The sequence below is a fragment of the Amniculibacterium aquaticum genome (genome assembly GCF_003852705.1).
GTDB lineage: Bacteria > Bacteroidota > Bacteroidia > Flavobacteriales > Weeksellaceae > Amniculibacterium > Amniculibacterium aquaticum.
In genome coordinates, this window is the sequence record NZ_REFA01000001.1 from 1 (window position 1) to 57,671 (window position 57,671).

The 57,671-nt window shown below is 36.9% G+C and carries 53 protein-coding genes (1 of these 53 running past the window's edge); 22 read left to right on the top strand and 31 right to left on the bottom strand.

Annotated elements, in window-relative coordinates:
• The 4 genes from EIY84_RS00005 to EIY84_RS00020 all read right to left on the bottom strand — a co-directional run.
• Nucleotides 1-507: Crp/Fnr family transcriptional regulator (locus tag EIY84_RS00005; protein ID WP_164471985.1), on the bottom strand; the 507-nt coding region annotated here is incomplete at its 3' end.
• A 240-nt stretch (nucleotides 508-747) separates the two neighbouring features.
• On the bottom strand, nucleotides 748-1,443 hold the full coding sequence (locus EIY84_RS00010; RefSeq protein WP_124639200.1) for a YjjG family noncanonical pyrimidine nucleotidase: 696 nt from the start codon (nucleotides 1,441-1,443) through the stop codon (nucleotides 748-750).
• 211 nt (nucleotides 1,444-1,654) lie between these two features.
• Nucleotides 1,655-2,248: an RNA polymerase sigma factor gene (locus EIY84_RS00015; protein ID WP_124639202.1), complete on the bottom strand. Its 594-nt coding sequence runs from the start codon at nucleotides 2,246-2,248 to the stop codon at nucleotides 1,655-1,657.
• Between the two features lie 188 nt (nucleotides 2,249-2,436).
• Nucleotides 2,437-2,913 (bottom strand): hypothetical protein, encoded by a 477-nt coding sequence (locus tag EIY84_RS00020; protein WP_124639204.1) that lies wholly within the window; start codon nucleotides 2,911-2,913, stop codon nucleotides 2,437-2,439.
• A gap of 105 nt (nucleotides 2,914-3,018) precedes the next feature.
• Between EIY84_RS00020 and EIY84_RS00025 the strand changes: the two genes are divergently transcribed.
• From EIY84_RS00025 to EIY84_RS00055, 7 genes are all read left to right on the top strand, one after another.
• Nucleotides 3,019-5,073 carry a S9 family peptidase gene (locus tag EIY84_RS00025; RefSeq protein ID WP_124639206.1) on the top strand — a complete coding sequence of 685 codons (2,055 nt, stop codon included), beginning with the start codon at nucleotides 3,019-3,021 and terminating at the stop codon, nucleotides 5,071-5,073.
• A gap of 83 nt (nucleotides 5,074-5,156) precedes the next feature.
• A complete protein-coding gene (locus EIY84_RS00030; protein ID WP_124639208.1) occupies nucleotides 5,157-5,540 on the top strand; it encodes a COX assembly mitochondrial protein in 384 nt (127 codons plus the stop codon).
• 174 nt (nucleotides 5,541-5,714) lie between these two features.
• Nucleotides 5,715-7,262: a sensor histidine kinase gene (locus EIY84_RS00035; protein WP_124639210.1), complete on the top strand. Its 1,548-nt coding sequence runs from the start codon at nucleotides 5,715-5,717 to the stop codon at nucleotides 7,260-7,262.
• Between the two features lie 18 nt (nucleotides 7,263-7,280).
• Nucleotides 7,281-7,967: a response regulator transcription factor gene (locus EIY84_RS00040; RefSeq protein WP_124639212.1), complete on the top strand. Its 687-nt coding sequence runs from the start codon at nucleotides 7,281-7,283 to the stop codon at nucleotides 7,965-7,967.
• A gap of 75 nt (nucleotides 7,968-8,042) precedes the next feature.
• Nucleotides 8,043-8,438 carry a hypothetical protein gene (locus tag EIY84_RS00045; protein ID WP_124639214.1) on the top strand — a complete coding sequence of 132 codons (396 nt, stop codon included), beginning with the start codon at nucleotides 8,043-8,045 and terminating at the stop codon, nucleotides 8,436-8,438.
• Between the two features lie 169 nt (nucleotides 8,439-8,607).
• Nucleotides 8,608-11,037 carry a TonB-dependent receptor domain-containing protein gene (locus tag EIY84_RS00050; protein WP_124639216.1) on the top strand — a complete coding sequence of 810 codons (2,430 nt, stop codon included), beginning with the start codon at nucleotides 8,608-8,610 and terminating at the stop codon, nucleotides 11,035-11,037.
• A gap of 331 nt (nucleotides 11,038-11,368) precedes the next feature.
• On the top strand, nucleotides 11,369-12,067 hold the full coding sequence (locus EIY84_RS00055) for a C40 family peptidase (protein ID WP_124639219.1): 699 nt from the start codon (nucleotides 11,369-11,371) through the stop codon (nucleotides 12,065-12,067).
• Between the two features lie 120 nt (nucleotides 12,068-12,187).
• On the opposite strand, the gene EIY84_RS00060 is transcribed toward EIY84_RS00055, so the two are convergent.
• From EIY84_RS00060 to EIY84_RS00095, 8 genes are all read right to left on the bottom strand, one after another.
• Entirely contained in the window at nucleotides 12,188-12,904 is a 717-nt protein-coding gene (locus EIY84_RS00060) for an ABC transporter ATP-binding protein (protein WP_124639221.1), read from the bottom strand.
• Nucleotides 12,905-12,929: 25 nt separating this feature from the next.
• A complete protein-coding gene (locus EIY84_RS00065; RefSeq protein WP_124639223.1) occupies nucleotides 12,930-14,393 on the bottom strand; it encodes a DUF5687 family protein in 1,464 nt (487 codons plus the stop codon).
• 102 nt (nucleotides 14,394-14,495) lie between these two features.
• On the bottom strand, nucleotides 14,496-16,145 hold the full coding sequence (locus tag EIY84_RS00070) for a DNA repair protein RecN (protein ID WP_124639225.1): 1,650 nt from the start codon (nucleotides 16,143-16,145) through the stop codon (nucleotides 14,496-14,498).
• A gap of 78 nt (nucleotides 16,146-16,223) precedes the next feature.
• The gene (gene porD / locus EIY84_RS00075) at nucleotides 16,224-17,126 is read right to left on the bottom strand and encodes a type IX secretion system protein PorD (protein WP_124639227.1); all 903 of its coding nucleotides are present in this window, start codon (nucleotides 17,124-17,126) and stop codon (nucleotides 16,224-16,226) included.
• Nucleotides 17,127-17,156: 30 nt separating this feature from the next.
• Entirely contained in the window at nucleotides 17,157-18,359 is a 1,203-nt protein-coding gene (gene coaBC / locus EIY84_RS00080) for a bifunctional phosphopantothenoylcysteine decarboxylase/phosphopantothenate--cysteine ligase CoaBC (RefSeq protein WP_124639229.1), read from the bottom strand.
• A gap of 104 nt (nucleotides 18,360-18,463) precedes the next feature.
• A complete protein-coding gene (locus EIY84_RS00085; RefSeq protein ID WP_124639231.1) occupies nucleotides 18,464-18,787 on the bottom strand; it encodes a DNA-directed RNA polymerase subunit omega in 324 nt (107 codons plus the stop codon).
• Nucleotides 18,788-18,819: 32 nt separating this feature from the next.
• Nucleotides 18,820-19,815 (bottom strand): outer membrane protein assembly factor BamD, encoded by a 996-nt coding sequence (bamD, locus tag EIY84_RS00090; protein WP_124639233.1) that lies wholly within the window; start codon nucleotides 19,813-19,815, stop codon nucleotides 18,820-18,822.
• A gap of 109 nt (nucleotides 19,816-19,924) precedes the next feature.
• Nucleotides 19,925-20,554, bottom strand: coding sequence for a TetR/AcrR family transcriptional regulator (locus EIY84_RS00095; RefSeq protein ID WP_124639235.1), 630 nt, complete (start codon nucleotides 20,552-20,554; stop codon nucleotides 19,925-19,927).
• Nucleotides 20,555-20,638: 84 nt separating this feature from the next.
• Between EIY84_RS00095 and EIY84_RS00100 the strand changes: the two genes are divergently transcribed.
• From EIY84_RS00100 to rnpA, 3 genes are read left to right on the top strand one after another with little or no spacing between them, the layout of a single operon-like run.
• The gene (locus EIY84_RS00100; RefSeq protein ID WP_124639238.1) at nucleotides 20,639-21,262 is read left to right on the top strand and encodes a TatD family hydrolase; all 624 of its coding nucleotides are present in this window, start codon (nucleotides 20,639-20,641) and stop codon (nucleotides 21,260-21,262) included.
• The gene (locus EIY84_RS00105; RefSeq protein WP_124639240.1) at nucleotides 21,263-21,991 is read left to right on the top strand and encodes a tRNA threonylcarbamoyladenosine dehydratase; all 729 of its coding nucleotides are present in this window, start codon (nucleotides 21,263-21,265) and stop codon (nucleotides 21,989-21,991) included. It abuts the gene before it with no gap.
• A 1-nt stretch (nucleotide 21,992) separates the two neighbouring features.
• The gene (rnpA, locus tag EIY84_RS00110; RefSeq protein ID WP_124639242.1) at nucleotides 21,993-22,388 is read left to right on the top strand and encodes a ribonuclease P protein component; all 396 of its coding nucleotides are present in this window, start codon (nucleotides 21,993-21,995) and stop codon (nucleotides 22,386-22,388) included.
• Between the two features lie 109 nt (nucleotides 22,389-22,497).
• Here rnpA and fumC read toward each other — a convergent pair whose 3' ends face one another.
• A complete protein-coding gene (gene fumC, locus EIY84_RS00115; protein WP_124639244.1) occupies nucleotides 22,498-23,889 on the bottom strand; it encodes a class II fumarate hydratase in 1,392 nt (463 codons plus the stop codon).
• A gap of 162 nt (nucleotides 23,890-24,051) precedes the next feature.
• Here fumC and EIY84_RS00120 point away from each other — a divergent pair, with 162 nt between their 5' ends.
• Nucleotides 24,052-24,684, top strand: coding sequence for an energy transducer TonB (locus EIY84_RS00120; protein ID WP_124639247.1), 633 nt, complete (start codon nucleotides 24,052-24,054; stop codon nucleotides 24,682-24,684).
• 10 nt (nucleotides 24,685-24,694) lie between these two features.
• Nucleotides 24,695-25,126 (top strand): nucleoside deaminase, encoded by a 432-nt coding sequence (locus tag EIY84_RS00125; protein ID WP_124639249.1) that lies wholly within the window; start codon nucleotides 24,695-24,697, stop codon nucleotides 25,124-25,126.
• Between the two features lie 85 nt (nucleotides 25,127-25,211).
• On the opposite strand, the gene EIY84_RS00130 is transcribed toward EIY84_RS00125, so the two are convergent.
• Together EIY84_RS00130 and mutS are read right to left on the bottom strand one after the other, a co-directional pair.
• Nucleotides 25,212-25,847 carry an outer membrane beta-barrel protein gene (locus EIY84_RS00130; protein WP_124639251.1) on the bottom strand — a complete coding sequence of 212 codons (636 nt, stop codon included), beginning with the start codon at nucleotides 25,845-25,847 and terminating at the stop codon, nucleotides 25,212-25,214.
• Nucleotides 25,848-25,936: 89 nt separating this feature from the next.
• Nucleotides 25,937-28,519 (bottom strand): DNA mismatch repair protein MutS, encoded by a 2,583-nt coding sequence (gene mutS, locus EIY84_RS00135; protein ID WP_124639253.1) that lies wholly within the window; start codon nucleotides 28,517-28,519, stop codon nucleotides 25,937-25,939.
• A gap of 86 nt (nucleotides 28,520-28,605) precedes the next feature.
• Here mutS and EIY84_RS00140 point away from each other — a divergent pair, with 86 nt between their 5' ends.
• Nucleotides 28,606-29,142 carry an RNA methyltransferase gene (locus EIY84_RS00140; RefSeq protein WP_124639255.1) on the top strand — a complete coding sequence of 179 codons (537 nt, stop codon included), beginning with the start codon at nucleotides 28,606-28,608 and terminating at the stop codon, nucleotides 29,140-29,142.
• A gap of 7 nt (nucleotides 29,143-29,149) precedes the next feature.
• On the opposite strand, the gene EIY84_RS00145 is transcribed toward EIY84_RS00140, so the two are convergent.
• The 4 genes from EIY84_RS00145 to EIY84_RS00160 all read right to left on the bottom strand — a co-directional run bounded on the left by EIY84_RS00145 (nucleotide 29,150) and on the right by EIY84_RS00160 (nucleotide 32,913).
• Entirely contained in the window at nucleotides 29,150-29,362 is a 213-nt protein-coding gene (locus tag EIY84_RS00145; RefSeq protein WP_124639257.1) for a DUF3820 family protein, read from the bottom strand.
• 91 nt (nucleotides 29,363-29,453) lie between these two features.
• Nucleotides 29,454-30,812 (bottom strand): NADP-specific glutamate dehydrogenase, encoded by a 1,359-nt coding sequence (gdhA, locus tag EIY84_RS00150; RefSeq protein ID WP_124639259.1) that lies wholly within the window; start codon nucleotides 30,810-30,812, stop codon nucleotides 29,454-29,456.
• Between the two features lie 171 nt (nucleotides 30,813-30,983).
• Entirely contained in the window at nucleotides 30,984-32,099 is a 1,116-nt protein-coding gene (gene dprA / locus EIY84_RS00155; protein ID WP_124639261.1) for a DNA-processing protein DprA, read from the bottom strand.
• 40 nt (nucleotides 32,100-32,139) lie between these two features.
• A complete protein-coding gene (locus EIY84_RS00160) occupies nucleotides 32,140-32,913 on the bottom strand; it encodes a rhomboid family intramembrane serine protease (protein ID WP_124639263.1) in 774 nt (257 codons plus the stop codon).
• 228 nt (nucleotides 32,914-33,141) lie between these two features.
• Here EIY84_RS00160 and EIY84_RS00165 point away from each other — a divergent pair, with 228 nt between their 5' ends.
• Nucleotides 33,142-34,254, top strand: a complete 1,113-nt coding sequence (locus tag EIY84_RS00165) for a DUF3078 domain-containing protein (protein WP_124639265.1) — start codon at nucleotides 33,142-33,144, stop codon at nucleotides 34,252-34,254.
• 20 nt (nucleotides 34,255-34,274) lie between these two features.
• On the top strand, nucleotides 34,275-35,198 hold the full coding sequence (locus tag EIY84_RS00170) for a DUF3078 domain-containing protein (RefSeq protein ID WP_124639267.1): 924 nt from the start codon (nucleotides 34,275-34,277) through the stop codon (nucleotides 35,196-35,198).
• A gap of 57 nt (nucleotides 35,199-35,255) precedes the next feature.
• On the opposite strand, the gene EIY84_RS00175 is transcribed toward EIY84_RS00170, so the two are convergent.
• Nucleotides 35,256-37,454 (bottom strand): glutamine synthetase III family protein, encoded by a 2,199-nt coding sequence (locus EIY84_RS00175; RefSeq protein WP_124639269.1) that lies wholly within the window; start codon nucleotides 37,452-37,454, stop codon nucleotides 35,256-35,258.
• Nucleotides 37,455-37,677: 223 nt separating this feature from the next.
• Between EIY84_RS00175 and EIY84_RS00180 the strand changes: the two genes are divergently transcribed.
• The 3 genes from EIY84_RS00180 to EIY84_RS00190 all read left to right on the top strand — a co-directional run bounded on the left by EIY84_RS00180 (nucleotide 37,678) and on the right by EIY84_RS00190 (nucleotide 42,079).
• Nucleotides 37,678-39,348, top strand: coding sequence for a DUF6909 family protein (locus EIY84_RS00180; protein WP_124639271.1), 1,671 nt, complete (start codon nucleotides 37,678-37,680; stop codon nucleotides 39,346-39,348).
• Nucleotides 39,349-39,444: 96 nt separating this feature from the next.
• The gene (locus EIY84_RS00185; RefSeq protein WP_124639273.1) at nucleotides 39,445-41,307 is read left to right on the top strand and encodes a M1 family metallopeptidase; all 1,863 of its coding nucleotides are present in this window, start codon (nucleotides 39,445-39,447) and stop codon (nucleotides 41,305-41,307) included.
• A gap of 13 nt (nucleotides 41,308-41,320) precedes the next feature.
• Nucleotides 41,321-42,079 (top strand): type III pantothenate kinase, encoded by a 759-nt coding sequence (locus EIY84_RS00190; protein ID WP_124639275.1) that lies wholly within the window; start codon nucleotides 41,321-41,323, stop codon nucleotides 42,077-42,079.
• Nucleotides 42,080-42,130: 51 nt separating this feature from the next.
• Here EIY84_RS00190 and EIY84_RS00195 read toward each other — a convergent pair whose 3' ends face one another.
• The 8 genes from EIY84_RS00195 to EIY84_RS00230 form a co-directional block, all read right to left on the bottom strand.
• Nucleotides 42,131-43,168 carry a quinone-dependent dihydroorotate dehydrogenase gene (locus tag EIY84_RS00195; RefSeq protein WP_124639277.1) on the bottom strand — a complete coding sequence of 346 codons (1,038 nt, stop codon included), beginning with the start codon at nucleotides 43,166-43,168 and terminating at the stop codon, nucleotides 42,131-42,133.
• 341 nt (nucleotides 43,169-43,509) lie between these two features.
• Nucleotides 43,510-44,844, bottom strand: a complete 1,335-nt coding sequence (locus tag EIY84_RS00200) for a TolC family protein (protein WP_124639279.1) — start codon at nucleotides 44,842-44,844, stop codon at nucleotides 43,510-43,512.
• A complete protein-coding gene (locus EIY84_RS00205) occupies nucleotides 44,844-46,148 on the bottom strand; it encodes an HlyD family secretion protein (RefSeq protein WP_124639281.1) in 1,305 nt (434 codons plus the stop codon). Before EIY84_RS00205 ends, EIY84_RS00200 begins: the two co-directional genes overlap by 1 nt.
• Entirely contained in the window at nucleotides 46,138-48,408 is a 2,271-nt protein-coding gene (locus EIY84_RS00210) for a peptidase domain-containing ABC transporter (protein WP_124639283.1), read from the bottom strand. The genes EIY84_RS00205 and EIY84_RS00210 overlap by 11 nt, the downstream gene beginning before the upstream one ends.
• The gene (gwsS, locus tag EIY84_RS00215; RefSeq protein WP_164471987.1) at nucleotides 48,408-49,493 is read right to left on the bottom strand and encodes a grasp-with-spasm system SPASM domain peptide maturase; all 1,086 of its coding nucleotides are present in this window, start codon (nucleotides 49,491-49,493) and stop codon (nucleotides 48,408-48,410) included. The genes EIY84_RS00210 and gwsS overlap by 1 nt, the downstream gene beginning before the upstream one ends.
• Before the next feature lie 246 nt (nucleotides 49,494-49,739).
• Nucleotides 49,740-50,702, bottom strand: a complete 963-nt coding sequence (locus EIY84_RS00220) for an ATP-grasp domain-containing protein (protein ID WP_124639287.1) — start codon at nucleotides 50,700-50,702, stop codon at nucleotides 49,740-49,742.
• Entirely contained in the window at nucleotides 50,666-51,742 is a 1,077-nt protein-coding gene (locus EIY84_RS00225) for a hypothetical protein (protein ID WP_124639289.1), read from the bottom strand. The genes EIY84_RS00220 and EIY84_RS00225 overlap by 37 nt, the downstream gene beginning before the upstream one ends.
• A 40-nt stretch (nucleotides 51,743-51,782) precedes the next feature.
• Nucleotides 51,783-52,007 carry a hypothetical protein gene (locus EIY84_RS00230; protein WP_124639291.1) on the bottom strand — a complete coding sequence of 75 codons (225 nt, stop codon included), beginning with the start codon at nucleotides 52,005-52,007 and terminating at the stop codon, nucleotides 51,783-51,785.
• Between the two features lie 150 nt (nucleotides 52,008-52,157).
• Here EIY84_RS00230 and EIY84_RS00235 point away from each other — a divergent pair, with 150 nt between their 5' ends.
• From EIY84_RS00235 to EIY84_RS00245, 3 genes are all read left to right on the top strand, one after another.
• Nucleotides 52,158-52,538 carry a helix-turn-helix domain-containing protein gene (locus EIY84_RS00235; protein WP_124639294.1) on the top strand — a complete coding sequence of 127 codons (381 nt, stop codon included), beginning with the start codon at nucleotides 52,158-52,160 and terminating at the stop codon, nucleotides 52,536-52,538.
• 332 nt (nucleotides 52,539-52,870) lie between these two features.
• Nucleotides 52,871-53,377: a hemerythrin domain-containing protein gene (locus EIY84_RS00240; RefSeq protein WP_124639296.1), complete on the top strand. Its 507-nt coding sequence runs from the start codon at nucleotides 52,871-52,873 to the stop codon at nucleotides 53,375-53,377.
• 80 nt (nucleotides 53,378-53,457) lie between these two features.
• Entirely contained in the window at nucleotides 53,458-54,999 is a 1,542-nt protein-coding gene (locus EIY84_RS00245; protein WP_124639299.1) for a glycine--tRNA ligase, read from the top strand.
• A 73-nt stretch (nucleotides 55,000-55,072) separates the two neighbouring features.
• Here EIY84_RS00245 and EIY84_RS00250 read toward each other — a convergent pair whose 3' ends face one another.
• Genes EIY84_RS00250 through EIY84_RS00260 form a run of 3 tightly spaced genes read right to left on the bottom strand, consistent with a single transcriptional unit; the run spans nucleotide 55,073 to nucleotide 56,790 of the window.
• Nucleotides 55,073-55,702, bottom strand: coding sequence for a DUF502 domain-containing protein (locus tag EIY84_RS00250; protein ID WP_124639301.1), 630 nt, complete (start codon nucleotides 55,700-55,702; stop codon nucleotides 55,073-55,075).
• A 3-nt stretch (nucleotides 55,703-55,705) separates the two neighbouring features.
• Entirely contained in the window at nucleotides 55,706-56,287 is a 582-nt protein-coding gene (gene miaE, locus EIY84_RS00255; protein WP_124639304.1) for a tRNA-(ms[2]io[6]A)-hydroxylase, read from the bottom strand.
• Nucleotides 56,275-56,790 (bottom strand): acyl-CoA thioesterase, encoded by a 516-nt coding sequence (locus EIY84_RS00260; RefSeq protein WP_124639306.1) that lies wholly within the window; start codon nucleotides 56,788-56,790, stop codon nucleotides 56,275-56,277. The genes miaE and EIY84_RS00260 overlap by 13 nt, the downstream gene beginning before the upstream one ends.
• A 105-nt stretch (nucleotides 56,791-56,895) precedes the next feature.
• Here EIY84_RS00260 and EIY84_RS00265 point away from each other — a divergent pair, with 105 nt between their 5' ends.
• Nucleotides 56,896-57,671 carry the 5' portion of a BaiN/RdsA family NAD(P)/FAD-dependent oxidoreductase gene (locus tag EIY84_RS00265; protein ID WP_124639308.1) on the top strand. Its footprint extends 436 nt past the window's final position, so only the first 776 of its 1,212 coding nucleotides appear in the window; it begins with the start codon at nucleotides 56,896-56,898; the stop codon falls past the right edge of the window.

Consider the following 57,671-nt stretch of genomic DNA (forward strand, 5'->3'; position numbering starts at 1 on the left):
CACTTTATTTGTTATCCTAGATTTTAACTTTGGGAAAAAAATATCAATTTTTTCAATCCTTTTTTGTAAACAATGATTACTTATAAATTCAAATCTCTTTATTTGATAAGTGTGAAATTTTTCTAGTATTAATGAATATATTTTGTGAAGTTCAAAAGAAGAATTAACTACACTATAAAAATCATAATAGGTGGCATAGTAGACAATGCTTTCCTCTAAAGATTCAATAATTTCACAGTTTTGCGAAAGATTATGAAAACTGGCCCAATTTGAACAGAATTGGTTTTCTAATGATATCAAACGAGTTTTTTCAATTCCATTTTCATCAATATAGTAGGCTCTTAACGCTCCTTTTTCAACATAAAAAACCTTATCACATATTTGAGTACTATTAATTAAAATTTCATTTTTTTTTAACTTTTGATATGAAAAAATTGAAACAAATTTATTCACGTCTGTTTCATTAATCTTCTTGACAGTTCTAATATGTTCAATAAAATTTGTCATGTCCTTATTTTTTTTCTAAAATACAATTTTTTTAAAAAAGTTGGAGGAAAATTGGATCTTCCTGCATTTTTGTTGGAATGTGCACAGGGCAAAATGCAGGATGTGCAATGCGCGCTGGCAAGAAAAGGTGCTGGAAAAAAGAATAAATTTTGCGTGGGGAGTGTAAAAATTATTCATTCAGTTCGGTTTAAGTTTTCACAATCTTTGTTTAGACACGCTTTTTGGTAGCATAGCAGATAACTATAAAATTTCCTTGAGGTCGGTTAATTTTTTTATGGTCCTCACCTTTTCTTGGTACAGATCGTCGTTGAAAACATCAAAGAAAACCACTTCCATTCCGAAGGAAAGTCCACCCTCGATATCGGCAATCCAATCGTCACCAATCATGATGCTTTCTTCTGTTTTGGCATGGGCTTTATTGATGGCCAATTGGAAAATTTCTGGCTGAGGTTTTCTAATGTTGATCTCGTCTGCAGAAGTTACGGTGTCAAAATATTGAGAAATTCCCGATTCGTTTACTTTTCTGTGGGTTACTTCGTGAAAGCCGTTGGATAGAATATGCAAGCGATAGTTTTTAGTTTTCAAATAATCCAAAACTTCCAAACAGCCTTCTACCAAGTGATTGTAGGCGAGGATTTCGTCTAAGAAATGCGATTCAAAATACTGTGAAAGTTCCATATTGTCGATGCCAAAAAATAAAAAACTGTCGTAGAAACGGTGTTTTCTCAAATGGATTTTGTCGATTTTGCCATCACGAATTTGTGCCCAAAGGTGTTCGTTAATGGTGAAGTATTCTTTATGGAAGTCCTCGAAATTCAAATGGTATTTTTCCTTAATTTTTTCCCTTTCAAAAATGGTTTTCAGGGTGAGGTAAGCATTCTTACGATGATCCCAAAGGGTGTTGTCGAGGTCAAAAAAAATGTGCCTTATTTTCATAAGACACAAAAGTAATTAATTAATCTTGTTTTAATTCTTGCAAATGCAAAAGGTTTTTATTGGGGTTTTAACAGCTGCCAAACTTTTAGAAAAATTTAAAATAAATTGTACGGTTTTGGCTTTGGGCATCCGTTTTTTGACGGACAAAGAATCGTTTTTTTTCATAGGCACAAGCTTATTTTGTATCTAAAACGATTTTTCTGTTAAATTATTATTGTATTGTCAAAATAATTTGATTTTCAACCATTATTTTTCTCAAATTTATTAAGGCATAACGGACTCTTCCCAAAGTGGTGTTGATGCTGGAATCGGTATGTTCGGCAATTTCTTTGAAGCTAAGATTGTCAATAAAACGAAGTTTGATGATTTCTTTTTGGTTTTCAGGCAATAAGTCAATCATTTTGTAAAGGTCTGCAACGATTTGATTTTTCACCAAACGATCTTCAATGTTATCAGATTGTTCTTGGATGAAATCGAAAATCGAAAATTCATCGGACGGATTGTTGCTGTCGGAGATCATGGTTCTTTTGGATTTGGCTCTAAAATGATCGATAATCAGGTTATGAGCGATTCTTTTGATCCAAACCACAAATTTTCCTTCGTCGTTGTATTTCCCTTCTTTTATTACGATAATGGCTTTCATGAAGGTATCTTGAAAGATGTCATTGGCCAAATCGTCATCTAAAATTTTATAATAAATAAAGGAGAATAACTCTTTTTGGTAGCGGATGATCAATTGGGACAAGGCATTCTCGTCTCCATTTTTATACTGAGAAATCAGTTGGTTGTCGGCAATCTCGTTCATGTTATTACTTCTTTGCACTCCTTGCGTAACGGCAAACAGCTGGTTGTTTTTTTATTAATTAAAAGAAGTAAAAGTGTTATCTATAAAAATTGCGTTTTGTTCGGGGTAAAAATATAAATTATTTGCAATGTATTGCATTAAAAATTGAATTTTAACATATACAATGTTCGATTCTTGATGACTAAGTATTATTTACTAAAGACTGCCAGCGGAATGTTGAGTGTAAAATTGAAATTCAGTCCTTGTAATTTCTTTCCGTTGATGCCGTTTTTATCCAAGGGAAAAGCATAGCCTGCTGTTAGGTCGATGATGCCAAAAAGCGATGCTCCAATCTTGGGCGAGATGTGTTTTGTACTGATTTCGGCTCCTGTCAAAAAGTAGTAGGAATGGTGGATGTCCACATTTTTCTCCGTATTGACGAGTATTTCACCTTGAATTTTCGGGATCACAGCAAATTGACTGTTTACAGAGCCCAAAAGCACACCGCCACCCAATCGGTAGAGAAAGTCGTCGTTCTTCAAAAAAATAAATCGAGCTCCCAATTCTCCAAAACTTTGGTTTTGGTATTGGTATCCTGCATAAACGGTGCTGTGTGTTGTTATTTGTGCCTGTGTGGAAATGGAAAATAAAAATATGAATATTGGGGCGATCAGTTTATGGAACATTCTAAATTAATTTAAGGGGTAAAAGTATAAAGTTTTACCGAAACCTAAAGAATCTGAAAAATTTTTATATGGAAATGACCTATCTTTGCAGACTTAAAATCGAACATGCAAGCACCTAAGGTTAAGAAAATAGAGAAAATTTTAGAAATTCATAACGACCAAAGAATCGACAATTATTTTTGGCTGAACGAAAGAGAAAATCCTGAAGTTTTAGAATATCTGAATAAAGAAAACGACTATTGTGATTTCATGATGAAAGACACCGAAGACTTGCAAAACGATTTGTACGAGGAAATGAAAGCCCGATACAAAAAGGACGACGAGTCTTTACCTTACTTTTTCAATGCTTATTGGTATATTGTACGATACGAAGCCGGAAAAGAATATCCAATTTTTACCAGGAAATTTCAAAATTTAGAAAACACGGAAGAAATCATCATCAATGCCAATGAATTGGCTGAAGGTAAAGATTTCTATGACCTTGGCAGTATTGCTGTGAGTCCGAACAATAAAATAGCAGCCTTTTCCGAAGATGTTTTGGGAAGAAGAATTTATACCATTCGTTTCAAAAACTTAGAAACCGGCGAGTTTTTAACAGATGAAATAAACAATTGTACGGGTAAAGCCGTTTGGACAGCCGACAACCGGTATGTTTTTTACATCGTAAAGGACAAGAGTTTGAGAGCGTATAAAGTTTTCAGGCATCAATTGGGAACTTCGACCAAAGACGATGTTCTTATCTTTCATGAAAAAGACGATGCCTTTGATGTTAATGTGTACAAAACCAAGAGTTTAGACTATGTTTTCATCGCAAGTTCCAGCTCTATTTCGGATGAGCATCGTTTTATTTCTGCAGATACACCTTTGGCAGATTTTACCATCATTCAGTCTCGTGAAGACGATTTAGAATACGCTGTAGAACATTATCAGGACGAGTTTTACATCATCACCAATGCCGATGAAGCCACCAACTTCAAGTTGGTAAAAACCAAAGTGGATGCCTGTGGTAAAGAAAATTGGCAAGAAGTTATCCCGCATCGCAAAGAAGTATTGTTGGAAGGATTTGAAATTTTCAAAAACTACTTGGTTTTGGAAGAGCGAGAGCAAGGTTTGTTGCAAATAAAAATTATAGATTTTGCAAGTGACAATTCCTATTATTTGCCTTTTTCAGATCCAACTTATACCGCATACATCGCTTCCAATTTGGAGTTTGATACGGATAAACTTCGTTACGGATACACTTCCATGACCCAGCCTCATGCTACTTTGGAGTACGATATGAAGGTGAAAACCACAGAGGTATTGAAACAACATGAAGTGTTGGGAGGCAAATTTTTAAAAGAAAATTACATTTCCGAAAGGATTTGGGCGCCGTCCAGAGATGGGAAAACCAAAGTTCCGATTTCCATAGTTTATCATAAAAACACCACAAAATCTGCTGATACACCACTGTTAATTTACGGATACGGCAGTTACGGACATACGGTGGACGCAGGTTTTTCCAATGTTAGGTTGTCCTTATTGGATCGAGGTTTTATCTATGCCATTGCGCATATTCGAGGAGGCGAATACTTAGGAAGAGATTGGTACGAAGACGGAAAAATGCTCAACAAAAAAAATACATTCTACGATTTTATCGATGCCGCAAAATATTTGGTCGGTCAACAGTACACTTCGCCTGGACACCTCTATGCCATGGGCGGTTCTGCCGGTGGTCTTTTGGTAGGTGCTGTGATGAATATGGAACCCGAACTGTTCAACGGAATTATCGCTCAAGTTCCGTTTGTGGATGTGGTAACGACCATGTTGGACGAAGAAATCCCGCTTACGACAGGTGAATTTGACGAATGGGGAAATCCCAAAAAGAAAAAATACTACGAGTATATGAAATCCTATTCGCCGTACGATAATGTGGAAGCGAAAGATTATCCCAATGTATTGATTACGACGGGTTTTCATGATAGTCAGGTGCAGTATTGGGAGCCGGCAAAATGGACCGCCAAACTGAGAGAGCTAAAAACCGATGATCATTTGTTGATATTTAAAACCGACCTCAGTTCCGGACACGGTGGTGCAAGTGGCCGATTCGAAAGCCTGAAAGAAGACGCTTTGGAATACGCTTTCTTGTTGAAATTGGAGCAATTAGCCACGAAGTGCTAAACGAACGACCAAGTGTATTACCTTTGAGCGTGAAAGAAGGGTTTAATATTGAACCCAAATTGTTAAACAATTAAATTGATAAAATGACAGAAGCAATATTATGGTCCAAAGTAGAATTTTTTTTTGAAGAACATTTTCAAACCGAAAAACATCCTTCGATAGACACTCTTTTGTATCTGATTGGGATACAAGAGTTGGGCAGTGGCATGCAGAAATACAGCAAAGATGACAAAATAAACATCTTGCACATTGCGGTTTGCCGTCTGTTAGAGCCTTTTGGTTATTACAAATTCACCCATTATGACGACGATGGCTATCCTCATTTTGTGGAATTGCAAACCTTACCGGAACTGAAACCCAACGAGCAACAAATCCTCATGAAAAAAGCCATCATTCAGTACTTTATGGACGAAGAATTGTTTGATGAAGAAACCCAGCGAGAGATTCAAGAAAAGTTGGAGGGGTAATAAAGAGCTTTATTTCATCTGTTTGTATTAAAGACAAAACACTCTCATATCCATTGCGGTTAAATTCTTAAAATGATGGGTTTTAAGAATCTAACCGTAATTTTTTGGCTCAATATTTGTTTAATGAATGTTAAAAGTCGTAATTTTAACAAAAATTCATTAAATTAAAAGTCCATGAACAATAAATTCATCCCGGTCATCTCTGTATTCATGACGATTTCACTCATAGTTTTCGTTACGCTACAGGTGTATTGGCTCAAGGGATATTATCGTGCATTGGAAGAGCAGTTCTCCAACAGGGTCAATACCGCCATGGAAAGTGCTGCCGTAAAAATTTCAGAAATTGAAGCCGAAAAATACATGAACCAAGATTTTAAAAATTTTGGAAACACCATTGTCAAAGGCTCCAACCAACCGTCACAAACCTACATACAGCAAAATGCCGATTCGGCGAATCGGAAAACAATAACTTTTCAATCGAAAATTATTGAAAACCAAAACATTCCTATTTCAACACAAGGCGATAGCCTGAAAACCACAAAAGTCTATACCGATGAGGGTATTTTGAAATTTAAAAAAAGCAACAACCTCGAATTGCTCACCACCAAGATGAGCCAGGACTTCAAGGACAATACCTATTCCTTAAAAGAATTTGTAAAGTTGGATGCCAGCAATTTGCCCATAGAAAAAAGGGTGAATAAAAAAGTATTGGATTCTGTTTTGACCTATGAACTGAAGCTCAACGGCATCGACACTCAGTTTGGGTATGGAGTTTTTGACAAGCATCAAAAACTAACCTCAATGACCGATGAGGTTTATAAAACGGAAAAGGACAAAACCAATTATTCGTATCCGCTGTTTTCCGACAGCAAAGACAGGATATTATACACCCTTAACTTGGTTTTCCCCAAAAAAGATTATTCCTTAGCCAAAAACAACTTGCCCCAACTTTTGGGGACTTTTCTTTCGTTGCTCACCATTTTGGGCATCTACATCATCTCCATCAGTTATATGATGAAACAGAAGAAAATTGCGGATATCAAAACGGATTTTATCAACAACATGTCCCACGAGTTCAAGACACCGTTGGCAACCATATCCGTAGCGACAGACTCTTTGGCAAACGACAAAATAGCAACCAATCCGGACAAGGTCAGATATTACGCTACCCTCATCAAACAAGAAAATCTGAGGATGAAAAAGCAGGTAGAAAATGTTTTGAATATGAGCAAGTTGGAGCGAAATGAAGTGCAACTTCACCTGAAAGAAACCAATGTTAGAGACTTAATCAAAAGTGTTTCTGAGTCCGTAGGTCTCATTGTTGCTCAAAGAAACGGATCGCTAACCCAGGATTTTAATACGGAAAAATACATTTTTAAAGTAGATGAATTTCACCTGTCCAATGTATTGGTCAATTTGTTGGATAATGCCAATAAATATTCTCCAGAAGCACCAGAAATAAAGGTGAAAACGAAAAATGAAGGTCAGTTTTATGTGATAGAAATTTCCGATAAAGGCATGGGAATGGAAACTCAAAATAAACTGAAAATTTTCGAAAAATTTTTCAGAGAAGAAACCGGAAATATCCACAATGTGAAAGGACAAGGACTTGGACTTTCGTATGTGAAAAAAATAATAGAATTGCACAAAGGTCAGATTATTGTAGAGTCCATTAAGGGCAAAGGATCAACCTTTATTGTGAAAATACCAATGAATTTATAAACACCAAAAAATAACCTTATGAACAGCAGAATATTATTAGTAGAAGACGACCAAAGTTTTGGAGCCGTACTAAAAGATTACCTGAGCATCAATAATTTTGATGTTACCTTAGCAACCGATGGCGAGCAAGGCCTGAAAGCCTTTACTGATGGCGAATTCGACATCTGCATTTTCGATGTCATGATGCCTAAGAAAGACGGTTTTTCTTTGGCTGAAGATGTGAAAAAATTAGACAAAGCCACGCCCATTATTTTCCTTACCGCAAAAAATTTGAGAGAAGACATACTGAGAGGTTACCAAATCGGTGCCGATGACTACATCACCAAGCCGTTTGATACCGAATTGTTGTTGTACAAGATAAAAGCAATCTTGCAAAGAAGTACCGCAACCGATGCAGAAGATCAAGAACAATTCAAAATCAGCAACATGCTTTTTGATTCCATTTTAAGGCAATTAAAGGTTCAGGATAACGAGTACAAGCTATCGCCAAAAGAAAACGAATTGCTGAAATTGTTGTGCCTGCATAGAAACGATTTTATGCCAAGAGATTTGGCACTCAGAAAAATTTGGAAAAAAGAAAATTATTTCACCGCCAGAAGTATGGATGTGTACATTGCAAAATTGCGTAAATACCTTAAAGACGACGATGGATTGGAGATCATCAATGTCCATGGTGAAGGGTTCCGTTTGCTGGTGAAAAACTAAAATGAATTGAAAGACTGATAATTTTCAGTCTTTTTTTATCTGAAAATAAATTTAATCTTTACCTTTGCACCAATTATGGCAAAACATCTGCACATTTGGCTTTTGATTTTATGCTTGGGACTGTTTGTCATTCCCAAACAATATTTCTTGGGTCAAAATGTAGGCGAGTCTTGCTGTGCGGTATCGATTACCCAGCAAGATCATTGCAAGTCAGATATCAAAGCAGGACACAAGTCCGATCATAAATCCGACTCTTGTCATAAAGATGGTAAAAACAAAAACCACTGTACAGGAAACTGCAACAATTGTGATATTTGCCATTTTTCAATAGCTGTTTTCCAAGTTCCAAATCATCAGGAGATGCCTGATCTGGCCGTGGATTTCAAAAACAAAAAGGAGGACTTTTCTTATGTTACTCCAGAATTTTCAAGTATTTTTTCAAAAATTTGGCAACCGCCAAAAATAGGTTAATCTAATAATTTACAGCACAAATTATGCATTTTTCAAATTGAAATTTGAGAGTGTAACGATTTGGTATTCACAGATTTGTTTTGAAATTTGTGACTTAAAATGAATTTTATTACTATTTTATGTATCAACGAAATGTTGATGAAAAAGTTAACCTATTTATGATTTTAAAATGAAAACAATACAAAAAACTTTATATATTTTCGTCTTATTACTTAGCACATTTGCATTTGCACAAAGCACCAAAATCGAAGCTTGGGTGAATGGAGACTGTGGGATGTGTAAAGAAAGAATCGAAAAAACCGCCAAAAAAAATGGAGCAACATCCGCAAATTGGAACGACGAAACCAAGATGCTGAATGTGGAATTCGATGCCGCTAAAACTTCTTTGGATAAAATATTAGAAGACATTGCTGCAGTGGGACACGACAACGAAAAGTACAAAGCCAAGGATGAGGTGTACGAAAAACTTTCAGGATGTTGTCATTATGAAAGGGTAAGTCCGCCTGTAAAAAACTCAACTGAAAGTCCTAACAATGCAACACCGGTTGAAGTGAAGAAAGAAGACGACGATCCTCATGCCGGTCACGATCATGCAAAAAAAGAAGAAGTGGATGAACATGCGGAACACGATCATAAAAAAGATCAAATAAGAAATTCTAACATAGAAGGCGTAACCGTAACCAAAGCACAAGCAACAACGGCTTTGAGCAGAAAGTCTGCTGATTTAACCTTTAAAATTGATCAAAAAGAATTGCTAAAAGCGGCTTGTTGTAACCTCTCTGAAAGTTTTGAAACCAATGCCACTGTAGATGTGTCTTTTTCCAATGCGGTGACAGGTGCGAAGCAGTTGAAAATGTTAGGACTGGATCAAAAATATACGGCACTAACCAAAGAATTATTGCCAGAAATCAGAGGTTTGGCTTCTGCGTATGGACTTAATTTTATCCCGGGAAGATGGATCGGAGGCATTCAGTTGACCAAAGGAGGAAGTACCGTAACTAGCGGATACGAAGGGATTACAGGACAGATCAATACCGAATTGTTGAAATTTAACAAAACTCCCGAAACCAATCTGAATGTTTTTGCCGATTTCCAAGGGAGAACCGAGCTGAATCTCACGCAAACTTCACAAATCAATGAACACTGGGACCAAAGTATTTTGCTTCATGGAAACGGAACTTTTGGAAACATCGACGATAACAACGATGGTTTTTTGGATAGACCAAAAGGAAATCAGTTGAATGCTGCCTATCTTTTGAATTTTAACGACTTAGGACATTCAGGATTCGGATCTCATTTCGGGATTACTTTTTTGAAAGACAATAGAAAAGCAGGACAAACCAACTACGATTGGAATTTACCACAAAGTCAGCAATCGGCTTATGGAGTAGGGATTGATACGCAAAGATTCCAAGTGTGGAACAAAACAGGTTTCGTATTTCCGGGAAGACCGTATCAGAGTTTGGGCTGGATGAATCAGTTTACCTATCACCAACAAAATAGCTTTTACGGCCTTAGAAATTATAACGGAAATCAGAAAACTTTTTATTCCAATTTAATTTATGAAGACATGATTGTGAATACCAATCATAAGTATAAATTGGGAGCAAGTTTCTTAATGGACCTATTTGATGAAAATTATTTGACTCAATTGTACAAAAGAACCGAAACCGTTCCTGGTGCATTTGCAGAATATACCATGACTGGGGACAAGTTCACTTTGGTAGCAGGTGCCAGAGTCGATTTTCATAATTTGGCAGGCACACAATTTTCGCCTCGATTGAATTTGAAATACGATATTTTACCTAAAACCATTGTGCGATTGTCCGCAGGAAAAGGTTTTAGAACGGCCAATGTGTTTGCAGAAAATCAACACTACTTTGCATCCAATAGAGTGGTGGACATTCACGCAAACGGAGGTAACATTTACGGATTGAAGCCGGAAGTTGCTTGGAATTACGGAGCAAGTCTTCAGCAAGAGTTCAAACTGTTCAACAGAAAAGCAACTTTGGTAGCCGATTTCTTCAGAACCGATTTCCAAAATCAAGTTTTGGTCGATTTGGATAACCCACAAAAATTATCCATTTATAATCTGGACGGAAAATCTTTTGCCAACTCTTTCCAAACACAGTTGGATTTTTCACCCGTTAAAAATTTGGATCTAAGGGTGGCGTATAAATATTACGATGTACAAGCCGATTACCACAGCGGAAGAAAAGAAGTGCCGTTTATGGCGAAAAACAGAGGTTTTTTTAATGCTGCTTATGCTACCAACAAAAATGCAAAAGACGCTTTTTGGTCTTTTGATACCACATTGCAATTTGTAGGAAAACAAAGATTACCGGATACGACATCCAATCCTACAGCTTTTCAGTTGGCACCTTACTCCAAAGAATATGTTACACTGAATGCACAAGTAGCGTATCAGTTCAATAAAAATATCAGAGCCTATTTTGGTGGCGAAAACCTTACCGGTTACGAACAGATGAATCCAATTATGGATGTTAAAAATCCATTTGGAAGTTATTTTGATAGCAGTTTGATCTACGCTCCGATCATGCCGGCAAACTTCTATGTTGGTTTTGATGTGAAATTTTAAGAGCTTCCTGAAGAATTAGTACACTTTTATGAAAGCTTGTTTAGAATGTCGTCCTCAAAAAGGGCGGCATTTGTTTTTAAATGAATAAAATATTAGCTTTTTTATTGATGATTCTTTAAATGTTAAAAAATCTTAAAGAAGAATTATCATTTTTGACCTATTTGTCGCAGTTCTCAGCGATTTGAAAAGGTAAAATTCGAGATAAAATGTTAAAAAATGTTAAAACCATCTCGGAGCTAACATAAATCATGACTGTTCTAAATGCGAATCGATATCTTTGTTAGGCTTTTGAAAATATAATTATTGTTAATCAATAGATAATCAAGCATATATGAAGAAAGGGATCGTATTTTATCTTACATTGGTATTATCTGCATTGTCCATGCAATCTTGCGTAACTGATTATGTGGTTGCAAAACCGTCATTTTATAATAAAGAATACAAAACAGAATCCAATAGTGCCGATGCCGGCGATAGACAATTGGAAAGAAATAAAAAAGAGCTGATCAGCAGTTTTACCTCGCTCAATCATAAGAATGATTTGGCCAATGAAAGGTCAAAATCTAAAAGATCCGTCATTGAAAGGGCCATTCGTCATTCCAAATTAATTGATGGACTTTTAACCGAAGCCGAATCGTATCTAGGCACTCCGTACCGTTTGGGTGGGACTTCTAGAAGTGGTATCGATTGTTCGGCTTTTGTATTATCTGTTTTTGGAGCCGTTGCCGGGATGAATTTGCCAAGAGTTGCAGCATCTCAATCCCACGAAGGATATAATGTTAGTAAAGAAGAACTTCAAAAAGGAGATTTGTTGTTTTTCTCCAGAGGAAGCCGCGTTTCTCATGTAGGTATTGTCTATGATGTTACTTCAGATGGCGATGTTAAATTCATTCATGCTTCTACATCCAAAGGAGTGATGGTGTCCACCTTGAATACCGATTCGTATTGGGGAAATCGTTATCGTTTTGCAAAAAGAATTCTGGATGAAGACTTTTCCGATAACAAAGAATCTACAGCGAACAATAACTAGAAAAAGTTAACGATATAGAATGAAAAAGCCGTCTCTAAAGAAATTTTCGAGACGGCTTTTTTTAGTTTTAATACTCTAATACAGCAAGAGTTCACACTTGGGTTGATATAACCTCTTGTTTTAAAGAGCTTCAATCGCGACTTGCGAAGCGAAATAATCCTCCAGTTCTTTTAAAGTTTCTGGGTTGGTTTGTAAATCTTTTACCACCACCCCTTTGTTAAGGACCACAATTCTATTGCAAACTTCTGTGGTATGCGAAAGGTCGTGGCTAGAAATCAGGAAGGTTGTTTCGCCCTTCATCGCCCATTTTTTAATTAAGTATTTTAATTTTATTTGGGTAGAAGGATCCAGATTCGCAAAAGGCTCGTCCAGTATTACAATTTCAGGACTTCCAATCAGCGCACCAACAATACCCACTTTCTTTTGGTTTCCTTTGGACAGGTCACGGATGTATTTCCCAGCTTGGATAATTTCGTCATTAAAAAGATCGGTAAAATTGTTTAAAAATGAATCAACTTGCGTTTTGTTCACTCCTCTCAATTCTCCCAGAAAATAAAAATATTCTTCTGGAGTTAGATAGCCAATCAAAAACGACTCATCGATGAAGGCACCTACTTTGGATTTCCAAGATTCGTCCACATTCACCTTTAATCCATCAATGCTGATGCTTCCCGTTGTGGGTTCAATCAAATCGAGAAGGAGAGAGAAAAATGTGGTTTTTCCGGCTCCGTTATTTCCAACCAAACCAAGCGTTTCCCCTTTGTTTATGGTTAAATTTTCAAGATGAAGGACTGTATTTTGTCCGTATTTTTTACTAATGTTTTCTACTGATATCATACTTTAATTTGGTCTATTTTAAGGGTTAATCCTGTTTGAATGCGGCTATGGTCGAATATTTTTCTGTTTTGTAAACTTTAACAATAAGTTCGAAAATTTTATCTCTCAACAAAAATCCTATTAATCCCAAAGCTCCAAGAGTAATAACGGCTGGCGTAATGGAGAAAAAATATTTGACACTTGAGAAAACTACCATCGGCAACAGCATTTGTGGAATGAGCAACAACATAATTTTTAGGTTGAAATTATTGCTTCCTCCAGCGAATGCTTTCTTGGTCGAGTTAAGGTCTATGGCTTTTTTATTGTAGGCACCGGCAAAAAGCGTCATGTAAGAATTGACCCCTAAATTGTACAATCCGGCGGCAAAAATGGTGAAAAAAAGCTCCCAACTAACAAATGCATAGATCAACGAAAATAGCATTGCAACCCCTATTGCAAAAACCGACAACGACCATTTTGCTTTTAAGTAGCCTTTGTATGGGATGTTTTGCGTCATCATAAATGGATAATAGGACGAGTCCCAAGCCGGAACCCTTTGCCCAAAAGTAAACATGAAGCCACCGGTAACAAACAATCCCATAAAAATTTTCATGAAATCGTTGTTGTATCCTGGCGAAAACATAAGAAATCCATAAAAAAGGAAGAATAAAGAACCCAAAACTGCTGATCTTGCCATTTTGCTACGCTTGATCATGCGAATGTCGTTGCCAATGAAAATACCCATCTTCCCAAATCTTTGGAGAAAAGCAATGTTCTCGGTTTTTCCGACTGCTTTTTTCATTTCCAAACCTTTATCCAGATACAAATTTCTTTTGATTAACTTAAAAACAAATTGTGCATTAAAAATGAATACGACAACAAGCATCGGCAACCAAAACTTTTGATTGTAAATAGCCATAAATACAGTTTCTGATGCGCCTAAAAAATCAAAATATCCAAAATATTGAGCCAATGTTGCCAAAGCAATAACCCCCAATACCGAGTACAAAAACAGATTGTTTTTGTTAATAACGATGTTGATCAAAACATTGTTGAACACCAATAGAATTGAGGAAACAACAAGACACAATACCCCAACGGTACTGTAATCGGAGTCGATAACCAACAAAACCGTAAACGGAATAATGAAAAGTAAAAATGCCCAAGAAAGAAATGAGGCAGCAATCTTGAAGATGGTGTGTCCTACAATAGTGTTTTTTGAAATGTTCTGACACAGTAATGGTTTTATGTTTTGTGTGGGCATTTGTTGCATGAAATATTTTACCAAAAGATCAAACGCCAGATACACAATAAAATACTTTGAAAACAGCTTTACAGGATCTTGCCCTTCTTCGATGGAGGCATAATATAAAGCAAAAGCACCTCCAATTAAGATGAAAGAAAAATAAATCATGACAAAACTAATCATGATCTTGGACAATACACTTGCTAAAAATTGTGGAGATCGAAAAAGGCCTTTAAACTCTAACTTGAATAACTTTAAGAACATTTTTGCATTTTAACTACAAATATGCAAAAAAAACAGGCGAAAGTCAAATAAAACATAACTGAAAAAGGATTTCAAAAAAGAAATCTTAATCGGTATTACAAACTATTTCATCAATTCCTCAGCTTGTTTCATTGCAGCATCTGTAATTACAGAACCCGAAAGGAGCTGGGCTATTTCTTTTAGTTTCTCGTCTTTGGTTAGCACCACGATGTTGGATCGTGTTTTGCCGTCTATTTCTGATTTTACAACTTTATAATTGTCATTTCCTTTGGCTGCCACTTGTGCCAGATGAGAGATAACAATCAGTTGCATATCTTGAGACATTTCTTGCATGACCTTTCCGATTTCGTCGGCAACTTTACCGGAAACTCCCGTATCGATTTCATCCAAAATTAGGGTCGGCAAATCGGTGTTTTCAGCCATGATTTTTTTCACAGCCAGCATCACACGACTTCTTTCGCCTCCGGAGATTGCCGATTGTATGGGCTTAAGAGCAAAACCCGAATTGGCCTGAAAAAGAATTTGTATTTTCTCTTTTCCAAACAAATTAAAGTCTTTGGTCGGGGTAAGTTCTACATCCAATTTTGCTTTTTCCAGGCCCAATTTTTGCAGCAAAGTTTCTATTTTGTTCTTGAAAACAGGGATGTTCTTTTTTCTGATTTCACTAAGAAGTACAGCTTGTTTTTCAAGCCTATCGTCACATTTTTTCAGTTCTTTTTCAGCATTCTCGATGTTGGATTGCAGATCGTCAAAATTGGATTGTTCGGATTGTATTCTGTCTCGAATCTCGATTAACTCTTCTACAGAATTCACTCTGTGTTTCTGCATAAGCCCATTCACCAAGCTTAATCTTTCATTCAATTTTAATAAAACCTCTGGGCTAACTTCAACTTTTTCGGCTTTATTTTGAAGGTCAAAAATCAGATCTTTAAATTCCAAAAAGAGAGTCTCCATTCGTTCTTGGTTTTCAGAAAACTGATGCGAAAGTTCTGCTGTTTTTGTGAGTTTATTTTTTATTTCCAACAAGGCATCTATCACACCTACTTCGTCTTGATCGGTTCTGGAGAAGATGTCGTTAAGGTTTTCAACAATGATTTCTGCATTTTCATACAGGGACAATTGACTTTCAAGTTCTTCTATATTCAAAGTGTCCAAATCTGCTGAAAGAAGTTCGTCCAATAGAAAATTTTTATAATCGACATCATTCGTGCCTTCCAACAATAGATTTTTCAGTTGGTCCAATGTCTTTTTAAGTCCTAAAAAATGACTGAATTCCTTTTGATATTCACCTAGATTTTCAAAATTATTTCCCAAACCGTCAATAATTTCGAATTGGAATTTTTCTGAAAAAAGATGCGATGTTTCAAATTGAGAATGGATGTCAATGATCTGTTCGGACAGGGATTTCAAAACATCCAAAGTCGTTGGGACATCGTTGATGAACGCTCTGGATTTCCCATTGACCAAGATCTCTCTTCGGATGATGGTAGAGGATTCAAAATCCAAATCGTTTTTTTCGAAAAAAGGGATCAGATTATTTTGCAAACGAAATTCGCCTTCTACAATGCTTTTGGCTTCGGTGTTTTGTATGGCTTTCGCGTCCACCCTTTCGCCCATCAATAGGCGCAAAGCTCCCAAGATGATGGATTTTCCAGCTCCTGTTTCTCCTGTGATTACCTGAAGCCCGCGGTTCAAGTGGATTTCTAGGGAGTCGATAAGGGCAAAATTCTGTATAAAAATTCGTGAAAGCATAGAGAAAAAATAAAGCTTTAAAATGAAAAGCTTTACAAAAATATTAGGTTTTTATAGATTGTACAAATACTGAGCTGCTTATTTCCATTTATTCCACTTGGAGTCGATGTATTTTGGTGCAAAGAGCATCATCAGTTGTTTCAGCTCGCCCATATTGACCGCTCCGTTGTTATTGGAATCGAAAATGCTAAAAATCTCATCGCTCTTGGCATCAATAAAAAGGTTGATGGGATAACTTTGTTGGAAGTTATTTTCATAAAATCGAAGCTTGTTCAGCTGATCAGCGATTATTTTTTTTGCAGGTGCAGGATCTTGGTTGTGTAAATTGTCCAAGCCTGCTCTGTGGTAGGCATAAAACATCCCACGAAAAGAGTCGTAATTGGGATTTAGAATTTCATTAATCAAAGAACCACGGGATTTTGGTCCGTCCATAGGTGCCCAGTTTTCGTAATTTCTATTTTGTGAATTTTGAGCAATTTGCTGAGCCTTTAAAAACCATTGGTTTCCACCTTTTTCTTGAAAGGAATCGGCATCGTATCCGATCACCAAATAAATGTAAAAGGAAATAACATCAATTAAATTTTTTCCTGAAAACTGTCTTTCGTTGAATATAAGATTTTCATTTTCAATGTATTCAAAACCAAATCGGGTGTCGTTAAGATTAAGTATGGGCGATTCGTATGTCGATCCAAAAACCGGCCGAACGGACTGTACCACAATGCTGCCTTTGTAGCGATTGCCGTCCCTTTCTGCTACAATAATCGAAAAGTTACATTTTATTTTTTCAAAATTCTGCAACTTTTTTCCGGTCCAACTGGTATTGTTGATGAAGTCTTTAAGGCTTTTTTCCAAACTTTTGTACACCTGCTGATTGCTGCCACCCAAAGTCGGCGCAGTTACTTGTACTTGTGCCATCAATTCCTGGGCAAAAGCCTGAGAACTAAAAAACAAAAGACTAAAAACGAAGAGTATTTTTTTCATGATAATATGCTTTATAAACGAAAATCCGGCTTATTTATTTTCCATCCTAGCCTCTACAGCATCCAAAATATCTTTAGCCACCTCAGTTTTGGGTTTCAAATCAAAGGTTACGATTTCGTCTTTGGTAATTAAATTTATTTTATTGGTATCTTTCTTGAAACCTGCGCCTTCGTCTCTTAGGGAATTTAATACGATCATGTCTAGATTTTTCTTCTCCAATTTTCCTTTGGCATTGGCCATTTCATTCTGAGTTTCTAGAGCAAATCCTACCAGAATCTGATGTTTTTTTTGCTGGCCCATGGTTTTCAAAATATCCGGATTCTTCACCAATTCTATGGTAAACGAATCTTCATTTTTCTTAATTTTTTCTTGAGCAACCACTTTTGGAGTGTAATCCGCAACTGCCGCAGAGGCTATTGCAACATCTACAGAATCAAAAACTTCCATAACCTCCGTCAGCATTTCTTTTGCCGAAGTCACACGGATAAGTTTTATATTGGGATGTTCAATGGATAATGTTGTGGGCCCGGATACCAAAGTGACCAAAGCACCTCTTTCTGCGGCTTCTTTTGCCAGAGAAAAACCCATTTTCCCGGAGGAATGATTTCCAATAAATCGCACAGGATCTATCGCCTCATAGGTTGGACCAGCCGTAATGAGGATTTTTTTTCCGCTTAGTTGCGAGTGTTTAGAATTGAAATATTTTCCGATAACTTCCAATATGGTGTGCGGCTCGGACATTCGTCCTTGGCCAATAAGTCCACTTGCCAATTCGCCATGCTCAGCAGGGATAATATGGTGTCCAAATTGTTTGGCTTTTTCTAAATTTATATTCGTTGAAGGATGTTGGTACATGTCCAAATCCATTGCAGGAGCAATAAAAACCGGGCACTTCGCTGAAAGATAGGTTGCCATCACCAAATTGTCGCAGAGTCCATTTACCATTTTGGCCAAAGTATTTGCCGTACATGGAGCTACCAAAATCAAATCGGCCCACAGTGCCATTTCTACATGAGAATTCCAAGTGCCGTTATCGCCATAAAACTCCGTAAATACTGGTTTTTTGGAGAGGGTAGACAGGGTTAATGCTGAAACAAATTTTTGTGCATCTGGAGTCATCAAAACCTGAACTTCGGCATTTTCCTTTACAAAATCACGAACCAAAGTGTTGATTTTATATGCGGCGATACCTCCTGTTACTAAAATGAGAATTTTTTTTCCTGAAAAGCTCATAGACAAATTAATTGTACGAATTTACATATTTTTTTTGAATGCTTTTATGCAAAAAAAAATCCGAACAAGTAAGCCTTGTTCGGAGATATCTTGAGGAAGAAAAATTAGTTTTTCTCTTCTGTTTTTCTGAAGTATACTTCGTCATCCAGCCATTCTCTAACGGCGATGGATGTTGGTTTTGGAAGTCTTTCGTAATGCTTAGAGATTTCGATTTGTTCTCTGTTTTCAAAAACTTCTTCCAAAGTAGAATTATGAACCGCAAACTCGTCCAACTTTGCATGAAGTTCCGAACGGATTTCTGCATTGATCTGTTCTGCTCTTTTTCCCATAATCACGATAGCCTCATAGATGGAGCCTACTTTTTCTTCAATCTTATCTCTATCGTAAGTTATTGTACTTAGTTCTGCTTTAGTGTCCTTTACGCTCATTGTTAAACAATTTAAGGTTGCAAAGTTAATAATTATTTTTTAATTGGCAAGGTTACATTTGGTGCCGGTGTTGCAATTTTGGCAGAGTCTCTCAAAGTTTGTTGAGCTCTTTTCTCTGCTGACATCTGATCTCTAAGCTGTTGTTCCGTTTTTAATTTTTCGGCTTCATTGTCGGCTAATTTCTTTTGTTTTTCGGTTAGAGCTGCTCTTCTTTTCTCAACATCCTTTTGCAACTGGGCAAACTTTTCGCTTTCCTTAGTCAGTTTTTCGGTGGTACTCACTGCTGTTTTTGCAAGATCTGTATTTGGAAATTCTTTTTCTACGGTTTTAGCAAAAGCAAGGGCGCTTTTCAGTCGTTCTTCTTTTAAATCGTAAATGGAATTGATGGCCAATTCGTATTTTGATTTTAGAATATAATCATAAATCTGAGGTCTTAGTTTGGTGCTTGGAAAATCGTCTAAAACATTTTCAAATGTAACCGACGCAGCTTTGTACTCGCCCATTTTATAATATTGTCTGGCGCTTTCATAAGCCTTAAATTCAAGCTTGTATGACAATTCATCAATCAATGAACTGATGTTTTTTGATTTTTCAGAATTGGGATATGTGTTTAAGAAATCTTGCAACTCGTTGATTGCCGACTTGGTGCTGGATTGGTCCAAATTGTACTCCATGCTGCCTTGGTAATAGCACAAAGCTGACATGTATGCCGTTTCTTCTTTTCTAGGATCTTTAGGGAAGTTTACGGTAAAACTCTTGAATTGAGCTCCCGCAATTCTATAAGCCTTGTCGTAATAGTTGGCGTACGCTTGGTTGTACAATACATTCGGATAATCATCGGTTCCAGCTACTAAATTGCTCAATCGGTCATAAAGAGACAACGCATCTCTCCATTTTTTCTTTGCAAATTTTTCATTAGCCACCTTCAAAATGAAATTTTTATCGGCACTTTTCATCGCTTTTTCCTGATCTCTACTGCATGCTGTAAGAGTGAATGCCGCAAAAATGACCATGATGTATTTTTTCATAATATTTTCCCGAAAGATTTTTTATTTTTAATAGTAATCAATATTGATTTTGCAAAAATATACTTTTTTTTCTCCTAACCTTTTATTTTAATGATTTTTAATGAATTTATTAGGATTGATGGTAGCCTAATGATGCAAAAAGAGATAATAAAATGCTGGCACAAACTTTCTTTTCGGCTTCTGCCAAATACGATTGCTCATTTTTATGAGGAACATATTCTTGGTAAAAATTCTTATTCCTGATAACAAATAATGTCGATCCCAGTATGATGGTGAGCATGTCTTCTGCCTTAGGAGCATGGGTGAACACACCGGTCGCTACTCCTCTTTGCACCAACTCGTCCAATTTATTAACCGTAACTTTATAAAATTCGGTCAATTCGGATTTCAAATCATCTCCAGCACGAAGTTCTTGAGTCACGAAGCCATGAAAATAGCTGTACTTAAACAATTGCTTGGTAACGAATTTTATGATTTCTTTAAACTGCATTTCCGGATTCCCGTCCTTGATAATTTCAGAAAATTCTTTAAAATTCTGTCTTGTTTTTTGCACCCGTAATTGATATAGACTTCCCATCATTTTTTCTTTTGACCCAAAATAATACGAAATCATGGCTACATTGACCTGAGCTTTGGTACAGATCTCTCTTACCGAGGTTCCTTCAAATCCTTTTTGAGCAATTAGCTCTTCTGCAACTTCCAAAATATGAATTTGTTTTTCTGAAAATCTAGCGTCCATTCAAATAGTTTTTGTAAAAGTAATCATTTTCATAGCATATGCAAATTTCAATTGAATTATTCTTTCATTTTTGTAAATTTGATTATGTTTTTATTCGATTTCCACCATCACCATCCTCAAAAAAAATCAGGACTTTATAACGCAAACATTCTTGAAGATGTTTTTACAAATCCTTTTTCTATCGGATTGCATCCAAAGGATATTGATGAAAATTGGAAAAAAAATTTGCAGACCGTAAAAGACATCAGTGCCGACAAAAACTGTAAAGCCATTGGAGAATGTGGATTGGACCGATTGATTGCTGTCGATTTTGAACTCCAAAAATCGGTGTTCGAAGCACAAATCGATTGGGCCAACGAAATACAAAAGCCCATCATCATCCATTGTGTTCGTTCTTTTTCGGAAACCATTGCGTTGGGAAAAAAGAGTAAAGTCCAAATGGTTATTCATGGATTTAACAAAAAAAATGCACTTGCCCAAGAACTTTTGTCCCATGGTTTTTCTCTAAGTTTTGGAAAAGCAGTTCTGAACCGTGTATCTTTGCAACTTGTTATAAAAGAAGTTCCATTAGAAAAAATATTTTTAGAAACCGATGATTCCGACTTCGAAATCGTTGAACTTTATCAAAAGGTAGCGGATATAAAATCAATATCTGTGGAAGAACTTCAAAATCAAATTCAAAAAAATTTAGAAAATACCATCAAATAAATGAATACCGATTGGCTGGAAAGAACCGAATTGCTCATAAAAAAAGAGGGTTTAGAAAAACTAATCCGTGCACAAATTTTGGTTGTAGGACTGGGCGGAGTAGGAGCCTTTGCAGCAGAATTTCTTGCAAGAGCCGGAGTGGGCAATCTGACCATTGTGGATGGCGATGTGGTGGACAAAACCAACATCAACAGACAACTTCCTGCTTTGCATTCGACCGTTGGACTGCCAAAAGTGAATGTTCTTGAAAACCGGTTGTTGGAAATAAACCCCGAGCTGAATTTAAAAACCATTTTCCAGTTTTTGAATCCAGAAGACATGGAGAAAGTTTTGGACGAAAAGAAATACGATTATGTTTTGGACTGCATCGACAGTGTTTTGCCCAAACTCACCCTTATCAAAGCATGTAGAAACAGAAAAGTAAAAATTATTTCGGCCATGGGAGCCGGTGGGAAAACGGATCCTAGCCAAGTCATGGTTAGAGACATTAGCAAAACGAACAATTGCTATCTTGCCAAGCAAATCCGCAAACGGTTGAAAAGGGAATACAGCATCACCAAAGGATTCAAATGTGTTTTTTCTACCGAACTGCAACAAGAAGACAGTCTGAAGATGACCGATGGCAGCCAGTTCAAAAAATCCTATTACGGCACCGTCAGTTTTATGCCGGCACTTTTTGGGCTTCATGCTGCAGCAGAAGTCATCAATTACATTTCTAAAAAGAAATAACATGGAAACAAGCACGACATATTCCAGAGTAGAAAAGCTCAAGCAAAAAAAAGAATTGGGATTGCTTTTTGAGAAAGGAAAATGGAAAACCCATCATTACCTGAGGGTGGTTTTTTATGAAAATAAATTGGAAAATCCAGAACAAGGAAAATTTGGAGTCTGTGTATCCAAACGATATTTTAAAAAAGCGGTGGACAGAAACCGCATAAAAAGGTTATTGCGCGAATGCTACAGGTTGAACAAAGATTTGTACACCGCTTCTTTTGGTGAAACGACTTTGACCATGTTGTTTTGGATTTCTAAAGAACTTCCCCAAAAACAAGAAGATGTTCTGGTGGAATTTAAAAAAATATGCGAAAAAGTAGCTAAAACCAGAACAGCTTCTACTTCAGTCTAACAAACCCATTTCTTGCGTTTCTTCCTAGGTCTTATTTCCCTTTATTGATTGGGAATGACTCGAGTGTTGCATCTTTAGAATGCTCATTTTTTATCATACAGATTCTGGTCTAATCTTTACCTACCATATCTTCAGGATTTACCCAAAGATCAAATTGTTCTGCAGTCAATAATCCCAGATTAACGGCTTCTTCTTTTAGGGTAGTTCCGTTTTTATGGGCGGTTTTTGCGATTTTTGCAGCATTTTCATATCCAATATGCGTGTTGAGGGCTGTAACCAACATCAGAGATTTGTCCACCAATTCTTTTATCCTTTTCCGATTGGCTTCTATTCCTACAGCGCAATGTTCGTTGAAGGAAGTCATGGCATCGCCCAATAATTGTGCAGACTGCAAAAAATTGTAGGCCATCACCGGTTTGAAAACATTGAGTTCATAATTTCCTTGGGTGCCTGCGAAAGAAATGGTGGTGTCGTTTCCTAAAACTTGGGCGCAAACCATGGTCAGGGCCTCATTTTGTGTGGGATTTACTTTTCCCGGCATGATGGACGATCCCGGTTCGTTTTCCGGAATATAAATTTCTCCAATTCCGGAGCGAGGCCCAGAAGCCAACAGCCGAATGTCTTGTGCTATTTTAAATAGCGATACCGCCAATTGTTTCAGTGCGCCGTGCGTTTCGACTAAGGCATCGTGTGCCGCCAATGCTTCAAATTTGTTAGCAGCAGTAACAAAGGGCAAAGCGGTAAATTGAGCAATGTATTCAGCTACTTTTACATCGTAACCTTTCGGCGTGTTCAGTCCGGTACCTACGGCAGTCCCGCCCAAAGCCAATTCGCTAAGATGTGGAAGTGTGTTTTTAATGGCCTTTTTGGCGTGTTTCAGTTGTGCAACATAGCCTGAAAATTCCTGTCCCAGAGTTAGAGGAGTGGCGTCCATCAGGTGGGTTCTCCCGATTTTTACAATATCTTGAAAGTCAATGACTTTTTTTTGCAGGGTTTTAGTTAGATTTTCCAAAGCCGGCAAAGTGGTTTCCACAACTTTTTTATACGCTGCAATGTGCATGGCCGTTGGAAATGTATCGTTGGAAGATTGGGACTTGTTGACATCGTCGTTCGGGTGGATGTCAGGTTTTTCACCCAACTTACCACCGTTGTTGCAGTGGGATTTGTTGGCAATAACTTCATTTACATTCATATTGCTCTGTGTTCCGGATCCGGTTTGCCAAACGACCAGTGGAAATTGATCGTTGAGTTTTCCCTCCAAAATTTCGTCACAGACTGCGGATATCCGATCTCTTTTGTCGGGACTTAAAACGCCCAAATCGGTGTTGGTGTGTGCGGCTGCTTTTTTTAAAATAGCAAAGGCTTCAATAATTTCGTGTGGCATGGATGCTTCAGGGCCGATTTTAAAGTTGGTTCTGGATCTTTCGGTTTGTGCACCCCAAAATTTATCGGCAGGGACTTTCACCTCGCCCATTGTATCGTGTTCTGTTCTGTAATTCATCGTAATATTTTTTATAAATTTAAGAAGATTTTCATGGATTTGTCATTTTTATTTATTTGTTAAATCAATGCTAAAGTTTTGATTTTTAAATGAGTATTGATTTTAGATAAAGAGTGAGTTTTCCAAGATTTCTTTGTATTTTTACGGGTTTAAATTGAATTTGTGAAATACAAACTGTTTCTATTGATTTTATCGCTGTTGGGGAATTTTGTTTTTTCTCAGCAGAATGAAGAATTTAAAAAAGCCAAAGGTTATTTTGATTATCAGCGCTATTTGTTGGGGCAATCGTTTAAGAAAAAGTTTGATGAAGAACCTGATAATTACAAGAAAGTTGAAATTAAAAAGACTTTTGCCGAATTTATGGTGAAGATGGATAGCGTACAGAATGTCGAATTCGTAAACATCTTGATTAAGGTGAAAAACAATGAAATTCTGCATCCAAAATCCGAGCAGGATTTGGCTCAAACTTTCGTGAAAGAAGGAGGACGATTGCCTAAAGGCGAAATTCCGGCTGAATATCCTGGTGGGATGAACGAGCTTAGAAAACAAGTTGCCAGTTTGCTTTATTTTGATAATGTGGACGAAAATCAAAAGTTTGTGCAAACCGAAATTGATTTTATTGTGGACAAATCCGGTGAAATTACTCAGGTAAATGCCGTGGGCGACAATTCCATTTTTAACCGACAAGCAGAAATTGCGATGTACCTTTTACCCAATAAATTTTCACCGGCCATCATTGATAAAAATCCGGTGAGATACCGATTCAAGATGCCGTTGTCCATGCGATTTGATTAATTTTTTGAAGATGTTTACCGACGAATATTTTATGAAACAAGCCTATCAGGAAGCCTTAGTCGCCTTGGAAAAGGGCGAAATTCCAGTGGGTTGTGTGGTGGTTTTTGATAACAGAATTATTGCAAGAGGTTATAACCTAACCGAAATGCTGAACGATGTAACTGCCCATGCAGAAATGCAGGCCATAACTTCAGCAGCCCATTTTTTAGGCGGAAAGTATTTGATTAATTGTACACTTTATGTCACTCTAGAACCTTGTGTGATGTGTGCAGGGGCATTGTCTTGGTCGCAAATATCCAAAGTGGTTATTGGTGCCAGAGACCAGCATCGTGGTTTCTTGGCAAAAGGACTTTCCCTGCATCCCAAAACAGAAATCGTCTATGGAGTTTTAGAAGATGAATGTTCCGCAATCATCAAAGATTTTTTTAAAAATAAGCGATAGAAAATTGCTGCTTTTTGATTGCTTTTAGAAAGAAAAAGAAATTGATTTTAAATTTATAAGAGGATCAATGCGTTATTTTTAGTGCTTAGAACAAGAAATCATGTTTTATTCCGATATTGAATAAACTGTTGTTTGGAGAATTTGGCGTTAATTTAAGCATATTGTTTTCTGTTCTGTTATTGCCTAAAATAAAAACCTCATAATTCATAAAGACTGCTGTTTTGTCCGAAATAAAATAGTTAAATCCCAATCCTGGATTAAAAGAACCATAAAACTTTGAATAATCCGTTTTCTCGTTTGAAGGATAATCGTAATTGCTTTTTATTTCTTGGTTCAATGCAAATCCCAATTTAAAATTTCCGCTAAAGTTTTTTATTATCCGATATTTCCAAATTAAATTTAAGGGAAGCGATAGTACTGCTCCTTCAAACTGACCATGTGTAGAATTGTTTTCATGGATCACTCCTGTTTCAAAATATTTTATTCTACCGTTAACAGACCAATTTTTTGCAAAATAATATTCTGCTAAAAGACCCGCTTGAAAAGAAGTCATTCTGCTCGGATGGACAGAAATTATTGCATTCAAACCCATTTCGCCTCCAAAAAACCATTTTCCTTTTGGGTTTATGATTTCGTTTGTTTGTGAGGTGGCTTTATTAGAAAATACACATAAGGCCATGGTTAAAAATATTTTGAAGTTCAAATTTTTATAGTTTTTCATGATCCAAATATATTTGATTTTTTTGTTTGAGTGGATAAATCAAATTTAATATTTTTCTCATTGGAATAAAACTTTTTTGAACGAAGAAACTATTTTCCGATCATTTTTTTTATGGCATTCAATTTCATCAAGGCTTCTATTGGTGTTAGCGTATTGATGTCTATTTTGGTCAGTTCTTCTCGAATGTTTTCTAAAACGGGATCGTCCAATTGAAAAAAGGAAAGCTGAAGGTTTTCTTCCGTTACTTTCTTTATCTTGTCTTTGCCCTTTTTACTTCGGCTGTTTTCTAAAGTTTTTAAAATTTCTTCGGCTCGGTGTACGACTTTAGAAGGCATGCCGGCTAATTTTGCAACATGGATACCAAAGCTGTGTTCGCTACCACCGGAAACCAATTTTCTTAGGAAAATGATGTTTCCTTTGTTTTCCTGTATGGACACATGAAAATTTTTAATTCTTTCAAAACTTACCGCCATTTCATTTAGCTCGTGATAATGCGTGGCAAATAGGGTTTTGGGTTGTACCGTTTGTTCGTGTAAATATTCTGCAATGGCCCAAGCGATGGATACCCCATCGTAGGTGGAGGTTCCACGACCTATTTCGTCCAAAAGAATCAAGCTTCTGTCCGAGATGTTGTTCAGGATGTTTGCGGCCTCGTTCATTTCCACCATAAAAGTAGATTCGCCAGAAGAGATGTTGTCCGTAGCTCCTACACGGGTGAAAATCTTGTCCAATACACCAATTTCAGCATTTTTTGCCGGGACAAATGAGCCAACCTGTGCCAATAGACAGACCAATGCCGTTTGTCGCAATATGGCCGATTTACCAGCCATGTTCGGACCGGTAACCATGAGGATTTGTTGTGAGTCTTTGTCCAAAAATATATCGTTTGGGATGTATTTTTCGCCAAGCGGAAGTGTGTTTTCTATAATCGGATGTCGGGCTTCTTTTAGGTCAATGGCAAAACCATCATTCAAAATGGGTTTGGTATAACCTTGGTGTTGGGCAAGCTCAGAAAATCCCAAAGCCACATCCCATTGGGCGATGATTTGCGAATTTTGTTGGATAAAGTCGATGTGAATCATGACCTCGGTGCAAATTTTTCTGTACAATTCGCCTTCTAAAACCGAAATTTTTTCTTCGGCACCCAAAATCTGACTTTCGTATTCTTTAAGTTCTTCGGTAATGTATCGTTCGGCATTGACCAAAGTCTGCTTGCGTATCCATTCGCTTGGGACTTTGTCTTTGTGCGTGTTTCTAACTTCGATATAATAACCAAAAACATTGTTGAAATCGATCTTCAAGGAAGAAATTCCTGTGTTTTCAATTTCTCTTTGGCACATTTCTTCTAAATAATTTTTTCCACTTCCTTGCAGGTTTCTCAGTCGATCCAATTCTTCGTCAACCCCAGGTTTTATAACATTTCCTTTGTTGATGTTGATGGGGAGCTCTTCATTCAATCGATTGGACAGATAGTCGATCAGATCCTGAAGTTGGTTCAGCGGTTCTATCCAAGCCATAAGATCGTGGTGAGTGCTGAGCAACTGTCGAATGGACTGAATGCTGATGAGCGACTGACGAAGGTAGCCCATTTCTTTTGGATTGATTTTTTCGGCGGCTAATTTTCCCATCAATCGGTCTAGGTCAGAAATGGTCTTCAGGTGATCTGAAATTTCAAATTTTAAATCTTCATTTTTATTGAAAAACTCTATAAGATTCAGTCTTCGGTTGATTTCGTTTACCGATTTCAGAGGCATAACCAATCTTCTTCTCAACAAGCGACCGCCCATCGGAGTTGTGGTCTTGTCAATAATGTCCAACAAAGATTTTCCCTGAGGATTGCTTGGGTAGATGATTTCTAAATTTCTGAGTGTGAATTGATCCATCATCAAAAGATCGTCTTGAGGGACAACGGAAATCTTGGTGATGTGTTGCAGCAAAGCGTGGTGTGTGTCTTCTACCAGATATGCAAAAACCGCTCCTGCAGCCGTTATGGCTAGAAGAAGATTTTCTACACCGAAACCTTTCAGTGACTTGGTCTTGAAGTGCAAGGTCAGCTTTTCGTAAGCATAGTTGTATTGATAGGCCCAATCTTCGAGCTTAAAGAAATTTTTCGCTTTCAGTTGCTCGGGAAGAGGTGTGCTTCTTTGGTAGATGATCTCACTAGGGTCGAAAGTGTGTACCAAGTGCAACAGTTTTTCCAAATTGCCTTCGGAAACTAAAAATTCACCGGTAGAAATATCAACCAAAGCTATTCCGTATTTTCCTTTTTCATGATGAAGCGAAAGAAGAAAATTATTTTTTTTCGAACTTAACACCTGATCGTTGAAGGTAACTCCAGGGGTAACCAATTCCGTAACTCCTCGTTTGACAATGCCTTTTACCATTTTCGGATCTTCCAATTGGTCGCAAATGGCAACGCGAAGTCCCGCTCTAACCAGCTTGGGCAAATATGTATCCAAAGAATGGTGTGGGAAACCGGCAAGCTCTGTGTTCTCCTCACCAATGCCTCTTTTGGTAAGGGTAATACCCAAAATTTGTGCTGCTCTTACGGCATCGGATCCGAAAGTTTCGTAAAAATCGCCCACACGAAACAGCAATACCGCATCGGGATATTTGGCTTTTATGCCATTGTACTGCTTCATAAGTGGGGTTTCTTTCTTTTCTTTTGCCATAATTTTACATCTCTTTTCAAAAAAACTCTCTATGAATTTTTTTAGGTTGAAGGTTAAAAACTTAATTTTGCCAAAAATACGAAAAAATGCAATCGACAAAGAAGCTGAAGTTAGAAGAATTGGGCAGAATAGATGTGGAAGCCTTTAAAAATACCGCCAAAATCCCTTTGGTTATTTTGATGGACAACATCCGAAGCATGCACAATGTAGGAGCGGTTTTCAGAACGGCCGATGCTTTTTTGGTGGAAAAAATTATACTTTGTGGCATCACTCCGCAACCGCCACATCGAGAGATTCATAAAGCAGCATTGGGTGCAACGGAAAGCGTCGATTGGTGTTTTGTTGAAGAAACCAAGGATGCCATCAACGATTTGAAAGCTGAAGGCTATGAGATACTGGCCATCGAGCAAACCAACAACTCTAAGATGATTGATGAGTTCGGTATCGATAAAACTAAAAAATATGCTGTGGTTTTGGGAAATGAAGTGGATGGAGTTTCGGACGAGGCCATTTCTGTTTCCGACTGTTGTTTGGAGATTCCGCAATTAGGAACCAAACATTCTTTAAATGTTTCAGTCTGTGGGGGAATTGTAATTTGGGAGTTTTTTAAAGGATTGAGATAATTGGCGGTTATTTTCTAAGCGGTCGTAGCAAGTCTTCTAATCCGTTGAGTTTTATTTCGTAAACGGTGTGAAGTTGCATGCCCAATTTTCCAGCAGGAAAACCTCCGTTTCTCAGAAACCATTCCAGATAAGATACCGGCAGGTCGGCCAGGATTCGACCTTTGTATTTTCCGAAAGGCATTTTTACTTGTACGATTTCTTCTAAAATTTTTGGATCCATCTGCAGGGAGATATTTTTTTTCTGGGGTAAAAATATAAAAAATGTGGCCATCTCTTTTGGAGATAACCACAAAAATTATTTTGATGGTGTCTTATACAACGCCTTGTGCCAGCATGGCTTCGGCAACTTTTACAAAACCAGCAATGTTTGCTCCTTTTACATAATTTACATAGCCATCAGGTTCTTTTCCGTATTCCATACACGCATTGTGAATGCCGACCATAATTTCGTGCAATCTGTGGTCAACCTCTTCTGAAGACCAGTTTAGACGGATGGAATTTTGGGTCATTTCCAATCCGGAAGTTGCTACGCCACCCGCATTGGAGGCTTTGCCCGGGCTGAAAAGCACTTTGTTTGAAATGAAATGCTCAATAGCGTCTAAGGTCGATGGCATATTGGCTGCTTCTGTTAAACAGATGCAACCGTTGGCAACCAATTGTTTGGCATCGTCCAAGTTCAATTCGTTTTGTGTTGCTGAAGGAATGGCGACATCGCATTTTACCTCCCAAGGTCTTTTTCCAGCATGAAATTCAGCCGATGGATATTTTTTAACATAATCTTCGGCTCTATTGTTTCCAGAGTCTCTTAGTTCTAGCAAATAATTGATTTTTTCACCAGAAATACCGTCTTTATCATAGATGTATCCGTCCGGACCGGAAATGGTAAGGACTTTCCCGCCCAAATCGTTCACTTTTTTTATTACGCCCCAAGCTACATTTCCAAATCCGGAAACGGCGAAGGTTTTTCCAGCAATTTTTTCGCCTTTGGTTGCTAGCATTTGTTCGCAGAAATAAACAACGCCGTAACCTGTTGCCTCAGGACGGATCAAGGATCCTCCATAAGCCAATCCTTTCCCGGTTAGTACTCCGGTAAACTCGTTTCGGATTTTTTTGTACTGACCGAATAAATAACCGATTTCTCTAGCTCCAACTCCAATGTCACCGGCAGGGACATCGGTTTCTGGGCCAATGTGTTTGCACAATTCTGTCATAAATGCTTGGCAAAAGCGCATCACTTCCATGTCGGATTTCCCTTGTGGATCAAAATCAGAACCTCCTTTTCCACCGCCCATCGGAAGTGTGGTGAGGGAATTTTTGAAAACTTGTTCGAAGGCTAAAAATTTTAAAACGGATAGATTTACCGTAGGATGAAATCTCAGTCCTCCTTTGTACGGGCCAATGGCGGAATTCATTTGGATTCTGAACCCTCTGTTGACTTGTATTTCGCCTTTGTCGTCAATCCACGGTACACGGAAGATGATGGTTCTTTCGGGTTCTGCCATTCTTTCCAAAAGTTTCATCCCTTTGTATTTGGGATGGGTGTGGATGAAGGGGATAACGGTGTGGGCAACTTCTTTTACGGCTTGTAAAAATTCAGGCTCGTTAGGATTTTTTGAAGCAATTCTAGAGATGAAATCTTGGATTTCCTGCTCAATATTCTGTGTGTTCATTATGCTTTAAATAATTTTAATAAAACAAATTTATATTTCTTTTTTGGATGGACAAGGAAAATTTGCATTTATCATAATCTAATTTTTGTCATGTGAAAATTAGGTTAAATGTAAGTAAAGCTTTGGATGGTTTGGGAAAGGGTAATTTATGTAGGAAATATTGGTTTTATGTTAATTGTATTTCTTATTGATGCGGTATTGTCTGGATGAGGTAGATTTCAAGATGTTCATCAATTCCAACTCTAAGATGCTTCCTAACAATTGATGCCCTGGAATTTGCAGTATTTCAGACAGTTCATCCAAAGAAATGTCATTTTTTGAAGATACGGCATCAAAGATTTTTTGCTGAGAAGGACTAAGTTCTAAGGTTGTATTTTTAGGAAATAATTCACCGACCGACTCTTTGGTGGTTAGGTTTAGGTTCTCGATCAAATTGTTGATGGTGGAGATGGTGCTGGCTTTATTTTGTGCAATAAGTTGGTTGCATCCTTGACTGTATTTGTCACCAATGCGACCGGGGAGGGCATAGATGTCTCTGTTGTAGTTGTTGGCAAACGAAACGGTACTGATGGAGCCTCCTCCAAAGGCGGTTTCGACCACGATGGTGGCTTCAGAAAGTCCTGCTACAATGCGGTTTCTTTGTATGAAATTTTGAGGATCCGGTTTCTGGCTCGAGTTGAATTCGGTGATGAGCATGCCTCCGTGTTCGAGGATTTTTTCTGCAAGAAATTTATTTTTGGACGGATACAGCGTTTGAAAACCATGTGCTAGAACGGCAATGGTGGGTCTGTTGTGTTTTATGGATTGTTCATGTACTTCGGTGTCGGCTCCTACGGCCAATCCGCTGACGGTTTTTATGTTGCAATTGGGTAAAGAACTGATGAAGTTTTCGACAAAATTTTTTCCGTAGGAGGTAACATGTCGCGTCCCTACCATACTAATGCATTTGTAGCTTTCGTCGTAACTTCCTTTGTGGTAAAGTATGGACGGAGCGTCGTCGCACTCGTTCAGCAGTTTTGGGAAGTCTTTTTGGTGTCGAAGCCAGATTTTAACAGCGTTTTTCTCGCAAAATGTTAATTCTTTTTCTGCAAATTTCAGATGTTCGGTATTGCCAATTTCGGCAATGGTTTTCCTGCCTAAACCATTCATTTTGCCTAAGTTGCTGTGTGAGGTTTTCCAAATCTCTTGTGCACTTCCGAACTTAGAAACCAATTTGTGAAAATTGATATCGCCAATTAATGCACACTTTCGTAAAGCAATGGAATAGAGGTGTTCATCGGTAAACATTTGCGTATTTTTATTCAAAATTATGAAAAAAAAAGTATCGCTAATTTTCTTTTTTTCTTAGATCATCCAATCGGTTCCAGATGTCGTCTTTCTTTTTATGAGGCAGTTCTGAGAAGTCTTCAGGGTGATTTTCTTTGTATTCTTGCCAAAGCTTGTCGTCTTTTTCGCTATAATAATTGGGGTATTCCCAAATGAATTTCTTCTTTTTATCACCAATGTTTTTGTACATAAAAGCCATAATGCTTCCGATGATGGCACCAGAAAGATGGGCTTGCCAAGATATTTTGCTGGGTTCGTTCAGGTTGGAGAAAAACTCTTCTGGAAATATGCCCCAAACCAAACCACCGTAATACAAAACAACCAATAAAGAAATGGTGAGGAGTTTCATGTTCCAACGAAAGACGCCACTGAAAAAGAGGAAGAATGCCAAAACATAAACCAAACCGCTGGCACCAACAATACAAATGTATCGGTACTCGCCAGTCATGATGTCTATGGGAGGCAGGAGCCAGACCAAAAGCCCAACAGCAATCCATCCTGTAAAAAATATTTTGTTGGCAATGCTGGGGTAAAACTGATACAACAAAAACATCAAAATCACCATGGGGAGGGAGTTTCCAATGATGTGGTCTAAGCTTCCGTGAAGCAATGGGGAGAACAAGATGCCTTTTAGTCCGTCCGGGTGAAGTGGAATAATGGCGCCGTTGCAACTTTCAAAAAAACCATGAAGTTGTAAAAAATAAAAAAACCACATGGCAAAAAGCATTGCAAGTGGGTAGAAGATGGCCTTTTTAGAAATGGTTTTTTTTAACATGGATATAACTTATCAAAACGAAAGCCACAATAAATTGTAGGAAATTTTGTCCTTTATTGATAAAAATAGTCAAAAAATGAGACAAAATGCATTTTTATTTTTAAATTTTAATTTTCAATGTGTTAATTTTGTCGCTCGTTGTTTTGAAAGTAAGGGTTATCTAAAATAATATTGAAAAACAATTTTGATGAGGCCTTTATATTCTCAATTATTACTGATTAATAGATTATGAAAAAAGTAACTTCAATATTTTTAATGTTGATGACGGTCTGTGCTTCTGCTCAAATTTCTGAGTATCGAAAGCTGATAGACTCTATTGGGCAAAAAAAATGGTCTGAAACCAATTTGGATTTGGATAGTTTGGCGAATCCTAAAATTGAAGGCTTTAAAAGAAAATTTGCAGATACCATATACATTCCTAAAAATGCGGTCGTCCCGAACGGGCCAACAGAAATGCCGTTGACGCCTTTTGGATTGGTAAAATATAAAGATCCGCAACGATGGTACTTTATGGGGCAGAATAATTTGGTGTTTAACCAAGCGTCTTTTTCGAATTGGAATGCCGGAGGGAATAGCAATATCGGTGTAATTGCAAAAGTGAATTACAACATGAGCTACAAAAAGAACAAGCATTTCTTGGAAAATATTTTCCAATTTGGATTTGGTTTCGTTACTACCAATGGACAACCGACCAAAAAAACAGATGACTACATCAATGTGACTTCCAATTATGGCTATGATATCGGTAAAAATTATTACCTGTCGTCGGGTATTCAGTTTGTTACGCAGTTTGGGCCGGGATATAATTACTCATCAACGCCGGATCCTAAGTTTGAAGATCGGATTTCAAAATTTATGGCTCCAGGGTACCTGAATGTTGGTCTCGGTATTTCGTATAATCCAAATGAAAATTTGCAGATTATTTTTCGCCCACTCAACGGTCGATTTACTTTCGTGACCGACCCTCTTTTGCAAAAGGCAGGTAAATACGGTTTGTTGGAAGATGGACAAAGCCTAAGAACCGAGCTCGGTTTTAGGATGAATTTTATCTATAGACTGAATATTCATAAGGGAATCTATATGGACAATCAATTGAATTTATTTTCCAATTATTTGGAGCATATGGAAAGGGTAAATGTCGCTTATAATGCCTCGTTGAATATCAAATTTAATAAATACATCACCACGGTGGTTAATTTGGACTTGTTGTACGATCACTATCAAATTCAAAAATTACAAACGAAACAAACGCTGGGTATTGGATTTATTTATAATTTGGGTGGACAAAATATTGAGAAAGACAATCGTAAAAAGGTGATAAAACCCATTGTGACAAAATAAAATTTAAATAAAATAAACACATGAAGAAAATTTCAGTACTCATTTTATCGGCAATCGGGTGCTTTGCTGTGGCTCAGGAAACGAATGTACAAGATTCTGCTACCGTGAAGCATTGGTCGGTTGTAGGGCAAAATACTTTAATGCTCAATCAGGCGGCGTTTTCCAACTGGGTTGGTGGTGGTGCCAACAATGTAGGTTGGTTGGCCGGAGTGAACTACAACATGACCTATGAAAAAGGTAAAAATCTTTGGGAAAATATTGTCATTCTTGGTTATGGGCAGAACAATACCCAAGGTTTGGGAAATAGAAAAACCCAAGATGTGATCAACCTTTCCACCAATTACGGTAGAGAGATTTACAAAAACTGGTATGCTTCTGTTGGTGCTGGTCTGTTAACGCAATTTGCTCCAGGATATGCGGACGGTAACAACCCTGCGGCAGCAAAATTATCCAATTTTATGGCTCCCGGCTATCTTAATTTGGGTGCAGGTATCACCTACAAACCGAATGATAATTTTACGATGACGCTTCGTCCTGCCAATGCCAAGTGGACTTTTGTGTTGGATAAAGATTTGCAAGTTGCAGGTAATTATGGCTTGAAGAACAATGGCGATTCTTCCTTGTTTCAGTTCGGTTTCTTGGGAACGGCAATCTATAAAGTGAAGTTGATGGAGAATATTTCTTTGGTCAATTCGGCATCGGTGTTTTCCAATTATTTGGATCATCCGGAGCGATTGGTTTTGGGGTACAGCGGTGCTTTGAATATGAAAATTAACAAATACATTTCGTCCAACATTACTTTAGATTTACTGTACGATCATAACCAAATCAAAAAAACGCAACTTAAACAAACTTTAGGTGTTGGTTTGGCTTATACCATTGACAATGGGGTGAAGAGATCCGAAAATAAAAACAACCACTCTTGGAAAGTGGATAAAAAATAGATTTTTAAAAATTATTAAAAAAAGGCTGCTCAAATCGAGCAGCCTTTATAATTGTTATTATTTGGTGAATAGCAATTCTCTGTATTTGGTCATTGGCCAAAGTTCGTCATCAACCATCATTTCCAAAGCATCGGATGCGGAACGGATTACGGAAAATAAAGGTCTAACCTTGTTGCAATACGCTTCTGCTTTTTTCTGTCCGTCTTCGGTGGCATTGGCTTTTTCTTTTGCCGTTAACAATTCATCAACACCTGTTTTAATTTGTGCTACTTGATGAGAGATGTCTCGGATAAGATCCATTTGTTCTTTAGCTAATGTAAGATATTCTTTGTCTCCAAAAATTTCTTTCAATCCTTTTACATTATCAATCAATCGGTTTTGATAATTAAGGGCAGCCGGTACAATGTGGTTTCTGGCAATGTCTGCCAAGACTCTTGCTTCGATATCAACTACCGTTGCGTATTTTTCCAATTTAATTTCCACTCGGGCTTCAAATTCTCTGTGAGAGTAGATGCCCATTTCTTCATACAAATCCATGAATTTTTTGTCAAGCATTTGTTTTAGAGCTTCAGGAGTTGTTTTGTGGTTGTTCAATCCTCTTTTCTTGGCTTCTTTGGCCCAATCATCAGAGTATCCATCGCCTTCGAAAATAATGTTTTTACATTTTTTTACATATTCTCTCAGGATGTTGAAGATGGCTTCGTCTTTCTTCAGTCCGGTTTCTATCAAGGCGTCAACTTCTTGTTTGAAGACGATCAGTTGTTTTGCCATGATGGTGTTCAGGACCGTCATCGGCTCGGCACAGTTTGCAGAAGAGCCAACTGCACGGAACTCGAATTTGTTTCCTGTGAATGCGAAAGGCGAAGTTCTGTTTCTGTCGGTATTGTCCAATAGGATTTCAGGAATTTTTCCTACAACATTCAATTTCAATTCGGTTTTTTCTTCAGGAGAAAGTTTGCCATCGGTTACTTTTTCCAAATCGTCCAAAACGCCGTACAATTGAGTTCCGATAAATGCTGAAATAATTGCCGGTGGAGCTTCATTGGCACCCAGTCTGTAGTCGTTATTGGCAGATGCAATGCTGGCTCTCAAAAGATCGGCATTGTCATGAACGGCCATTAATGAGTTGACAAAGAATGTCAAGAATTGTAAGTTTTTCTTAGGATTTTTTCCCGGACTCAAAAGGTTTTCTCCGGTGTCGGTTGCTAGCGACCAGTTGTTGTGTTTGCCACTTCCGTTAACGCCTTTGAACGGTTTTTCGTGGAACAGGATATGGAAATGGTGTTTGTGTGCAATTCTTGCCATAACATCCATTAGCAAAGAGTTGTGGTCTACAGCAACATTGGTTTCTTCAAACATTGGGGCAAGCTCAAACTGGTTTGGTGCCACTTCGTTGTGTCTGGTCGTTACTGGGATTCCTAGTTTAATACACTCAACTTCCAATTCCTTCATGAAGTTCATGACTCTGGTTGGTATGGATCCGAAGTAGTGATCGTCCAATTGTTGTCCTTTTGCGGCAGTGTGTCCCAAAAGAGTTTGTCCTGTAATGACCAAATCCGGTCTGGAAAGGTATAGTGCACTGTCAACCAAGAAATATTCTTGCTCCCAACCTAAAGTAGCAGTTACTTTGGTAACATTTTTATCAAAATACGATTTGCAAACATCGGTTGCGGCTTCGTCAATTGCATGCAATGCTCTTAATAGTGGAGTCTTGTAATCCAAAGCTTCTCCAGTGTATGAAATGAAAATAGAAGGGATGCACAAGGTAGTTCCCATGATGAATGCCGGCGAAGTAGGATCCCAAGCGGTATAGCCTCTGGCTTCGAAGGTGTTTCTAATTCCTCCATTTGGGAATGAAGATGCATCGGGCTCTTGTTGGATCAGCATTCCTCCGTTGAATCGTTCAATTGCTCTGTCGCTTTCAAAAGGTGTGAAGAAGCTGTCGTGTTTTTCAGCGGTGGTACCTGTCAAAGGCTGAAACCAATGCGTATAGTGCGTAACGCCTTTGGATAACGCCCAATCCTTCATGGCTACTGCAATTTGATCGGCAATATGTCTTTGGATTTTCGACCCTCTTTTAATGGCGTCTTGTATCGCTTCGAATGCTTCTTTCGTAAGGTAAGACCTCATGGCTTCTTCGGAAAAAACATTTTGGCAGAAAAGTTCAGAAAGTTTTGCTGGAACTTCTACTTTGTTCACGGCTCTGTAATTTTGAAACGGAAGAGTTTCGAGAGCTTTAAATCTTAATTTTGACATAATGCTTTGGTTTTATCTGGCAAAATTACAAAAAAAATGAATAAAATTATTTTTGACCCCTATTTTTTTTAGGGGTGTTTGTGTTATTTTGTATTTCATGCTTTGTTTTGATGGTTTCATTATTGCTGTTTGTTATGTTAATTTTCGTTCATCTACGGGAGTGTGGCTTGGTAAATCCGATAATTATATTGTAACTTGTCTCACTTTTTTAAAAATTAAATTTATGGCAAATTCTAGAGCAAGAGAAACTACGGAAGCAATTGAACGATTGTATGTGTCTATGAGACACTTGTTTTACAGAGGTTTTTTCAAACCGGCAGGGGTTTCGGGAGGCAGTCTTAGGTCTTTGTTGATGACCATCAACCCTGAAATCTACGGTTCAATGAATGTGCCCAACAAAATTGAACTCGATGGTTTGCTCTATGTTTTGGATCGTTTACCAGAGGGTATAGAGGAGACTCCCTTTGTGCACCTGACCTCAGACGAAGGTTTTGAAAAAGGAAGTTTTGACCTGATTGTTCCTAAAAAGAGACGAAGAAATTGTTATCGAATAGACGATCACCAAATGAACATTGAGGTGTTGCTTGGTCGTTCGGAAGTTTATGATATCCTCACCCACCTTACCTTTTTATATATAGAGGCCGATAAAATCAGGAATTTGGCATTTATAAAAGAAGACGGATGCCGTTCTACAAGAACCTGGAGGATAATTGAAGAAGTCGCGTTAGGTAAAAAGAAAATGAGCCGCCAAGAGAAGGAGGTTGCTCTCATCCATCTTTCGTCTTTGTTGGGTCGTACTTTTGATGAAACTTTGGAAGCCTACCATAACTTTGGAGACGATAAAAATCCGGATCGCTTATTCAAAGTAATTTATCATCTGGGAAGGGTGAGCCTAAGCGACGATCAGGAAGTGAGAGAGCGTGAAATTCATTTTTCAGCCATTCTTCGAGAAAGAATTGGACACCACTATTTTGGTGAAAAATGGGCCAATAATGTAAAGGCGGTTTTACTGAAAAACAATCTTCATGAAAAACCCCTGCACATCATCTCTGCCAATATGCATTCGGTGAAAAATATGCTCTTCGGGCACGATGCATTGGAGAAAAAAGCATCCACAGAAGTCGATTACAAATTCTACGAAGACATCAGCAACAACAAATCCCATCAGGATAAAATTTTAAAATTTGCCGAAAACCAAGGACTTATATATATCAATGACGACAGCGGCAGCAATATTGATGTTCAAATTATCGATCTTTCAAAAATAAAATTAGAAAATTCTCCTTTTGCACATTTGGATTTTAAAGGAGACGATGTGGTTTTGGTGTTCGATTATGCCTTTGGCGAACAAGCTTTTGAAGTGATGGACGAGCTCCTAAGGCCCATAGCCCTAGATGGAAATAAAAATTCCATGAATGTGAAATCCATTTCGATTATGGGGAAAGCAGGAATACTAACGGGTGGAAAAGGCGATATCATGATCCCGACTTCTCATATTTTTGAAGGTACAGCCGACAATTATCCTTTTGAAAACGCTCTGAAATTGCATGATTTTCAAGATGATGAAATAAAAGCTTTTGAAGGTTCGATGATTACGGTATTGGGAACTTCACTTCAGAATAAAGACATTCTGACCTATTTTATGAATACTTCTTGGAAAGCAATTGGTCTAGAAATGGAAGGAGCCCATTACCAAAAAGCAATTCAGGTGGCCTCCAAAATACGACACCATATTTCTCAAGATTTATTTGTTATGTATGCCTATTATGCTTCGGACAACCCATTAGAAACGGGAAGTACCCTGTCTTCCGGAGGTCTCGGACTTACCGGTGTCAAGCCAACTTACATGATCACTTACGGAATTCTGAATAAAATTTTCGAAAGCTCAAAATAGAGAAATCCACATAAAACCGCCTCTCAAAAGGCGGTTTTTTTATGTCTTTTTCAAAAATTGTAAAATTCACTATCTTTCACCCTTTAAATTTTTATTATGATGAAGTTATTTTCGTTGATTCTTACTCTTGCTTTTATGACCTTTTACGCTCAGCAAGGTCCATATTATCAGCAATTTGCAAATTATAAAATCGATGTAGATGTAGATGCTGCCAACTTTACCTACCAAGGAAAACAGGAACTTACCTATACCAACAATTCTCCAGACGAGCTGAAAGTGGTGTATTTTAATCTGTATTGGAATGCCTTTAAATCGGGTTCTATGATGGATCAAAGGGTGAGCGGTCAAGGGAAAAACGGCGACTCTCGTTTGCAGCAAAACGGAATATCTCGTTTGTCAAGCATTCCCAAAGAAGAAGAGGGTGCGCAAAACATTCACTTTATCAAACAAAATGGCAAAAACTTAAAATTTGAAATTCAAGAAACCGTAATGAAGGTGGAATTGGCAGAGCCGATAAAGCCCAATTCTAAAACAACTTTCACCATGCAATGGGATGCCGTGATCCCCATGCAGATCCGTAGAAGCGGAAGAAATAATCGTGAAGGCATCGACATGACCATGACCCAATGGTTTCCGAAAATTGCCGAATACGACTACGACGGCTGGGCAACTTTTGACTATGTGGGAAGGGAATTTCACGCACCTTTTGCCAATTTTGATGTGAGCATTTCCATTGATAAAGATTATGTAATTGGTGCCGGTGGAACTTTGATGAATCCTGATGAAGTAAAAGGATATCAAACGGATGCCGTGGTGAAAACCAACAGTCAAAATAAAGCAACTTGGAGGTGGACGGCTAAAAACATGTTGGATTTTGCTTGGGCTGCCGACAGAGATTATTCAGTGGATGCTTTTACGGTTGTGGACGGTCCAAAAGTCTATTTGGTCTATCAAAAATCCGAGAAAACCTTGTTTTGGGAACAGTCCAAGCCTTACATCGAAAAATATTTTCAACTGATGAATGCCACATTTGGAAGATATGTCTATCCTTCATATTCCTTTATTCAAGCCGGAGATGGAGGTATGGAATACGGAATGTGTACCATGATTTTGGGAGAAGCTAAAAAATTAGAAGACCTCTGTGGATTGATGTTTCACGAAGGATCTCATTCTTGGTTTCAGCAAATTATTGCTACCAACGAGTCCATGAAACCTTGGATGGACGAAGGTTTTACCAGTTATGCCGAATCGATTGCCATGAACCGCTTGTTTCCGCCTCAACAATCAATGCCGAATCCCTTCGTCGGAACTTTGGAAAATTATAGAAAATTTGTAAAATCCGGAAAAGAAGAGCCGGCCGTTTGGTTGGGCGATCACCACGACGACGGTAGAGCCTATACTTTTTCTACTTATGTAAAAGGAGAGTTGTTTTTGGTGCAGTTGGGATACATCGTTGGAGAGCCTATGTTGTCCTCAATTATGAAAGAATATTATCAGCAATGGAAGTTGAAACACCCTAGCGATAGGGACTTTTTGCACATCGCTCAGAAAATGTCCGGCATGGATCTCAAGTGGTTTCATCATTATTGGATCAATACCACCAAAACCATAGATTACGGAATAAAAGAGGTGAGTTTTGGCGAAAAATCAACCACGATAACGCTCGTTAATAAAGGTTCCGTACCGATGCCTATAGATTTTTCTGTACTTACAAAGGATAAAAAAGTGGTGAATTATCAAATCCCACTAAACCTTACCCGAGTTTGGAAGAATAAAGACATCAATGGCAATTTTACATCGTTGGATTATTGGTCTTGGACGCAAAAAGAATATACCTTTACAATCCCGTACACCAAAGATCAATTGCTGGCTTTAGGTATCGATTTCTCCCAAAGATTGGCAGATGTCAATATGGAAGATAATTTCTACGAAGTAAAGTTGGATAAAGTTTCTAAATAAGAGTAAAACATCTATGAGCATTATTGTCATCAATATCGGGAACACCAACATTCGTTTTGGTTTATTTCAAAAAGACAACTGCGAAATTTCGTGGATCATCAATACCAAACCGTACAAAACCAGTGACGAACTTTTTGTACAGTTTCTTACACTTTATCAATATTATCAAATAAAAATTGAGGAAATTGAAAAGGTGATTGTCGGTTCGGTAGTCCCACAATTGACTTACGATATTTCCAGAGCGGTGGAGAAAATACACAATAAAAAACCGATTTTGGTCGATAGAAACACACTTTCGGAGGTGGTTCCGAAATCCAAACAAATGGGCACGGATATCTATGCCAATTTGGTGGCAGCGCATCATTTGTATCCTGGGAAGAAAAAAATCATCATCGATTTTGGTACAGCGCTCACCGCAAGTTGCATCACCGAAACGGGCGAAACCATTGGTGCAATTATTGCTCCGGGCATCATTACCTCGCTCAATTCCTTGGTGAGCCAAACGGCACAATTGCCGGAAATTGAACTGAAAAAACCAAAATCTGTTCTTGGTCTAGATACCGTAACCTGTATGCAAAGCGGCATGGTCTATGGCTATTTGGGTATGGTGGAAGGTTTCATCGACCGGATAAACGATGAGGTGGGGGGCGATTGTTTTGTGGTGGCTACAGGTGGAGTTTCTCATGTATACAAACCCTTGACCGACAAGATCCATGTTGCCGATAGGCTGCACACCCTGAAAGGTCTTTATTATTTGGGTAAAGACAAATAAGAAAAATAAAAATCCTTCATGAAAATATTCGTGAAGGATTTTTTTTATCGCCTATCTCCCTATTCTCGATGCCCGACTTAGGATTTCAAGATTTATTTCGTTTATGAGTTCCGTGCCTTCGTAGATGAAACCGGTGTACAGCTGAAGTAGTGTGGCGCCGGCATCCAATTTTTCCATGGCATCTTTTGCAGAATGTATGCCACCAACCCCAATAATTGGGAAGGTACCACCGCTTTTATCGTGTAAATATTTGATGACTTTTGTGCTTCTTTCTTTTATGGGTTTGCCACTCAAGCCGCCGTTGCCAATTTCGTTGAGCCTTTCGGTGCTTGTCCTCAGTCCTTCTCTGTTGGTCGATGTATTGGTAGCCACAATGCCGTCGATTTTGGTTTCAGCAACCAGGTCTATAATTTCATCCAATTGTCCGGTGTTAAGATCCGGAGCGATTTTTAGCAATATAGGCTTAGGATGGGCCTTGGTATTGTTTATTTTCTGTACTTCCGTGATCAGCTCTTTTAGGTAGTCGGCGTCTTCCAATTTAGCATGGCTGCTCACATTGGGGCAGCTCACATTCAGTACAAAATAATCTACGAAAGGATGAAGCCCTTCAAAACATTCCAAATAATCTTGGGTATAATTTTCTGGGGCGGTAGTGGTGTTTTTTCCAATATTCCCACCGATAATTATTTTTCCTTTATTTTTTTTTAGTTGATGAATGGCAGCTGCTAAACCCTCATTGTTAAAGCCCATTCTGTTGATGATACCTCCATCTTCAATCAGTCGGAATAATCTTTTCTTGGGATTCCCGTCCTGAGCTTTTGGCGTAACGGTACCGATCTCTACAAAGCCAAAACCAAGGTCTGCCAATTCGTTGTAGAGCACCGCATTTTTATCAAATCCGGCAGCCAGACCAATCGGATTTTTAAATTTCAAACCAAAAACTTCCCGCTCCAATTTTTTGCTTTCAACGGGTTTTGGTAAGAAAAGTTTGGCCATAAAACCAAAGTTTTTCAAAAGAGAAAAGGTTAAATGGTGAGCTTGTTCTGGATCTAATTTAAAAAGTAACGGACGAATAATGCTTTTGTACATCGAAAAAAAGTTTCACAAAATTAAAGATTTATACAGTCAGCTTCCAACGATTATGATAGAATTTTACAATGATATAATTTATGAACATAGAATAAACGATTTTCAAGGAAAAGATTTAAATTTGATTGGTCGTTATTCCCCCTGCTTGCACGAGCATCTTGCTCGTGTCCAACAAAACACAGTGGTAAAGCTAATAAAATAAGCTCCATCTTTTTCTTTGAATTTATACTTTCTATTTATTTCTTATTGTTTATGGGTGAAATTAAATGCAACAAAACATTAAGCTTTTAAAAATAAGATGATTACATCATTGGGTAAAATATTCCTTAAAAGAACATAAGTTAATTCATGGTTTTGAAATAGACTAGATAATTTAAAATGAAACGACCAAAAATTAAATTATATTTGGATTGTGCCAAGTTTCCTTCAATAGACATCAGATTATTTTTCGCAGTGTTGAGTTCATAAATGTTGATTTTTCCTGCCAAAAAACTTTTCTCGGCGTAAGAAAACGACAATTGTGTAGCTTCCATCGAAGCTAAAATTGCCTTATGATTTTTCAGTTTAGACTCGTAATCCAAATAGCTTTTTTGTACATTCGACCGAAGTTGTTGTTTGGTAATTTCCAAATTATTTTCTGCAATTTTTTGATTGATGTATCCTTGTTGTTGCTGTAATTTTGCATTTCCTTTGTTGAAAACAGGTACGCTTACAGAAACCCCAATTTGCTGACCAAAATTATTGTTGTACTGTTGCCAAAAAGGTACAGAACTATTGAAATCTTTATTGAAATATTGAAAGAAAAAAGAACCGACACCCGAGGTAAGTGTTACGGAAGGAAGATAGTTGGTTTTGCTAATTTCTGTTTGTTGCTTTGCGGATTGTATTTTTTGCTTTGCAGCTTGTACACTTGGATTGTTACGATAGGCTTCTGCAATAAGTTTTTCTATATCAGTATTTTGCATTGTGTAATCAGATGATTCTAGTAAATCCGAAACATCAAAATCCTGATAATTTTCTAATTGCAACAGTGAGGTTAGTTGCAACTTAGCTTTGTCTATTTCATTAATAGCGTTTTCCAACAATTGGTTTTTTCGTATCATTTCGGCGTAAGATTCTTGCTCTATAGCTTTTGAAGTAATACCAGCTTCGGTTGTAAGCCTTGTTTTTTCGTACATTTTTTGAGCGTAGTTTTTGGCTTCCAAATTTATTTTGTAAATCTCTTTTTGTAAAAGTATTTGTAGAAAATTTTGTATGAGCTGCAAATTTATTTCGTACTTCGTGTTTTCGAAATCGTATTGGGCAACGGAATAATCGGACTTGTTTTTAGCTATTGTTTTAGAAATTCTCCCACCGTTGTATAAGTTTATACTTGCATTGGCAGAAAGGTTGTGCGAAAAATTATCGTTTCTCTGTAAAGTTCCCAATAGCACATTTTGCCCAAAATTCATGCTACCGTTAGCGGAAATACCGACAGTTGGGAGATAATCTTTTTGCGAAATTTTGAGTATATTTTCTTGTGCTTCTATATTTATTTTGGATTGCTTTATTCTCAAATTATTGTTTTCCGCATAGCTGATGCAATCCTCAAGCGTCCACAATTTTTGCGATGATATTCGTTTGGAAATCATTAAAAAAAATAGGATAATACATAATTTTAAATTCATTTTAAACATCAAGCTTGGTATCCTAATAATTTTCTGAATTGATAAAAAAGTCTTTGTAATAATCGCAAATCTTGGGTTACAATTTCGGCATTTCCACTTAGTTCTTTGTCGAAAGTAAGCGTTTTATTATAAGAAGTATGCAAACCTTTGGGCAGGATAACCTCCACAAAATAATTTCCTTTTTCGTCCGGAGACAATGCCATATTTTGTACCGTGCCTTGGACAATACCGTATTCTTGGTATCGGAAATTATTTAGTTTTATCAGTACCTTTTCTCCGTTTACAATTTTTCCGGCATTGGTTGCCGGGACAAACATTCTGCCTACCAATCTTTGGTTTTCACTAGGCAAAATGGTAAATATAGCATCTCCGGATTTTACCATTTGGTTTTCGCCCCACATTTGTTGGTAACTAACCTTACCTTTGGTAGATGAGGTGATGAGATAGTTGAGTTCCCATTGTTTCAAAGATTTCCTAAGTTGCTCCAACGATTGTGTACTTTGTAATTGGTAGTTCAGTACATCTTTTTGTAAAGTATTATGGGTATTGCTTTTGTTTTTATACAGATTGCTAATGGTTTCCTGTGTTTGTGATACCGACAGTTGTAGGTTTCTAACATTTTGTTCTTCTTGTAGAATTTTTATTTTTTCGTTTTCCATTTCTAGTGCAGATAGTACACCTTGCTCGAAAAGATGTTGGCTACGGTCATAATTTTTTTTGGACAATTGAAATTTTGTTTGTTCCAACCCCAATTGTTGTTGTAGTGTTGCCATCCTAGTTTTGGTTTCCGCTTCGTTTTGGGAAATTGCAAGTTGTTCGGGAGAGTAGGGTTGTAGTTTTTGAAAAGATTTTTCTTCTTGCAAGGCTTTAGCAAAAACATTGTAGTCCATTTGCAATTCTCCTAGTTTTAGGTGCGAGGTTTTGTTCAGAGGAAAATTGGCTACATTGCCAGTTTGCATATCGTCTAAAATATTTTTCAGCAGGAGTACATCTTGGTAATTAGCCGAAGATTGCAGCACCATCATTATTTGGTTTTTGTCCACCATTTGTTGGTTAGCAATGTATATTTTTTCTATTTTGGCTGTGGTTTTGGCAAGTAGTTTTTCCGGTGCATTTTCGGTGGTGATGATGATGGGTGCAGGTACAAATTCCGGATATTTTATGAACCAACTCATCATGATAACCATAACAAGTATTGCTAGAAGTATGGTGTTTCCCCAACGGATAAGCCAATGAGGTGGTTGCGAAAGAATGTCTTGTACTTCTTCCGAACGAAGTTGGATATTGTCTAGTATATCTCGGTTAGTTTCCAAGTTCTAATTGGTTTTTTATTAATCTATAATATTCGCCTTTTTGTGCGACAAGTTCTCTGTGGTTACCTTGTTCTACCACTTTTCCTTTGTCCAGCACAATTATATTGTCGGCATTTTTCACGGTTGAAAGTCTATGGGCGATAACAACAGCAGTTTTGCCAAGAAAAAATTGTTCTAGATTTTGCATAATTACTTTTTCGTTATTGGCATCGAGAGAACTGGTTGCTTCATCAAAGAAAATATTTTCCGGTGATTTGTACACTGCTCTTGCAATAAAAAGTCGTTGTTTTTGTCCACCACTTATCCCAATCCCTTCATTTCCAATTTTGGTATTGTAACTTAGCGGGAGTTCTTCTATAAAATCTTTTATGTTGGCAATTTCTACGGCTTTTTTCAGTTTGTTTTTATCGATATTATCTTCGCCAATGGCTATGTTTTGGGCAATGGTATCATTAAAAACATATCCCTCTTGCATTACCACACCACAATGATCTCGCCAAGCTCTGGGAGAAATGTTTTTCAGTTGGGTATTACCTAATTTTATTTCGCCTTGGTTGGGTTGGTAAAATTTCATTAGAAGTTTTAGCAAGGTAGTTTTTCCGCTACCACTAGCACCAACTATGGCGGTGGTTTTTTGGTAAGGTATAACAAGGTTTAGGTTTTCGAAAACAAATTGGTCGGCTCCTGTGTATCGAAAAGCGAGATTGGAGATTACAATATCTTTTTTCGGTATTTCGGATAGGTATTGTTCTTCTGCATTTTCTTCATCGGTTTTATCGTGTATTTCTTTTAGCCTTTCTAGGGATATTTTGGCATCTTGAGTTTGGCGTACAAAATCCACCAATTGCAATAGAGGACTGTTGAGTTGCCCGATAATGTACTGTACCGAGAGCATCATACCTAGGGTAAGATTACCACTGAGCACCAATTTTGCCGAGAGAAAACTTACCAAAATATCTTTTATTTGGTTAATAAAATTACCTCCCACCGATTGCCATTGCTCCAAAGAAAGGGATTTTATCCTTAATTTGAAAAGTCGTATTTGCAGAAACTCCCAACTCCATCTTTTTTGTTTTTCGGCGTTGTGCATTTTTATTTCCTGCATTCCGTTTATCAGTTCTATTACCTTGCTTTGTTCTTGCGAAACCTGCGAAAACCGCTTGTAGTCCAACTCTTTTCTTTTACCTAGGAAAAACAAAATCCAAATGGTATAAAGTGTAGCACCTGCAATATAGACCAAAAACAACAAGTAATTGTAAAACAACAATATAACGGAATAAATTAACAAATTAACCAAAGAAAACAAAGTATTGAGGGAAGAGCTGGTTAGCAATTGCTCTATCCTGTGGTGGTCGTTAATCCTTTGCATAATATCGCCAGTCATACGAGTATCGAAAAAGCTGATAGGCAGACGCATGAGTTTGATAAAAAAATCCGAGAGTATGGAAATATTAATACGGGTAGATAGATGCAGGAAAATCCAACCACGGATAACTTCCAGACCTGTCCTACCTACAAAAAGCATGAGCTGTGCCAACAATACCAGGTAGATAAAATTGAGGTCTTGGTTTTGTATGCCCACATCTACAATACTCTGGGTAAGAAATGGTACGATGAGCGATAGCAAACTCCCTGCCAATAAGCCAATTGCCAATTGCGACAACAACGATTTGTAACGAAACAAATACCGAAACAGGAAAGAAAAACTAGCTTTGTCCTCAGTATTGTCCAACTCGTTTTTGGAGAAAGCAGGGGTGGTTTCTAGTAGCAAGGCGATACCTTCTTCGGTATTTTCGTTGGCGTTTTCGCCTATCCATCGTTTCAGAAATTCTTGTTGGGTGTAGGTAATAAGACCGTAACTGGGATCGGAAATTTTTATTGTACAATCGGTCGTGTCATATAAATTACCACGCTGTTGTTCTCTTTTTACCTTGTCTTTTTTACTTTTTACTTTATACTTTTTACTTTGTACAACATCATACACCACTACAAAATGTTGCTTGTCCCAATGTACAATACAAGGCAGGGGTACTTCTTCTACCAAAGTTTTGAAATCTATCTGCACTCCCAAACTCCTGAAACCCATTTTCTCGGCAGCTTCGCTTAGCCCTAACAAAGAGCTTCCCTCACGAGTAGTTTCTGAAAGATTACGAATTTCTTGTAAAGGCATGGTTTTGCCGTAATACTTGGCAATAATCCGTAAACAAGTAGGTCCGCAGTCTTTGGTGTCGGGTTGAAGGTAGTTGGGAAAGGGTTTCATTATTTTTTTACCAAATCTTGCATACCGTAATATTGTATGGCTTTTTGTTTTAGAGGATTTGTACTCCATTCTTCCCATTCTCCTGTATATGGATTGTAACCGCATTTCAATGGTTTAGATGTATCCAAACCATCTTTGTCTGTATGGGTTCTTTCTGTGTAAGCTCTGCAATCTGTACAGATGTAGCGAAACTCACAATCTTTACAGACTTCTATTCTATCTTTGGTAAGGTTCCAATATTTTTTGAAATCTTTATGATTAAGTGCTTCTTCTAGTGTAGTATCTTTTATATTGCCAAAGCTTTGTGGCATACTTGGACAATTGCGAATATTACCCTCTGCATCTATAGAAATTTTTTTGTGAAGGCAGGAGTTTTTACACATTGATTCAAGTGAGAATGTACGGTTTAAATTAAAATTTTTGGGTAAGACACTTCCGCAACTTTCTGGAATAAAAATAATATTTTCAATAATATTTATTCTTATACTTGAAAACTCCTTATGATATTTTTCACTTCCTGAATGAAAGACAATATCCAATAATTTACTTGTGATAATTCCTTTATTTTCTGTGAAGTATCGAAATAATTCGTCACTATATTTCAAAATGATTGAAATTTCATTAACACAAGAATCGTTCAGAAGTTTTAAATTTTCTAATATTTCACTAATTTCAGTATAGTTTAATTGATTTGAAAATCTTAGTTGTATATATTTTATTTTCGAAAATATTATTTCGTTTATAAGACTTTTGTTGAAAAAATCACTATTTTTAAAATCAATAATAAAATATTCAATATTACTAGGACTCTCAACAAAATACGGCTTGTATACAAATTTATTAAGTTCTTCTTCTGATTCAACAAAAAATCCCAAATTGTTATCGGTTATGAAATTAATGTATTCTTCAATTATAATGTAATCTTCATCATTTATTTTTTCTTTAAGAACAGAATAATTAGTTTTTTGATTTAATATGATATTTAACATAGTATTTGGTATAAATTGCAAAAAACCATTATCAGTATCATATATAAGCGATTTTTTAACGCCTTTTGTAATGTTTACAGAGTCGTGTATTTTCAAAAACATAGATTAATATATTAGAGAGTAATATTTGTTTGAACGGAATATTTTAGTATTATTACTCTTAATTACCGTATTTTTAGTATATTTAACTGTGTTAATATTACCACAAAGCTTCCATTCTTGTAATGTAAATGAAATTCCTTTAATATCAATATTGTTTTTTTTCATAGAAGATACTTTTTTTAAATCTTTGAACAAATCAAAAATAAATACAAATTTTAGTGTTGCTGTATCGTTTAAGACTTATAACAAATCAGCAATATATTTTTCAATTTGGAAATTTCCAAGAATACTAATGTTGTGAAATTGACCTAATGGGTTTATTTCTAAAAAATAATATTTATCTTTTGATTTTATAAAGTCCAAAGTACCACACATCAAACCTAATGAATTAGAAAGTTTATAAATGTTGTTTTTTATACTTTGAGGTAATTCATAGATAGAATATTTTTTTGTGATTTCTTTCCCTTTTCTATTATCAATTTCTTCGGTAGAATCAAAACAAGCAACAGACCATATTTTTTTTTGAAAAAAGAAAACTCTAATCTCATATTCTCTATTTATTTTCTCTTGTAAAAGTGTAGGAATTAAGTTTTGATTTTTCCCTTCTAAATCGCTTAAATACACTTCTTTAGTATAATTAAGATACATGCCAGTTTCGACAAACACTGGTTGTACTTCAGAAATCGATTTAGTTATAATTGATTTTTTAGAATTTACGATATTTTCAACTATTGTTAACTCGGTTGTAATAATACTTTCTGGTGTAATAAAGCCTAATTGTTTTGCTTTGTGAAGCACTTCAAGTTTATTAACTTTTTTTTGGGATAAATTTCCATAAATTTTTACACCTAATTGGGATAAATAATAAAAAATAAAATGTATCGTTTCCTTAATTTCAGAATTATAAAACTTTGCTAAATTCAAATCTATGTCTTGATCTATTTTTTTATATGATACCACGCCATTCCTATAATAGACAGATGTTACTTCATTCAGATTTAGTATTTCATCATCAATTGAAACTAGATAATTATCTTTTTGAAAATCAAAATATAAAGAGTTGATAAGCATGTTTTCACTAAACCTTAAAAACTGCTTATTTTGATACGATAACCATCTACATATCTCATCTGTAATAGTATCGTTATCTACTGAAATTACTAGTATTATTCTATTTTTATCAGGTATAGTCTTTTCTTCCATTCATCTACATCTTCATTTGTTGAAACTGCATGTATTATTGTTTTTTGTGTTGGAAAAATAAAATCATTATTTTTTAATAAAAAAAGGCTTTTTTTACTTTCAGACATTATATTATTTAGACCAATTTTTTTTCTAGATATATTAGTATGTTCAATTTTTTCATCAATACTTTGGTTTCTATTTTCGGGAAAGTAGTATTTTGTAATATAGCAACATTCATCGGTATTTCCTGCTTTTATCATTGTGACAGCATGTGTAACATCACCTATAACAAAACCATGAGGAGCAAAAGCTTCAGTATGAAAATTATTAGTCCCATCGTTTAAATCTATTAAAAAACCTGCAATATATGGTGTTATTTTTCCATTATTAAGAGCCTTTTCTATTTCTTTTGAAAAATTGACTTGCTGTGGGCTATATTTATTTTTTTGTGCTTGATGCCAAATAATATAATAAAACTGGTGGATTAATGGATTATTTTTAAAAGAATTTACTCCAATATCATATTCATTTGGGAAACCATTTTTTTGTATAAGTTTCAATAATTTTGTAGCAGCAATACTGTCACTAGTCGTTATTTCTTTTTTATATTTTGTGTAGTCTCCAATGGATAAATTTCTATAATGCTGGTCGATTACAAATAAAGAATCAAATGACTTTTTCAAAGAAAAATTTATTTTGATTTTACAATCATCTTTTTTTATTTTTTGTAAATCTTCATTTTGTGCTAAAAATTCATCATCAAAACTATACCCCATACATTTTAGTAATTGGTATTTTTCTTCTACCCATTTATTATCTTTTGTTTTTATAGCAACTTTCAGACTGTTGTAAATATCCACCGCATGTGGATTTTTGAAAATACTGAAAGCACTTTTGTAATTTACAAGTGCAGAATCTAATTTGTTTTCCAATATAAATTCTTCTGCACTATTAATTTTTTCATAATATTGAAGCAAAATCGGATTTTTTAACTCATAATTTTGTGAGTAAAAGCAGGAAAAAGAAAAAAAAGTAAATAGTAATATTATTTTTCTCATTTTTAAATAAATAAAAGAGAGGCATTTCTGCCTCTCATAATTAATTACAAGGGGTATTCGTGATTTTATCATTGATGTACACTACATGTCCCTCACTTACTACATCTCCGGTGTATGTATATGTATAGCAATTACCAAAAAAATCCGCATCACATCTTTCACCTCCACTTGTATAGGTCGGAGCAGCAATAAAGGACGGGGCAGGACCTCCCTCACCACCGATTACACCATTTAGCTTTTCGCTTTGTAGTTTATAGTTCTCCAACTTTTCTAACTTTTTCATAATAAAAATATTTTGTGTTATTTTGTCATTATTGACAAGACAAATATAAATTGTGAAATAAAATAAAACGACAACTAAAGTTTATTTTTGGGACACTAAAGTTTATTTTTTTACATTTGCTAAAAAAATAAGATGGCACTAGGTAAAAAACTTCATAATCTTCGTATTGCAAAAAATCTCACCAAAGAAGGCGTTGCATTGGAATTAGGCGTGTCGAAAACTGCGTATGGTAAATGGGAAAACGATATTGCAAAACCCAATTTCCAAAACATTTCTACCATTTGCAATTTTTACAACATTAGTAAAGATGAACTCATGGAAGAAGAAAAAAATATCAACCAAAACAACAATACCTTTAACAATAGTCCAAATGTAATAAATTCACCAAATCCAACTTTCAATTATACCATCTCGGACGAAATTATACAAAAAATTACGGATAACCAAAACAATATATCAGAATTAGTCCAAAATCAAAATATCTTATTACAAAAAATACTCCAACAGAAGTAAAGTAAAATTTAGCACAATATTCTTTCTCAAGCTCATAGGCTTCATTCTTCACATCCATAAAATTCAGGGTATCCTCCTGCTGGCGCGAGTATCTTGCTCGTGTCCAACAAAACACAGTGGCAAAGCTAATAAAATAAGCTTCTTCTTTTTCTTTGAATATATACTTTCTACTCATTTCTTATTGTTTATAGGTACGAGTGGGACACTCGCACCAGCGAGAGGGATCTCTGGAAAATTGAATTATAAGAGAAATTTTCAAAACAATTTACACTTCTTTTCTATTAAAAAGTTTTACTTTTGATCGGTCGTTATTCACATTTTAAATTGCACACATGAACCAAGAGCTTCACGATTTTTTTACCAAAGACCATCGACGGTTAGAAAGCATTCTAGATAGTGCCATTGCAGATCTGTCGAATATCGACATGGATTTGTACAGCCAATTCCGAGTGGGTTTACTTACCCATATTAAAATGGAGGAGAAAATATTTTTTCTAGCCGCCCAAAAAGCCAACAACAATGTACCACTACCATTTGCTCCACAGCTAAGGTTGGAGCACGGTGCCATTACGGCTTTGCTGGTGCCATCGCCAACACCAGAAATTGTTAAGGTCTTAATGCATGTCTTGGATATCCACGATGAGGTCGAAGAAAAGCATGGCGGCATGTACGAGGCTTGTGAAAAACTGACCCACCACGAAACTCAAGCACTGCTGGATCAGTTGCGTGCCGTAACTCCTGTGCCTGTACATCCTCATAACGATGCTCCTATCGCTTTGGAGGCTGCTAAAAGAGCTTTGCTAAGAGCCGGGTACGATTATGACGCATTGGTGAGTTGATGGTTCAGGTTTTTAACCAACATTTATCTTAGAAAATTTCTTTAAAATTTCCTACTTTTGCATACTAAAATCAAGATTTTATGGCTAAGCAGGAAGATGTTTTTAAAAATGTGGTTTCCCACGCAAAAGAATACGGCTTTATATTTCCAAGTTCCGAAATTTATGACGGACTTTCCGCGGTGTACGACTACGGTCAGAATGGTGCCGAACTAAAAAACAACATCAAACAATATTGGTGGAAATCCATGGTGCAAATGAACGAGAATATTGTGGGGATAGACTCTGCAATCTTGATGCATCCAACCACATGGAAAGCCTCCGGACATGTCGATGCCTTCAACGATCCTTTGATTGACAATAAAGATTCCAAAAAAAGATTTAGAGCCGATGTTTTGATCGAAGACTATTGTGCAAAATTAGAAGATAAGGCTCAAAAAGAAATTGAAAAAGCAGCCAAAAGATTTGGTGACGCTTTTGATAAAGCTCAGTTCGAAAGTACCAACCCTCGTGTGATGGAGTACAGAGAAAAGCAAAAAAATATACTTTCTAGAATGGCACAGTCTCTTGAAAAAGAAGATCTGGCTGATGTTAAGGCTTTAATCGAAGAATTGGAAATTGCGGACCCGGATACAGGCTCTAAGAATTGGACCGAAGTAAGACAGTTTAACCTGATGTTTGGGACCAAATTGGGAGCTTCGGCAGACTCGGCTTCGGACATCTATCTAAGACCAGAAACGGCACAAGGTATTTTTGTTAATTTCTTAAATGTACAAAAAACATCCAGACATAAATTGCCTTTTGGGATAGCCCAGATTGGTAAAGCATTTAGAAATGAGATCGTTGCAAGACAATTTATTTTCAGAATGCGTGAGTTTGAGCAAATGGAAATGCAATTTTTTGTACCTCCAGGAACCGAGCTTGAGTATTATCAAAACTGGAAAACAAAACGATTAAACTGGCACTTGGCTCTAGGATTGGGTCAGGAAAACTATAAATTCCACGATCACGAAAAATTAGCACATTATGCCAATGCGGCCGCCGATATCGAGTTCAAATTCCCATTCGGCTTCAAAGAATTGGAAGGAATACATTCCAGAACCAATTTTGACCTTTCGGCTCATGAAAAACATTCGGGTAGAAAACTTCAGTATTTTGATCCGGAAAGAAACGAAACCTACACACCTTTCGTTGTAGAAACCTCCATTGGTTTGGACAGGTTGTTTCTGGCTTTGCTTTCGCATTGTTTGAAAAACGAAGTGTTGGAAGATGGATCAGAAAGAGTTGTCTTGGCATTGCCACCGGCATTGGCTCCAGTAAAAGCGGCGATTCTTCCTTTGGTGAAAAAAGATGGACTTCCGGAATTGGCTTCAAAAATCTACGACGAATTAAAATTTGATTTTAATGTATATTATGAAGAAAAAGATGCCATCGGAAAACGATACAGAAGACAGGATGCCATTGGTACTCCGTTCTGCATTACTGTGGATCACGATTCTTTACAAGACAACACCGTAACTTTAAGAGAAAGAGACGGCATGACACAAGTGAGAGTGCCAATTTCTGATTTAAGAAGAATTATAGACGAAAAAGTAAACTTTAGAACTTTGTTATCTAAGATTTAAATTTATTGATTTCCATAAAAACAACAAAACCTAGAAGCTTTTTCTAGGTTTTGTTGTTTTGTTGATGTTGTAACTAGTTCGTTGTTTCAGAACTTTCGTGGTGTTCCTTTTCTGCAGCATGGAAACCTGCGACACCTCCAGAAACTGCAAATTTCATGGCCGAAGCGGCAGTCATCCCAACAACGGGCTTGGTGTTTTTGGCATCGGTAACAATGACCCACCCAGAAATGGCGTACGAATGTGGAAGGTAAACGGCTACAAAATTTTCTTTCTCTACCGCTGACATCTCGGGTTGTGTCAGAAATCCTATTCTCCAGATCTCTGGATTTTCATTGGTTTTTACCCAAACCGGATGGTTGAATTTCTTTTTATCGCCTACGAAAGAGCTCATCACATCTTTGGTTGGGGTGTAGATGTGTTTTACACCGGGAGTATTTTCTAAAAGTAAGTCCAATTGTTCGAAAATAAACTTACCAAATACAAATTTATTTGCTAAAAAACCTAAAAAGGCGGTTATTAAAATGGCAGATACAAAGACCAGTCCAGGGATTTCCTTAGCCACGGAAGGGATCATGTTGTCGATGGACGAAATGATCGACCATATTACAAAAACCGTCAGACCGATAGGCCCAATGATGGCCAATCCGTGTAAAAAGGCTTTGAAAAAGGTGTTAAATAGAGAATCTAAATTATTTTTTTTCATCAATTATCCGTGTATGGTTTCTTTGTTTCCGTAGGATTGTATGACTTTAGCTTCGTATTCCAGCCATTCTTCCCATCGTTTGTTTACTTTTTCAGGATCGCCAAGTTGTCTGGCAAAACCAATGAATGTGGTGTAGTGATTGGCTTCAGAAATCATCAATTCTTTGTAAAAAACTTTCAGCTCTTCGTCTTTTATGTTTTCAGTCAACACCTTGAATCTCTCGCAGCTTCTGGCTTCAATCATCGCAGCAAAAAGCATTTTGTCGATAATCAAATCGTTTCTATTGCCCCCTTTTTGTATAAAATTGACCAGTTCGTTTACATAATCGTCCTTTCGGGTTCTGCCAAAGCTGTAACCTCTTTTCAGGATAATCTCATGCACCTGGTTGAAATGGTCCAATTCTTCTTGTGCAATGGCAAGGAGTTCGGTTACAATTTCAGGATATTCCGGCAACATGGTAATCAGTCCAATAGCGTTGGTGGCTGCTTTTTGCTCGCACCAAGCATGATCGGTCAAGATTTCTTCCAGGTTACCTTCTGCAATGTTGGCCCATCTTGGGTCGGTTGGGAGTTTTAATTTGAACATTTTTCTTGATTTAAAAGTTGGGAAGGATCGATATTCTCGGGTTTGAAAGGTAAATTTTTCAAATCTTCTTTGGTCAAAACTGAACAGTTTTTGGATTTGAAATTTTCCATTACGCTTACAATTTCTTCGTTCGGGACGGTGGATTTTCTAATTTTGGTGTCAATCCAAACTCCGATTGCTTCTGCAGTAGCACGATGCACGCCGTCTTTGGAGTAGAATTTGTGTTCGAATCTGTAAATGCCTCCGTCTTCTGAGACACCATTGATTTCTACACTCACAAAAATTTCTTGACCAAAGTGTATTTCTTTAAAAAAAGAAAGTCTTTCGTGTAAAATCACGGGCCCAATTCCCCATTGGCTCAGAGCTTTTAGGCTCAATCCATTTTTTTGCATAAAAGCCATCCGCGCATGTGCACAATATTCTACATAAACCGAATTTCCAAGATGGAAATTGGCGTCCAAATCGCTCCAGCGAATGTCAAAAGGATGATAGTAAACCGACATTTTATAGGTTTTTTTAGGATTGTTTTGAAATCAAAATATAAAGTTCAAATTTAAGAAAATAGAAACGATTGAAAAACTGTAATTTTGCAAACTATACTAAATTTTATGGGAAAGAAAAGCGTTGTCATTGTTGGAGGTGGAGCATCTGGTTTTTTTTGTGCAGCCAATTTGGATCATTCAAAATTTGAAATTATCATTTTAGAACAACAAAAAGAAGTTTTACAAAAGGTGAAAATCTCTGGTGGTGGTCGCTGTAATGTGAGTCATGCGTGTTTTGACCCTCGGGATTTGGTTAAATTTTATCCAAGAGGAAACAAGGAATTGATTTCTGTCTTTTCTAAATTTCAGCCTGGTGATACCATGGAGTGGTTTTCTAATCGAGGTGTCGAATTGAAAATTGAAGACGACAATCGTGTCTTTCCGGTCAGCAATTCGTCGCAAACCATTATCAATTGCCTGATGAACGAAGTGGAAAAACGAAAAGTGAGAGTTTTGACCCAAACGACAGTCAAAGAAATTGTTAAGATTGATTCTCAGTATCGGATTGCAACCAATAACGGAGATTTTACACCTGATTTCGTGGTTTTTGCAACCGGATCGGCACCCAAGTCTTTAAAAATATTGGAGAATTTGGGATTAAAAATGGTGAATGCCGTACCGTCCTTATTTACTTTTAACATAAAAGACGATTTGCTGAAAGACCTTCCAGGAACCAGTTTTGAAAATTCAGAAATACGAATTAAAAGTTTAAAAACAGAGGAAGCAGGACCGCTTTTGATCACCCATTGGGGATTGTCGGGACCTGCAATTTTAAAATTGTCCGCTTGGAAAGCCAGAGAGCTTCATGCGTCTAACTATCAATTTGAAATAGAAGTCAATTT

Bases quoted from the DNA above. Each gene is read 5' to 3' on its own strand.
- EIY84_RS00010 (WP_124639200.1), bottom strand. From the start codon at position 1,443: ATGAAAATAAGGCACATTTTTTTTGACCTCGACAACACCCTTTGGGAT.
- EIY84_RS00015 (WP_124639202.1), bottom strand. From the start codon at position 2,248: ATGAACGAGATTGCCGACAACCAACTGATTTCTCAGTATAAAAATGGA.
- EIY84_RS00020 (WP_124639204.1), bottom strand. From the start codon at position 2,913: ATGTTCCATAAACTGATCGCCCCAATATTCATATTTTTATTTTCCATT.
- EIY84_RS00025 (WP_124639206.1), top strand. From the start codon at position 3,019: ATGCAAGCACCTAAGGTTAAGAAAATAGAGAAAATTTTAGAAATTCAT.
- EIY84_RS00030 (WP_124639208.1), top strand. From the start codon at position 5,157: ATGACAGAAGCAATATTATGGTCCAAAGTAGAATTTTTTTTTGAAGAA.
- EIY84_RS00035 (WP_124639210.1), top strand. From the start codon at position 5,715: ATGAACAATAAATTCATCCCGGTCATCTCTGTATTCATGACGATTTCA.
- EIY84_RS00040 (WP_124639212.1), top strand. From the start codon at position 7,281: ATGAACAGCAGAATATTATTAGTAGAAGACGACCAAAGTTTTGGAGCC.
- EIY84_RS00045 (WP_124639214.1), top strand. From the start codon at position 8,043: ATGGCAAAACATCTGCACATTTGGCTTTTGATTTTATGCTTGGGACTG.
- EIY84_RS00050 (WP_124639216.1), top strand. From the start codon at position 8,608: ATGAAAACAATACAAAAAACTTTATATATTTTCGTCTTATTACTTAGC.
- EIY84_RS00055 (WP_124639219.1), top strand. From the start codon at position 11,369: ATGAAGAAAGGGATCGTATTTTATCTTACATTGGTATTATCTGCATTG.
- EIY84_RS00060 (WP_124639221.1), bottom strand. From the start codon at position 12,904: ATGATATCAGTAGAAAACATTAGTAAAAAATACGGACAAAATACAGTC.
- EIY84_RS00065 (WP_124639223.1), bottom strand. From the start codon at position 14,393: ATGTTCTTAAAGTTATTCAAGTTAGAGTTTAAAGGCCTTTTTCGATCT.
- EIY84_RS00070 (WP_124639225.1), bottom strand. From the start codon at position 16,145: ATGCTTTCACGAATTTTTATACAGAATTTTGCCCTTATCGACTCCCTA.
- porD (WP_124639227.1), bottom strand. From the start codon at position 17,126: ATGAAAAAAATACTCTTCGTTTTTAGTCTTTTGTTTTTTAGTTCTCAG.
- coaBC (WP_124639229.1), bottom strand. From the start codon at position 18,359: ATGAGCTTTTCAGGAAAAAAAATTCTCATTTTAGTAACAGGAGGTATC.
- EIY84_RS00085 (WP_124639231.1), bottom strand. From the start codon at position 18,787: ATGAGCGTAAAGGACACTAAAGCAGAACTAAGTACAATAACTTACGAT.
- bamD (WP_124639233.1), bottom strand. From the start codon at position 19,815: ATGAAAAAATACATCATGGTCATTTTTGCGGCATTCACTCTTACAGCA.
- EIY84_RS00095 (WP_124639235.1), bottom strand. From the start codon at position 20,554: ATGGACGCTAGATTTTCAGAAAAACAAATTCATATTTTGGAAGTTGCA.
- EIY84_RS00100 (WP_124639238.1), top strand. From the start codon at position 20,639: ATGTTTTTATTCGATTTCCACCATCACCATCCTCAAAAAAAATCAGGA.
- EIY84_RS00105 (WP_124639240.1), top strand. From the start codon at position 21,263: ATGAATACCGATTGGCTGGAAAGAACCGAATTGCTCATAAAAAAAGAG.
- rnpA (WP_124639242.1), top strand. From the start codon at position 21,993: ATGGAAACAAGCACGACATATTCCAGAGTAGAAAAGCTCAAGCAAAAA.
- fumC (WP_124639244.1), bottom strand. From the start codon at position 23,889: ATGAATTACAGAACAGAACACGATACAATGGGCGAGGTGAAAGTCCCT.
- EIY84_RS00125 (WP_124639249.1), top strand. From the start codon at position 24,695: ATGTTTACCGACGAATATTTTATGAAACAAGCCTATCAGGAAGCCTTA.
- EIY84_RS00130 (WP_124639251.1), bottom strand. From the start codon at position 25,847: ATGAAAAACTATAAAAATTTGAACTTCAAAATATTTTTAACCATGGCC.
- mutS (WP_124639253.1), bottom strand. From the start codon at position 28,519: ATGGCAAAAGAAAAGAAAGAAACCCCACTTATGAAGCAGTACAATGGC.
- EIY84_RS00140 (WP_124639255.1), top strand. From the start codon at position 28,606: ATGCAATCGACAAAGAAGCTGAAGTTAGAAGAATTGGGCAGAATAGAT.
- EIY84_RS00145 (WP_124639257.1), bottom strand. From the start codon at position 29,362: ATGGATCCAAAAATTTTAGAAGAAATCGTACAAGTAAAAATGCCTTTC.
- gdhA (WP_124639259.1), bottom strand. From the start codon at position 30,812: ATGAACACACAGAATATTGAGCAGGAAATCCAAGATTTCATCTCTAGA.
- dprA (WP_124639261.1), bottom strand. From the start codon at position 32,099: ATGTTTACCGATGAACACCTCTATTCCATTGCTTTACGAAAGTGTGCA.
- EIY84_RS00160 (WP_124639263.1), bottom strand. From the start codon at position 32,913: ATGTTAAAAAAAACCATTTCTAAAAAGGCCATCTTCTACCCACTTGCA.
- EIY84_RS00165 (WP_124639265.1), top strand. From the start codon at position 33,142: ATGAAAAAAGTAACTTCAATATTTTTAATGTTGATGACGGTCTGTGCT.
- EIY84_RS00170 (WP_124639267.1), top strand. From the start codon at position 34,275: ATGAAGAAAATTTCAGTACTCATTTTATCGGCAATCGGGTGCTTTGCT.
- EIY84_RS00175 (WP_124639269.1), bottom strand. From the start codon at position 37,454: ATGTCAAAATTAAGATTTAAAGCTCTCGAAACTCTTCCGTTTCAAAAT.
- EIY84_RS00180 (WP_124639271.1), top strand. From the start codon at position 37,678: ATGGCAAATTCTAGAGCAAGAGAAACTACGGAAGCAATTGAACGATTG.
- EIY84_RS00185 (WP_124639273.1), top strand. From the start codon at position 39,445: ATGATGAAGTTATTTTCGTTGATTCTTACTCTTGCTTTTATGACCTTT.
- EIY84_RS00190 (WP_124639275.1), top strand. From the start codon at position 41,321: ATGAGCATTATTGTCATCAATATCGGGAACACCAACATTCGTTTTGGT.
- EIY84_RS00195 (WP_124639277.1), bottom strand. From the start codon at position 43,168: ATGTACAAAAGCATTATTCGTCCGTTACTTTTTAAATTAGATCCAGAA.
- EIY84_RS00200 (WP_124639279.1), bottom strand. From the start codon at position 44,844: ATGTTTAAAATGAATTTAAAATTATGTATTATCCTATTTTTTTTAATG.
- EIY84_RS00210 (WP_124639283.1), bottom strand. From the start codon at position 48,408: ATGAAACCCTTTCCCAACTACCTTCAACCCGACACCAAAGACTGCGGA.
- EIY84_RS00220 (WP_124639287.1), bottom strand. From the start codon at position 50,702: ATGGAAGAAAAGACTATACCTGATAAAAATAGAATAATACTAGTAATT.
- EIY84_RS00225 (WP_124639289.1), bottom strand. From the start codon at position 51,742: ATGAGAAAAATAATATTACTATTTACTTTTTTTTCTTTTTCCTGCTTT.
- EIY84_RS00235 (WP_124639294.1), top strand. From the start codon at position 52,158: ATGGCACTAGGTAAAAAACTTCATAATCTTCGTATTGCAAAAAATCTC.
- EIY84_RS00240 (WP_124639296.1), top strand. From the start codon at position 52,871: ATGAACCAAGAGCTTCACGATTTTTTTACCAAAGACCATCGACGGTTA.
- EIY84_RS00245 (WP_124639299.1), top strand. From the start codon at position 53,458: ATGGCTAAGCAGGAAGATGTTTTTAAAAATGTGGTTTCCCACGCAAAA.
- EIY84_RS00250 (WP_124639301.1), bottom strand. From the start codon at position 55,702: ATGAAAAAAAATAATTTAGATTCTCTATTTAACACCTTTTTCAAAGCC.
- miaE (WP_124639304.1), bottom strand. From the start codon at position 56,287: ATGTTCAAATTAAAACTCCCAACCGACCCAAGATGGGCCAACATTGCA.
- EIY84_RS00260 (WP_124639306.1), bottom strand. From the start codon at position 56,790: ATGTCGGTTTACTATCATCCTTTTGACATTCGCTGGAGCGATTTGGAC.